The organism is Streptococcus taonis, from assembly GCF_029948085.1.
In the GTDB taxonomy this organism is placed as follows: domain Bacteria; phylum Bacillota; class Bacilli; order Lactobacillales; family Streptococcaceae; genus Streptococcus; species Streptococcus taonis.
Genome location: NZ_JARZZP010000001.1, coordinates 118,161 through 175,831 on the forward strand (window position 1 = coordinate 118,161; position 57,671 = coordinate 175,831).

Here is a 57,671-nt window from a genome sequence, read left to right on the forward strand (position 1 = left end):
GTAGAAAATGCTAAGAAAACTGAAAACAAAGACTACTTTGCAGTCAGCGAAGGCGTTGATGTTATCTACCTTGAAGGTCAAAACGAAAAAGGCAAAGAAGACCCACACGCTTGGCTTAACCTTGAAAACGGTATGATCTTTGCTAAAAACATCGCAAAACAATTGAGCGCTAAAGACCCTAGCAACAAGGAATTCTACGAAAAAAATCTCAAAGAATATACTGATAAGCTAGACAAACTTGACAAGGAAGCTAAAGAGAAATTTAACAACATCCCTGCTGAGAAAAAATTGATCGTAACCAGCGAAGGATGTTTCAAATACTTCTCTAAAGCCTACGGTGTCCCAAGTGCCTATATCTGGGAAATCAATACTGAAGAAGAAGGAACTCCTGACCAAATCAAGACCTTGGTTGAAAAACTTCGCCAAACAAAAACTCCTTCCCTCTTTGTAGAATCAAGTGTGGATGACCGTCCAATGAAGACCGTTTCACAAGACACAAACATCCCAATCTACGCTCAAATCTTTACTGACTCTATCGCAGAACAAGGTAAAGAAGGCGATAGCTACTACAACATGATGAAATACAACCTTGACAAGATTGCTGAAGGTTTGGCAAAATAATCCTCTGAAAAACGTCATTCTCACGTGAGCTGGCGTTTTTTCTATGCCCATATTTTCAGTCAAATCATTGGAAAATTCTGACCGTTTCAGCTAAAATGAAATAAAAAAGATTGGAGTAGCTTATGACTACATTCCTTGGAAACCCTGTTACTTTTACGGGAAAACAACTACAAGTCGGCGACAAGGCGCTTGATTTTTCTCTCACTACAACAGATCTTTCTAAAAAATCTCTGGCTGATTTTGATGGAAAGAAAAAAGTCTTGAGTGTCGTTCCTTCTATCGATACAGGTATCTGCTCAACTCAAACACGACGTTTTAATGAAGAACTTGCTGGACTGGACAACACAGTCGTCTTGACTGTTTCTATGGACCTTCCTTTTGCTCAAAAACGTTGGTGCGGTGCTGAAGGTATTGAAAATGCCATCATGCTCTCAGACTATTTCGACCATTCCTTTGGACGTGATTACGCCCTCTTAATCAATGAATGGCACCTATTGGCACGCGCGGTCTTTGTTCTCGATACTGACAATATTATCCGTTATGTTGAGTATGTTGATAATATCAATTCCGAACCAAACTTTGAAGCAGCCATTGAAGCAGCAAAGTCGCTTGACTAAAAGAAAGCCCACTTATAACAAGACAGAAAGCTAGAGAAATCTAGCTTTTTTTGGTATACTAGATGGAGATAATAAACAAGGAAATGCGAATGACACCAAATAAAGAAGATTACTTAAAATGTATTTATGAGATTGGCATGGAAGTTCCTAAGATTACCAATAAGGAAATTGCTGCTCGGATGCAGGTATCACCTCCTGCGGTAACTGAGATGATCAAGCGCATGCAATCCGAAAATCTTATATTAAAAAATAAAGAAAATGGCTATATACTAACGGATATTGGCTTAAAACTTGTATCTGACCTTTACCGAAAGCACAGACTCATTGAGGTTTTTCTGGTTCACCATCTAGACTATACCAGCAATCAGATTCACGATGAGGCTGAGGTATTAGAGCATACAGTTTCAGACCTTTTTGTGGAGCGACTGGAAAGTATGTTAGGCTTTCCAAAGACCTGTCCCCATGGTGGAACCATTCCTGCCAAGGGTGAGCTTCTAGTTGAGGTTAATAACCTACCACTCTCTGATATCAAGGCAGCTGGAACCTATCTTTTGACAAGAGTTCATGATAGCTTTGAACTTCTCCAATATTTGGAAAAACATACCATCCATATTGGAGAACAACTCCAAGTCAAGCAGTTCGATGGCTTCTCTAATACCTTTACTCTGATTCACAACCATGAAGAACTTCAAGTCAGCCTCGAAATCGCCAAACAACTCTATGTTGAAAAACTGAACTAATTTCTCAAGTCCCCTACCAACCCTGAAAGCTTAATTTTCAGGGTTTTATTTCTAGCATTTGATGTTACTATCGTTTTGTTGTAGAATGTTTGTAAAAAAAAGAAAGATATTTTAACCTATGAAAAAATCACTAAAAATTTTTGCGACATCCAAATGGTTTGACCTCTTTGGGGTTGCTCTGGTCGTTGGAATTGCGATCACATCTGGTTACCTCAACTCCCGTCTCGATAAATTCGTAGACTGGGGCCCATGGACTGCTCTTGTGCCCTTTGGATTGATTTCCGTAACCAACGTTGGGATTTCCATGTTGTCCACTCGTTTCACGGGAAAATTAAGCAAATGGGGAAATTACTTTGGCATAGTCAATACGATTTTGTCTGGTACTATTGATTATATCCTTGGAAATAAGGCAGCCATTATCACCTATCCCGTCACCTTCCTCATTTATACCTTTGCTATTAAGAAATGGGAAGTTTCGCAAGAAGGCAGACCCAACCAAATGAACCAAAAACAGCTAAAATTAGCTGCCATCATCATTTCAATCATCGCCTTCCTCTTTGCCTTTGTGACCAACTATATCGGCTATGGGGGCAAGATGAATCTCCTTGCTTACGTAACAACTATTGCCTTCGCACTGTCCCTCATTGCCAATGCTTTGAACGCATTGAAACTGACAACTCAGTGGGGATTTTGGTTGATTTACAATTTCGTTCAGCTGACAAAGGCTGGCATTCAAGGAAATTTCGCCAATATCGGTAAATACATCTTTTATATCCTCAATGCAATTGGAGCTTTATTTGTCTGGAATGATGAAGAAGTGGAACAATAAGAGGGAAATCAAATAAAGAAATCTAACAGAATCTCCTTACTAAAATTTTTTATCATTTTACTTGTAACTCCCATTCTTTTGGAGTAGAATGAAGCTAGATAAAAGAGGGAGGTCATCTTATGAAAAATCTCTTTAGAATCCATTTTACAGCCATCGTAGTCAGCGATTTGCTACTGTTGGTAACTTTCAGACCTCGATACGAACTTTCTTTGGAGAGAGGCCTGATTTTTTGCTTCATTTTCATCCTTGCTCAAGGACTACTGCTATTTCGCTTGGTCAATCGACTCAAAAAACATTTCTCTGAGATTTATCCTCAGATGAACAAAAAAATTCGCCTTTACTACTTAAAGATTCTCTCCACTGACCTACTATTATTTGTCTTTTTAGCCATCACTGGCCCTCAACATTTTTACTCTCTTACTCCAGTCTTTACTTCCTGTCATTCTACTTTTTATTATATAACGGCTAGCCACCTAAGAGAAAACTATCCAGACTTTTATGACAAACATATCTCTTTGTGGGAGTGTCTCTAAGGAAAAAAAGGTTTTATCATGAAAAAAATCATCTACATCAAAACCATTCAACTCCTCATCATCGATGGAATCATGCTGGCATTTTTGACATTTAAAGAGGGGCTCACTTGGGATTGGATTTTGATTTACAGTGGTTGGCTCATCTTCTTTCACCCTGTGTTGTTTACCTATCTTTCCAACCAGCTTTGTGACCACTTTAGTCAGCTCTATTCCCCCAGATTAGACCGAGATTCTGGCGTTTTGCCTTACAAATCCTCCTATGGGATAACCTGATAATTCTCTCTTTGCTGTTTTTAAGGGATATCCCACTTTTCCTTCAGGGAAGTCTCCTCATCCTAGGATATCTCATCCCTTCCTATCGCACCTGCCAAAGCCTGAAAAGAGACTTCCCCCAAGCCTATCAAGAACCCATTTCATTTTGGAATACTTTGTGATAGATAAGAAAAACCAAGCTCGCGGGCTTGGTTTTTCTTATCTATTTTTGGTGTCAAGGATGATGGTTACTGGGCCATCATTGACCAGTTCCACCTGCATATCTGCTCCAAAGACTCCTGTCTCAACAGGAACTTCCTTGGCTAGTTCTTGGTTAAATTCTTGATAGAAAGCTTCCGCCATATCCGGTTTAGCAGCGCCTGTAAAGGCTGGACGATTTCCCTTTTTGGTATCTGCAAACAAAGTAAACTGAGAGATGGAGAGGATTTGGCCTTGAATATCCTTAACCGATAAGTTCATCTTGCCTTCAGCATCTGAGAAAATTCGCATATTGACAAGCTTTCTGACTGCATACTCCAAATCTTCTTTTTGATCCTCAGGTCCAACACCTACTAAGAGTAAGAGCCCCTGCTGGATTTTCCCATATACTTGACCCTCAATAGAAACTTGTGCTTTCTTGACACGCTGAACGATAATTTTCATAGCAATCCTTTCTGATTATATCAAGCCAACTTAACCATTGGTACGTTTAACCGAGTAGACTTCTGGTACACTCTTAATCTTATCAACCACGGTGGTCAGCATTGAAAGGTTTGAAATTCCAAAGGAAACATGGATATTAGCAAATTTCATATCCTTGGTTGGTTGGGCATTAACGGTTGAAATATTCTTAGTTGTATTTGATAAGACTTGCAAGATATCATTCAATAGACCAGAACGGTTGAGCCCGTAGATATCGATGTGAGCCATATACTCCTTGCTTGAGAATTGGTCTTCCCATTCAACATCGAGTAGACGTTGCTCATAGTTTTCCTGTGAACGAAGATTCATACAGTCTACACGGTGGATGGCAACTCCGCGTCCTTTGGTAATATAGCCGACGATATCATCACCTGGAACAGGGTTACAACATTTAGCAATCCGGATCAGGAGCCCAGAAGCACCTTGGATGACTACTCCACCCTCATGCTTAACCTTAAGCGTGTCCTTGTTCTCCACCTTGACTTCGCCACCCTTGACCAGTTCTTCTGCTTCTGCCTTAGCTTTGGCCCGCTCTTCTTCACGACGTTCCTTCTCAGTCAAACGGTTAAAGACAGTGATGGCTCCGATTTCTCCAAAACCAATCGCCGCAAATAGCGCTTCTTCTGTCTTGTAGCTGGTTTTTTGAAGGACTTCATCCATGTGGCGTTTGTCCATAAATTTATTGGCCACATAGCCATTTTCTTGGAGCTGACTAATCAGCAATTCACGACCTTTATTGATGGACAATTCTTTATCTTGGTTTTTAAAGAACTGACGAATTTTGTTACGAGCCTTGCTGGTCTTGACCATATTAAGCCAGTCACGGCTTGGTCCAAATGAATTTGGATTGGTGATGATTTCAACCTGGTCACCTGTTTTTAACTTGGTCGTCAAAGGAACCATACGGCCATTAACCTTGGCACCTGTTGCTTTTTCACCAATCTTTGTATGAATTTCATAAGCAAAGTCAATCGGTCCAGAATCCTTTGGAAGTGAACGAACCGCTCCATCTGGAGTAAAGACATAAATCTCCTCAGCCAGATAGTTTTCTTTGACAGTATCTACAAACTCCTTGGCATCATCTGCTTGATCTTGGAGTTCCATCATCTCCTTGATCCAGTTCATTCCAATAGCAGATTCCTTACTATTAACCTGACCCTTGATTCCTTTTTTGTAAGCCCAGTGAGCCGCAACCCCGTACTCAGCAACCTCGTGCATTTCCTTGGTTCTAATCTGGAATTCAATAGGTCCCTTTGGTCCATAAACAGTTGTATGGATGGACTGGTAACCATTGGCCTTACGGTTGGCAATATAGTCTTTAAAACGTCCCGGCATTGGTTTCCAAAGCTCATGAACGTAGCCCAACATCGCATAGACATCACTCTGAGTGTCTAGGATACAACGAATAGCAATCAGGTCGTAGATCTCTTCAAAGCGTTTTTTCTTATCCTGCATCTTGCGATAGATAGAGTAGATATGCTTTGGACGACCGTAGATTTTTCCTGTAAGATGGCGCTCAGATGAGTATTCCTCGAGTTTCGTCACAACTTCATCGACCAAGGCTTCACGCTCTTGACGTTTTTCCTTCATCATGTGACTAATCTTGTAAAATTCAGTTGGATTGAGATAGCGGAAAGAGAGATCTTCCAGTTCCCACTTCACACTTGAAATCCCCAAACGGTGAGCAAGTGGCGCATAGATTTCCATGGTTTCTCTGGAAATACGCTCCTGCTTGTCCTTACGAAGGTGCTTGAGGGTGCGCATATTGTGCAGACGGTCAGAAAGTTTGACCAAGATAACACGGATATCCTCTGACATAGCCATGAGCATCTTGCGATGATTTTCAGCCAGCTGCTCCTCGATAGACTTATACTCAACCTTACCAAGCTTGGTAACACCATCTACAATCACTCGAACATCGTGACCAAATTCGCGTTCTAAGTCATCTAAAGTAGCATCTGTGTCTTCAACCACGTCATGCAAAAAACCACAGGCAACAGTGACAGCATCTAGCTTGAGCTTAGCCAAAATACCTGCTACCTGAATAGGGTGGATAATGTAGGGCTCGCCAGATTTACGATATTGACCACTATGGCATTCTACAGCGTAAACCAAGGCTTTATGTACAAAAGCAACATCTTCTTTCGATAAATATTTCTGTGTTAAAGCGACGACTTCATCGCCTGAATAAATTACTTCTTTGGGCATGCATACTCTCCAATTCTTCCTACCATTTTAACACTTTTTTGAGGATATGAAAACTAGTAAAGCCCATTCTGTAAGAGTTTGCTAAACTTGATAAAAAAACACTACTAGAAAAACTCTAGTAGTGCTCATTGATTAAAATCTATCTTAGTAAACTGTTCTTTCAGTTTCTACGTCGAAGAAGTGTGCTTTGTTCAAGTCAAATCCAAGTTCAACTGTTGCACCTGCTTGCAAGTAGTCACGAGCGTCAACTTTTGCAACGAACTCATCTTTACCAACTTGGCAGTATAGGTGAGATTCTGAACCGAGCAATTCTGATACAGAGATCGTTGCTTTCACAACTGATTCTGGGAATGTTTCAAGGAAAGCAGGTTCTGCATTTACGTCTTCTGGACGGATACCGAAGATCAATTCTTTACCTTCGTAACCTTTTTCACGAAGAACTTTCAAAGCACCTTCTGGAACTTTCAAAGTAAATCCGTCAGCAACAATGCGGTCACCGTTCAATTTAACGTTGATGAAGTTCATAGCTGGGCTTCCGATAAATCCTGCTACGAATTTGTTAACTGGGTTTTTGTAAACTTCTTGAGGAGTACCGATTTGTTCAACACGTCCGATAGTACCTGTTCCAGCAGGGTTCTTAGTAGCTGACATGATAACGATACGGTCTGCAAGTGTCATAGCTTCAGTTTGGTCGTGAGTTACGTAGATAGTTGTAGCTCCGATACGACGGTGGATTTTGGCAATTTCAGCACGCATTGATACACGAAGTTTTGCATCCAAGTTTGACAAAGGCTCGTCCATCAAGAATACTTTTGCGTCACGGACGATCGCACGACCCATGGCAACACGTTGACGTTGACCACCAGAAAGGTCAGCAGGTTTGCGTTCCAAGAATTCTTTCAATCCAAGGATTTCAGCTGCTTCTTGTACACGTTTGTCGATGTCTTCCTTGCTGTATTTACGCAATTTCAAACCGAAAGCCATGTTATCGTATACAGTCATGTGTGGGTAAAGAGCGTAGTTTTGGAATACCATGGCGATGTCACGATCTTTTGGAGCTACGTCGTTGACAACCACTCCATCGATAGATGCAGTACCTTCTGTGATGTCTTCAAGACCAGCAATCATACGAAGGGTAGTTGATTTACCACATCCTGAAGGTCCTACGAAAACGATAAACTCTTTGTCTTTGATGTTCAAGTTGAAGTCTTCAACTGAATAGTGTTCGCTGTTTGGATATTTTTTGTAAATATTTTTAAGATTTAATTCTACCATTGTGGAGAACTCCTTTTGTCATTTGATAGTTTTATTATAGATGAAAACGTTTTACTTTTCTATGGCAAGATGACCAAAAAAATAAAAAAGTTCTGTGCAACTTGCACAAAACTTTATAAGATATCTGGTAATATCAGTTGATAACAGAGGGTCAAATCTGTCAAATCTTTTAATTCTAAGCCTGTTAGTTCTGCCCATTTATCAATCTTGTATTGGAGAGAATTACGGTGCAAATACAACTGCTGGGCTGTTTTTGTCAAGACTGCACTGTTTTCCCACAGTGAAAGGACGATTTCCTGAATCTGATCTTGATCTAGAATTTGCTGACGGAGATAGTCCTTGATAAGTCTAAGATCAACCTGTCTTTCTCCCAAACTCCAAAGATAAAGTTGAGAAAAAGTATGAACTCCTTGATGACCTTGACACCACCAAGTCTTAAAGAGCTCACGCTCTGCCTTAATCAAGTCCGCTAAATTTTGCTGGGCATTCTGAGCCCAGACCTGTCCCAGCATGATCGATAGACGAACGCCAAAGTCATATTCTACAGCTTCGAGAGTATCTGATAGGATAGAACGAACTGACGAGTACTTGTCCTGTTGAAGAACAAAAATGTAATCTTGGGATCCCACCTGAATCATAGTCAGGAAGTTTGGAAAAAGGGTTCGCATCATATCTAGCCAAGAAGATAGATTTTCTTGTTGGAAATAGGATAGGTGGCAATAAACAAGTTGCAACTTTTTAAAGTTTTGCGGTGCCTGTCCCTTAGCTTCGATCAGATAGCTATACCAGGGATTGAGTGAGATAGTTTGCTCCTGCTTGGTTAAAAGAGCCACCAATTGTTTTTCACGCTCGCTAAGACTAGCTTCCTCAAGCAAAAGCCACTGATAATTTGACAGAGGTAGACTTAGATAACCCTCTTTATCACCTGGCTGATCTAAGATTTTACCATCAGGAAACCAATCCAGTAGTTCTTTTGCAATCATTCCTAGCCCTCCACTTTTTGGATGCACCAAGAAATCAAGGTTTCGAGGCGTTCCACATTTTCAGTCATATGAAGATAGCCCATGACCGCTTCAAAACCAGTAGACATACGATAGGTTACCACATCTGCATTCTTAGCCTTGGTATGGCTGTTGGTGTTGCGACCCCGTTTATAGATTTCTTCTTCTTTTTCCGTTAAGACTTCTTCTTCCAGCATGAGGGAAATCAAGTGTGCCTGAGCCTTGGCCGACACATACTTGGTTGCCTCTTGGTGAAGTTTATTGGGCTTGGTCATGCCTTTGAGAATGAGATGGCGACGAATATACATAGAATAAACTGCATCTCCTTCAAAAGCTAGCGCAATCCCGTTAATGAGATTGACATCAATCACGTGTCCACCTCACTCCATCCTTGGTATCAAGTAGCTTAATCCCTTGTGCAGCTAGTTGGTCACGGATTTGATCCGCTGTCGCAAAGTCTTTATTTGCACGTGCTTCTTGGCGTTTTTGAATCAAGGCTTCAATCTCTTCATCCAAAACTTCTTCGACAAATACCACTCCAAAGACTTCTAACATAGCTGCAAGAGTTTCCTTGACAGCTGCATCATAGTTTCCCGAGTTGATCCATTTAGCCATTTCAAAGACAACTGTGATTCCATTAGCTGTATTGAAATCCTCATCCATAGCCGCTATAAACTTATCTTTAAATGCCTGTAACTCCTGAGCATCTACAGTTCCAGTAAATGGTTGTTCATAGGTGTTCTTCAAATACTTGAGATTAGTCTCCGCATCACGCACTGCTTTTTCCGTAAAATTGATAGGCTTACGGTAGTGCTGAGTCGCAAAGAAGAAACGCAATACTTGACCGTTGATAGTTTTGAGAGCATCGTGTACCGTAATGAAGTTGCCCAAGGACTTGGACATCTTGACATTGTCGATATTGACAAAGCCATTGTGCATCCAGTAGTTGGCGAAGGTCTTGCCTGTTTTAGCTTCTGACTGGGCAATTTCGTTGGTGTGGTGCGGAAACTCAAGGTCAGCTCCACCACCGTGAATATCGATAGTATCACCCAAAATTTCAGTCGACATGACTGAACACTCAATGTGCCATCCTGGGCGACCTGGTCCCCAAGGACTGTCCCAAGAAATCTCACCTGGTTTGGCAGATTTCCAGAGGGCAAAGTCTACAGGATTTTCCTTGCGAGCAGTTTCTTCATCTGTACGACCTGAAGCCCCGAGCTCCAAGTCTTCCAAGGTTTTATTGGCCAACTTAGCATAGTTGTGGGATTTTTCTACACGGAAATAGACATCCCCTTGACTCTCATAGGCATAGCACTTTTCAATCAAGTCTTCTACAAAACGAATAATATCATCCATAAACTCGACTACACGAGGATGACGAGTTGCAGGTTTCACCCCCAAAGCCGTCACATCCTCACGAAAGGCAGCAATGTACTTGTCCGCTACTTCCTGAGGTGTGATGCCTTCTTCCTTGGCACGGTTGATAATCTTATCATCCACATCAGTGAAGTTGGAAATGTAGGCTACTTCATAGCCACGATATTCAAAATAGCGACGAATGGTATCGAAGGCTACTGTTGAGCGGGCATTCCCCACGTGGATATAGTTATAAACTGTCGGCCCACAGACATACATGCGAACCTTGCCCTCTTCAATGGGCACAAATTCTCGCAAATTACGAGACATAGTGTCATAGATTTTAATCATAAAATAATAGTCAGGAAAGCTAAAATTCATAAACAGATATTTTCATAACTAATCTGTTCAACTAAATTTTAGTCCGATTACCTGTCACAAATCGGATTTCCTTGCTCCTTTCTAAACATAAAAGAAGAATACAATAAAAAGATGAAGGGAGTCACTACGGAAGTTTTATTGCTATGTTTTCCGTTAAGCTCCCTTCCTTTCTTGTTTCGAATTTATCGTAAAGACTAGTCTAAACTAACTCTTGCGCAATTACTAATGCTATCTCAAAGAAAGTCATAGCATCCGCTTTTCTATCCTCGCGTCTAGCATCCCATTCGTGATTTTGATGGTCGACATAGTCAGCTGTGTAGAAAAATTGATAGACATTGGCTTGTCGATATTGGGCCCAGGCCATGATAGCTGAAGCTTCCATATCTACAACTCTAGCTCCTGCTGCTAGTCTTCGTTTGACCTTAGCAGCTGTCTCACGATAGAAGGCATCTGTGGTCCAAGACTTTGTTCGAATATGCTCAATACCAGCTTTATCCAAGGCTTTTTCCATAGTTAAGAGTAGAGATCGCTCATAAGCTATTTCATCACTTGCTGGAGCATAGTGATAACTAGTACCTTCATCACGTAAAGCCGAGCTTGGTAGGATAATCTTATCTGCTTGAATAGACTGGTCCAGAACTCCACAAGACCCTAAAACGATAAAGTTTTTAAAACCTCTCGCTTTGAGTTCTTCTAAGAGTCCAACAACCATTGGAGCACCAATAGTAGCCATAGCAACTGCTACCTTACTCCCATCTTTTTCATAGATATACCATGGCAGTTTACCATTTAGATTGGTAAGATAGCCACCTTCGTAGACACCATCTATCTGCTTTACTCGTTCAAGGATTTCTCCATTAAAAGACAAGATAATGGTATCACAAATTTCTCCACCACTAAGGAGGCTTCGATCAGTTGGCTCGATAACAGCAGATACATTTTCAAATTCTTCTAATAGCATTTATTACTCTTTCGCATTCAGATAAACCACTTGGGTTTGTTTGACAAAGCCGATTTTTTCATACAAACGTTTAGCACCTACATTGCTATCTTCTACTGCAATCTGAAATTCCTTATCATTTTGCTCAATCAGTTGGTTGACGAGGGATTTTGCTAAGTAGCTTCCATAGCCTTTTCCACGATTGACTTCAGCAATCGCAAGTCCATAAAGGTAATTGCATTTTCCAGACACATCGACCGTACAAACGCCAATCACTTGACCTTCTTTGAGTAATATGTAAAGCAGACTATCAGGATCCTTCAAGGCCTCCGAAATGTATCTGTGGCTCACTTCCGGTGCTTCCACTTCATCAGAAAAGGTTTGGTGGTGGAGCTGGGCAATGGCTTCAAGATAAGAAGGTTCTGCCAAGAGCACATCGACATCCGAACGGGAATCTAATGCATAAGCAGTTCGATCACGTCCTAACCAGGTTTCTGTCTCTTCATCCTCGACCAATCCCCAGTTACTGACAAAATCAGGATGACGCTCTAGAAAAATACGTTCTGTCTGAAAAGTAACTGAACGAATAGAAAAAGCAACCGTTTCTTTCTCAAAACTCGTAAACAAAGGACGCGCAATCCCCTGACGGCGATGATTTGGATGAACCAGTATCGTCACTTCCACATCTTGGTCATCAGCATAGACAGTTAACAAACCAACCAGTTCGCCTTTTTCGTAAAAAAGGAAAAATGCAGGCATGCTTAGGTCAAAATTAAGCATGTTAGAAAGATAAGGATCACGATAAGTTCCATCATAGGCTTGGCAACAGTTAATTAGTTTTTTTGCCTCAAATAACTCCTCTTGGCTTAACTTATTTCTTGCTTGAATCATATAGGTATCCTCTACAGCCCAGACGATCTGTGACTAGCATCTCTCGCTTGCTCGAGTTTATTGACGTAGTATTCCCGTTTTCCTTCAACTTCATGAATGGTTGGTTCATCCTTTTGCCCATGCACTCGAACAATCTTGGCTGGAATACCGACAACCGTCACATCGCTAGGAACATCTGCTACTACGACCGCTGCAGCACCGACCTTGGCATTTTCACCGATTTCTACAGGCCCGATAACTTGGGCATGTGCAGATATGAGAGCTCCCTTACGTACTGTCGGATGGCGTTTACCAACATCCTTCCCTGTCCCACCAAGAGTTACCCCGTGGTAGAGAAGAACCCCTTTTTCAACGATAGCCGTTTCCCCAATCACAAGTCCTGAACCGTGGTCGATAAAGACACCTGATTCGATCTGAGCTCCTGGGTGAATCTCAATCTGCGTCCAAAAACGCCAAAACTGGCTGTGCATACGAGCTAAGAGCTTAAAGCCATTCTTCCAGAGAAAATGAGAGAGACGGTGGGCAGCCAAGGCTTTCACACCAGGATAGGTCAAAAGAACCTCCAAAGTGGTGCGAGCCGCTGGATCATTTTCTTTTACGATATCAATGGTTTCACGCCACCATCCCATACAATTCTCCTTTTCTTATTCTGAGTCTTTTGGTGTTTCTGTAGTTTCTTTCTTAGGTTTATTGTCCTTGTGATGGTGACGAGGACGATCGCCATGACGATGACCCTTTTCACCTTTTTCTTCTGAATGTTCAGGTTTCGGTGGACGTGGCAAGAGTGCTTTCATCGAAGCATCTACACGACCTTTTTCGTCAATCTTGATAATCTTAACATCCACTTCATCACCAATGGCTACCAAGTCTTCGACACGGTTAGTGCGAGTCCAAGCCATTTCAGAGATGTGAACGAGGGCATCTGTCTTGTCAAAGAGGTTGACAAAGGCACCGAATTTCTCGATACGCACAACTTTGGCATGGTAGACTTCATCCACTTTCGCTTCACGAACCAAACCAGCAATGATTTCTTTAGCGCGGTTAATGGCAGCTTGGTCACTAGAGTAGATAGATACGTTACCTTCTTCGTCGATATCAATCTTAACACCTGTTTCAGCGATAATCTTATCAATCGTTTCTCCACCCTTACCGATAACAATCTTGATCTTGTCCACATCAATCTTGATGGTATCGATTTTCGGAGCAGTTGGAGCCAATTCTGGACGAACTTCTGGAATGGTTGCTTGAATCACGTCAAGGATTTCAAAACGAGCTTTCTTGGCTTGGGCAAGAGCTTCAGTCAAGATTTCTGCAGTAATCCCTTGGATCTTGATATCCATTTGAAGGGCTGTAATTCCGTCACGAGTCCCTGCAACCTTAAAGTCCATATCTCCAAAGTGGTCTTCCAAACCTTGGATATCTGTCAATACTGTATAGTTGTTCCCATCTGATATCAGACCCATGGCAATACCTGCTACTGGTGCCTTGATTGGCACACCACCAGCCATAAGGGCAAGTGTTCCTGCACAGATAGAGGCTTGTGAAGAAGAACCGTTTGATTCCAATACTTCTGCTACCAAGCGGATGGCGTATGGGAATTCTTCCAAGCTTGGCAATACTTGAGCAAGAGCACGCTCACCGAGAGCACCGTGACCAATTTCACGACGACCTGGCGCACCGTAACGTCCAGTTTCACCAACAGAGTATTGAGGGAAGTTATAGTGGTGCATGAAGCGTTTCTTGTACTCTGGATCCAAACCATCGATGATTTGCGTCTCACCCATTGGCGCCAAAGTCAAGATAGAAAGAGCCTGAGTTTGTCCACGAGTGAAGAGACCTGAACCGTGTACGCGAGGAAGGAAGTCAACAACCGCATCCAAAGGACGGATTTCATCGACCTTACGGCCGTCAGGACGAACCTTGTCTTCAGTGATCAAACGGCGCACTTCTGCATGTTCCATTTGTTCCAAGATTTCAGCCACATCACGCATGATACGGTCAAATTCTTCGTGGTCTGCATATTTTTCTTCATAAACAGCAGTGACTTGGTCTTTAACTGCTTGAGTTGCCGCTTCACGAGCCAATTTTTCTTCTACTTGAACAGCTTTTTGGAGGTCGCTGTTGTAGGCTGCGATGATTTCAGCCTGCAATTCCTCATCCACATGAAGCAATTCTACTTCTGCTTTTTCTTTACCGACTGCCGCAACGATTTCTTCTTGGAAGGCAATCAATTCTTTAACGGCTTCGTGTCCTTTCAGAAGAGCTTCCAACATGATTTCTTCTGACAATTCTTTGGCACCAGACTCTACCATGTTTATAGCGTGCTTGGTACCTGCTACTGTCAATTCAAGAAGCGATTGCTCTGCTTGTTCTTGAGTCGGGTTGATGATGATTTGGCCATCAACATAACCTACTTGTACTCCGGCGATTGGGCCATCAAATGGAATATCTGAGATAGACAAGGCCAATGATGAACCAAACATAGCTGCCATTGGTGCAGATGCATTTTCATCGTAAGAAAGAACAGTATTGATGACTTGCACTTCATTACGGAAACCTTCCGCAAACATTGGACGGATTGGACGGTCAATCAAACGCGCTGTCAAAGTCGCATCTGTTGAAGGACGTCCTTCACGTTTCATAAAGCCACCAGGAAATTTCCCAGCCGCATACATTTTTTCTTCGTAGTTGACTTGAAGCGGGAAGAAATCCCCAGTTGCCATTTTCTTAGACATAACGGCAGCAGTCAAGACAGTTGACTCACCGTAACGCACGACAACAGAGCCATTTGCTTGCTTAGCAACCTGACCAGTCTCTACGATCAACTCACGACCCGCAAAAGTCGTTTGAAACACTTGTTTTGTCATTTTAATCCCCTTTGGATTGATAAAATTATACGCCTTGCCTACAAAGATCAAGATACTAAGGACGTCAAAAGCAAAGTAAAAATAGAAAACTGACGAAGTCTTCAATGAAGACAAGACAGTTTATCTTTTTTACACAGCTTTTCGGCCGTGTTCAATTACCCAAGATACTAAGCCGTCAAGCAACTCAAAGGAAAATAGGAAATCTAACGACGGAGCGACCGCTCCTAGGCAGATTTATCTTTTTCCACAGAGTTGTAGGCATGTTCAGTTTTCAAGATACAAATCATTAGAAAGGTTTGATGCTAAAGCATCTAATCCTTTCACGCTAACCGCTATTAGGCGATTAGCTAAATGCTTTACTAACTCTCTCGTCAAATAATATCGATTTGACTCGCTCGTGTCGCTCAAACTAAATACTGAAAAGAATAAATTGTGAAAAAATTTCTGTCATAAAATTGAGAATCGACAAATCCTTTGAAACTTAAATCCCCTCATCTTTGTATCAAGTACGTACAGAGTCTATTTTATCATATTTTTCTTAAAAAGTGCTGGCTTTTCTATTAAAAAGGAACCATTCCTCCATGAAAAGAAGAATGGTTTGCATTTTTATTATCCTAAAGACTGGTGATTGAACAAGTCATGAGTTGCTTGATGGATGTATTGGGCAGTTTCTGCATTGTTCATAGTGTAGAGATGCACACCTGCAACATCCTGAGTTACCAAGTCCACGATTTGGTCCACGGCATAGGCAAGTCCTGCTGCTCTGAGTGACTCAGGGTCATTCTCATACTTGTCTAAGATGGCTTTAAACTTACGTGGGAGATGGATATTCTCACAAGTCTTCAAGAGACGAAGCGCTTGGTTACGGTTGAGGATTGGCATGATACCCGCATGAATAGGCACATCAATTCCAGCCAAGGTACACTTGTCTTGGAAATCATAGAAACGCTCATTGTCAAAGAAGAGTTGCGTTACTAGACTAGAGCATCCTGCATCCACTTTTTTCTTAAGATTTTGGATATCTGAGATTTGGTTTGGAGAGTCTGGATGTCCTTCAGGATAACAAGCACCAATGATATCAAAGTGTGGGGCCTGTTCCTTGATAAACTCGATCAGGTCTGTCGCATAACGGAAATCCTTCTGTGGCTCAACACCTGGAATGATATCTCCACGCAAAGCCAAGATTTTCTGAACACCAACCTTATCCAAATCTGCAATGGTTTCAGCCACCTTATCCTTAGTCAGATAAATAGCTGGCAAGTGAGCAATGGTTGGAATCTCCAAGTCATTTTGGATATAATCAGCCAAACGAACCGTCGTCTCTTTGATATTAAATTTATTATTGCTGGCAGTCACACTGATGAAGTGTGGGGCCAAGTCCTGCATATCTTTCAGGGCTGCAATAATTTTGTCATTGCCTACTGCTGGGTTTGGAGGGAAAACTTCAAATGAGAGGGACGGTGTTTGACGTGACATATGTATGAACCTTTTCTAGTTGATTTCTTACTGATCAACCATGTATGGAGAAATGTCTTTTCTTACAATTTCTCACGCGCAGCTTTCGCAGCGTCTACAAGGCGGATCAAGCTTTCTTTCGTTTCTGGGATACCACGTGTTTTCAAACCACAGTCAGGGTTGATCCATACTTTCTTGCTTGGTACTTTGGCAAGGATGGCTTCGATAGTGTGGTCGATTTCGCCTTCATTAGGCACACGAGGAGAGTGGATATCGTAAACTCCAGGACCCACTTCTGTCTGGAAGTTTTGAGCTTTAAGTTCGTCCAAGATTTCAAGATTTGAACGGCTAGCTTCAAATGAGATAACGTCCGCATCCAAGTTGTCGATAGCTGGGATGATATCTGTAAATTCTGAGTAACACATGTGAGTGTGGATTTGTGTGTCTGGTGCTACTGTTGAGTGTACCAAACGGAAGGCTGGAATAGCCCAGTCAAGGTAATCTTCGTACCAGTCGCTACGACGGAGTGGCAATTTCTCACGAAGAGCAGCCTCGTCGATTTGGATGATTTTCACGCCTGCAGCTTCAAGGTCAAGAACTTCATCCTTGATAGCAAGAGCGATTTGAAGAGTAGAATCCTTGATAGAGATGTCTTCACGTGGGAATGACCAGTTAAGGATGGTAACAGGTCCAGTCAACATACCTTTAACAGGTTTGTCAGTACGGCTTTGTGCATAGCTAGACCATTTGACAGTGATCGGGTTGAGACGAGTGACATCACCCCAGATGATTGGTGGTTTAACCCCACGCATACCGTATGATTGTACCCAACCGTTCTTAGAGAAGAGGTAACCTGACAAGTTTTGACCGAAGTACTCAACCATGTCATTACGCTCGAATTCACCGTGTACAAGCACGTCAAATCCAACTTCTTCTTGCCATTTGATCCATTCGTCAATGGTTTCAGCAAGGAAGGCATCATATTCTTCTTGAGTCAATTCACCCTTGCGGAAGGCCAAACGTTTAGCACGAACTTCCTTGGTTTGAGGGAATGATCCGATAGTTGTTGTTGGAAGAGCTGGAAGTTTGAAGGCATCTTCTTGGATAGCTTCACGTTCTGCAAAGGCTGGCAAACGAGTGTAGTCTGCGTCAGTCAATCCAGCGATACGAGCACGAAGTTCCGCATTTTCACCAACACGTTCAGTCGCAAAGAGTTCTTTGTTGGCTGCAAGCGCTTCTGCTCCTTGACCGTTGCGGATAGCATCCAAGTCACGGATCTCATCCAATTTTTCAACTGCAAAAGCAAAGTGGTTCAAGATAGCTGGTTCAAATTCTTCATTAGCAGTTGTAAATGGCACATGAAGAAGTGAACATGAGCTAGTCAAAACGATGTTTTCAGCTGGAATTTGCTCAAGAACAGCCAAGCTCTTTTCGTAGTTGTTGCGCCAGATGTTCTTACCATTGACAATACCTGCATAAAGAGTCTTGTCAGCTGGGAATCCACCTTTAACGAGTTCAAGAGTTTTCTTACCTTCAACGAAGTCCAAACCGATGGCATCAACTGGCAAGTTTACAAGGTCAGCGTAGACGTCACGAACGTCTCCGAAGTAAGTTTGAAGCAAGACTTCAAGACCTTTCTTGTCAGCCAAAAGTTTGTTGTAAAGGTTCAAGAAGAGAGCTTTCTCTTCAGCTGTCAAGTCTTTTACAAGAGCCGCTTCGTCGAGTTGGATACGAGTTGCACCAAGTTCAGCCAATTTCGCAAAAACATCTTGGTAAGCAGCTACTAAGCTATCCACGAAATCTTCTGCTTTCACACCTTCTTCAAAGTCTGACAATTGAAGGAAAGTGAATGGACCTACAAGGACAGGACGAGTGTTAAGACCAAGTTCTTTAGCTTCTTGGAACTCATCAAAGATCTTGTGACCAGCCAATTTTACTTGAGTGTCTTTTTCAAATTTAGGAACGATGTAGTGGTAGTTGGTGTTGAACCATTTCTTCATCGGAAGGGCACGAACATCCCCTTTTTCTCCTTGGTAACCGCGTCCCAAAGCAAAGTAACGTTCAAGGTCTGACAAGTCCAAGTTTTGAACAGATGCAGGCACTACGTTGAAAAGGAGGGCAGCATCAAGGAAGTTGTCATAGTGAGAAAAGTCATTTGATGGAATTTCAGTGATGCCTTTTTCTTTAACGATGTTCCAGTGTTTTGCACGCAATTCTTTCGCAGCAGCCAAAAGTTCTTCTTCTGAGATTTCTTTTCTAAAATATTTTTCAGTTGTAAATTTTAATTCGCGGAATTCACCCAAACGTGGGAAACCGATAATTGTAGTTGACATGTTTTGTCCTCCAAAAATTGTTGTTGAAACTATCTTAACAGAAAAGAAACTGTCTGTATAATTGTAAAAAATTAGGCTTTGATATAGTTTGAAACTATATCGTTTTTCAAAGAACAAAAAAAGATTTGGAGAAGATTCCCCAAATCCTTGATAGACAATGGTTAATAGATTTTCAAGATAGCCATGTTCATAGTCAAACTTGATTAAACCGAGAGTTGCCTATGGCTTGTTATTAGAAAAGACTATAAGTCAGTTTAATCAACTTTTTTCCTGTTCAAGTGGAACGACTGCTAGTGTCTTGCCTAAACTGGCTAAAACTTTTAAGACCGTATCCAACTGAGGGCTCGTCTTTCCTGTTTCCATCCTAGCTATGACAGGCTGGCTCACTCCACTGAGTTCTTCTAGTTTTTTCTGACTAATTCCTTGCTCATGTCTAGCCTCAATCAACTCACTCATGATAGCCACTCGCATATCACTTTCAAGGATTTCCTCCTTGGTAAATAGTTGAGACCGAACATCCTTCCAATTACTCCCAATGGCACTATTCTTCATCACTTACTCCTCTTTCTTTTAAGTCCTTCAGTTCACGCTTGGTTTTTTAAAATTATAACTTAAAAGTTATTAAAAGTAAATCCAAATACTTACAAAAAGAAGACCTTAGAATCGTTTTAAAGGTTTCATTTAATTATTCGAAAAAATTACGAAAAGAGTTTTAAATTGGAGTTAATCCTGCCTCTTACTCCAGTTCTATGCCTTTCTCTCGGAGATTGTCCAGACACTCCTCATAGTAGACATGGTCATGCTCACTATAGATCGGACTTTTCAGCTTTTCCTCTGCTAAGTCTTGATAAGGAGGGCAGGTCTTGCCACGGTAGTTCTTGTCCAGCCACTCTGGACTGACATTGTAGCCACGGCTAGCCATCTCCTCCATGATCAAGCGATGATAGCCATAGAGACGATAGGGCGAGTGGGTAAAGACATAGTCAACCGTCGCATGCTTTCTGCCCCAGCCATTGCCACGCAGGGCACAGCATTCTCGATGTTGGCCCAAGAGCTGAGGACGGGGAAGTTGTGAAATCAAAGCCTCATGCCAAAGTCTCATGGGAGTCTCCTTTCAGCAAAGTAGAATTTTGTAAATATCTATTTGGGTAACGTTCAAGCAACTCTCTCGTCTTAGCAATTAATTCTTCTTTGGTAGCATGACCAGAGTGATAACGCTCCAGTAAAAACATATAATCCTTGCGTTCAGTCTCCGTTGCTTTCTTCTTGAAATAGCCCCAAATATGCTGAAAAGCATTGCAAACCTGACCCCTGTGTTCTGGAATCTGGCAAGCACGGTCAATCATCTCTTGAACCTGACTCAGCTCCACCTCTTCATTCTTCAAGTATTGGCGAATCTCATTGTAAATATTGCTGGAATGGCTCAAAACGAGATATTTGTTTCTAGCCCAGAGTTGCTGACAAAAGGCACGTTGGTTGTTGTTATTCATAATTGACATTATACCATGTTTACTCTAAGAACTTCGCCATTTTTACATCGTAAGCGTTTTGAAGATTGAGCCAAGCTTTCATCGAAATATTTGTAAACTTCTCTAACTTCTGAGCGATCTCATTGCTAATCGATTCCTCACCTTTCACTAATTGGCTAATTGTCTTTGATGATACCCCCAATTTCTCCGCAAATTCTTTTTGCGTTACGTTATAATCTTCAATCAACTCTCCAATATATTGACCTGGGTGGAAAGCAATCAGGTCTTTGTATTCAACAATTGTACTACTCATAGTGATTGCTGACCTCCTCTATTTTTAGTATTTCGACTCTACAGAACTTAAGAATAGTTTTCAAAATTAATCGGGTAAAAAATTGAATTCAAAAAATTTAATCATTTATCTCGACTAAAAGTAATTTAAACAATCCTTTTGTAACTACAATTATTATAATGACAATACTTAGTAAAAAACCTACATTGATAAAATTTGGAATACAATTAATATTTAAAGATAACTCCATCATATAAAGTAAACTAACTACAAATGTATAGAAATATCTAACTATTATTTCTTCCCATTTTGATGAATAAATGTTTGATTTTTTATCATATAAAACAGACCGCATAGGAGAAGAATACAGTATAGCAATAGCAGAAAGTAAGAATCCCGTTATTACAGAAATAAAAGATACCGTATCACTATGATTTAGTAGTACATAACCCCTTAATAAATATGATACAAACAGACTTACTACTAAAATACCACCAGAAATAATTCTATCTTTTCTTCGTAACTTTCTCATTTGCCAAACTCTCTATTTCTTTAAGCAAAATATCTTTTACCTCTGAACCTAAAAATTTCCCAGTTGCCTGTTGTTTCTCGACATTAATTGAAATTTTTTTGATAAACGTATCTCGGTTAAACACATGTTCAAATCCAGCATCATCGTTTCCTCTAATTAAGATACCAGAAAGTTGATGATTCTCAGATTCTTTCAAAATTCTTCTGAGAAATGTTTTGATTTTGTTTATTTTCATACTTGAGAGCTTTACGTTCAGAGTTATATCTTCTAAGCCATCAGTTTCGAATAAATCATATAAAGCTTCGCGTTTTTGTGATAAAGTTGAAAAAATATCATCTTTTGAAGTAAATTGAATTTCATCAACACTAGACAATATTTTTAAAAATTCCTCTTTATCTTCGTAAAAACCTTTTATACTAAACTCAACCTCTGTCGTATCTTTAAGAATTTTTTCTAGTAATTTACGGTGTCTCACATCCGAAAAATACAATAAATTATTATCTAAATCGAATAAAACAAAGAATTGCTTCAAAAACTCCAGCTCCGTTTCTGATTTAGGATTTTCACGTTTTTGATTTGTATAATAGTCTGTAACAGTAGTATCTCTAGGCTCTAACTTTCCAGATTCTATAACTAAAAATACATAATGCTTATTTTTATCAACTTCTAGATGATATAACCCTTTTTCGTGTTTTAAATCACATGAGTTCAACTTATCAAAAGTCTTTAAAATAGGCTGTAACCACCGCTCTCCTCTTTTTTCACTTTTAATAAATGGTTTCCATATAGAAAAAGTAAGCTCTGACATTTATTTGCCCTCAAATTCTTTCGACTTTATAATTCTTACTGTTCTTTCCCCTACTCCACCTTCACCTGTCCATTCATCAGCATTGGCAAGAGCCAATCGCGAAGTTGGATGAGTTCTTGGTTTTGAATACTATTTAATTTGATTGTTTCATAGTTTTGTTTAACTATCGTATTGAATTTTTCTAGAATATTTTCTTCGGGAACAATTATATTTAAATCATATAAAATTGAAGAAGTCATACTTGGGACTCCCGTTCCTGTATTTAATTTATTAAAATCAATATCTTTTACTGAATAGAATACATACAATGCTGAATTGTTTTTATTGACTTCTGAATAAAACATTGTATCTACAGTCCAAAACTTTTCATTTACGTACATTACATTATTTAATGTACCTTTTCTTGGAAAGAGAATCGACTCACCTGAATATAAATAGTCTGTAACCATTCTTATAATCCCACCTGAACCATATACAGCAAACTCACCATCTTGCAAGTGTTTATGATCTTTACCGTTTTTAATCGTGAGAAAATGTGACAACTTCTCAACTCCCCATCCCTCTGGAATTTCGCGTTTGAGTTCTGGGTGATAGACCATCTTTCCGCCTGATGATTTGTAGGGTTTACCATTCTGGTCTGGAAAATCAAACTGCACAAACCAGTAGTCATGGAGGGTCTTAACCATAGCTTCCAACTCTTGGTTAATTTGGTTGTTGGTTTGGATTTTTTGGTCAATACTTAATAAAATTTTTATCCTATTATGTAATTCATTATTAAATTGAAGAACAGGAAACTCTCGTAGCCCTTTTAAAGGCAGAAATTTTTGTACCGCTCCATTCAAATATCTCTTTATATATTGTTGTGCATAGTTTGATTGTAAATAATAATAAAGCCATTCAGCTTTTTCCTTATTACCACATGAAAAAACTCCAATATTTTTTATTGCATAATCAATTGTATCAGATGTTTCAAAGTACAAAGAACCCACTGTACCAATCATACTGAATAAAATGTCATATTGTTTAACTTTACTTCTTTTATTGATATTTGCAAAATCTTCTTCAGAAATATAATATGCAGAATTTAAATCTAATGTATTTGATAGGATATTTTTAGAAGTTACTAATTTATATCCAGTTTCTGTAACTTTAGGAGTATCGTGTGTACCATCAAATACTGAAACGCAATATTCTTCAGCTTTAATCCACTCACTCATACTTCAACCCCTTCATTTGCTCTTCAATCTCTTGCTCCAATGCATGCGATTGCTGGAAGAGGTCTGAGAGCTTGTCTTGAAAGGCGGTCATCTTGGCTTCAAACTCTTCTGCTGTGATATCTACATAGTCGATCTTGATGTCAAAGTATTGACCTGCGCTGAGAGAGTAGTTTTTCTCCTTGATATCCTCATAAGAGACAGTGACAGAAAAGTCCTCGACGGCTTCTTTCTTGATAAAGGTCTTGACAATCTTCTGCTCTTCTTCAGGAGACAGCACGGTCTTTTGGTTCTTGCCTTCCTTGACCTTGGTTCCGAGGTTTGAAGCATCGATGAGGACGACATCGCCCTTGTTTTTCTTATCGATAAAGAGGATGGAAACGTTGGTACCTGTCGTCGCAAAGATATTGGACGGCATGGAAACGACACCCGCCAGCATTTGATTGTCCACCAAGTGTTGACGGATAGTCTTGTCAATCCCTGACTGAGCTGTGATAAAGCCTGTCGGTAAGACAACAGCCGCTTGACCGTCTGGCTTCAAGGAGTAGATGATATGCTGAACAAAGAGCTCGTAGATCGCCATCTTGTCCTTAGACTTGGCTGGAACCTTTGGCACACCTGCAAAGAAACGCTCACTAGCTTCTGGCAAGGTCTCCACTTGGTCACGCCACTCTGAAAAGTCCAGCTTGAAAGGAGGGTTAGACACGATATAGTCCATCTTTTCAGGATGACGGTTGGCAATGATGGTATTTCCCTGTACGATATTATGGATGGAATGTTGCAGTCCATTCAAGATCAGATTGAGACGGAGGAGATTCGATGATTTTTGCGAGATATCCTGACTATAGACAGTGGTCTTGTCCACACCGATACGACTAGCCAGATTCATTAGCAAGGTTCCCGAACCTGCTGATGGGTCATAGATCCGCACGTTTTGAGGTTTATCATCTCCCACCAAGATATCGGCGATAATCTTAGCCACAGAGTGAGGCGTATAGTACTCAGCATACTTGCCACCACCGTCTTTGTTGTAGTCCTTGATCATATACTCAAAGAGAGTTGAGAAAAAGTCAAAGCCTTGTGAAAAGATAGTTTCATCAAACTTAACTCGTGCAAGGAGATTGATGATGGCCTTTGCCACCTCATTACGTTTACTGCTATCTGAGATGGTATCCGTAATCAGACGCTCATCAAAGAGACGGATAGCTGTGTCGCCGTCTGTATGAACAGAGAAGATATCGTTATTATCAATGGCGATTTGGTTGAGGGTATTTTCAAAAGTTTCGTAAAAAGTCGGCTCATTTTGCTGACGGTGGAGGGTTTCGATCAACTGGTCTGGCTTGAGCCAAGCCGTACTGGTACCGATGTCTTCTAAAAGCCAGTCATAGTCTTCCTCACTCATAGCTAGCAAGTTTTCATAAGTGTTGGATTCATCCTGTGCCTTAGCTTGATACAAAAACTTATCATTTAAAAATTTGTAGAGGAAGGATTGGGTGAGGAGTTTGTACTCACCCGCTTCTCCTCCTAGTCCCGCATGGGTAAAGACAGCTTTCAAATCATCTACCAAGCCTTGGACTTGGACTTTGTATGTTTCATTCATTAGTGTTGGTATTCCTCTTCATATCCTTCAAATAGTGACTCGACGATATCCTTAAAATCATCTCTCGTCAAACTACTTGCAGATTGGTTGGTTTTCATTTCAATCCGAGCTTCTTCTCGAATCATCTTCTTGAGGAAGTCCTCGTTATCGAGCACTCCTTGGTTTTGACCGATTTTACGGTCTAGTCTGACTTTAGAACCCTTGATGACATGGTAGATAGCAGGAAACTCACTGACCATAGTCGAGTTGGTCACATGCTTGTAGGAACGGGCTGCCATCTCATCTCCGTTAAAGTTCATGGTTAGACGTCTCATACGAGTATGATAGTCCTCCACGGACTTAAAGAGTTCTTCATAGTCTTTTTGGGTTTCCTTGATATTCTCCATGGTGAATCCTTCTTGCCCATGGATGTAATGTTTTTTCATGATGCGCTGGAATTCTTCGTAGAGAGAGACCCACTCCGGATCCTTTTCATCACGTTGGTTTTTAATACCACTTGCAACTCGACGTTTCAAATCTTCCAAGTCATTAGCTGCTAGACGGAGTTCTTCTTCAGCAATCTTGACAAAACTAAAACTGGTCTCAGACATGGCAAGATTTAAAAGAGTCCGACTAGAGAAGTCATCTGGTTTATCGATCAGAGACAGTGTCAGCATGCGTCTAGAGAGGACATTGAGCAGGGTTGCAATCTGAGCAATGTCAATCTGCTGGAGCAGGTGATCGTAGCCTAGGAGACGGGCGATATTGTAGTACTGCTTGACAGATTCCAAGGCCTTGCGAAGGTCGATTAACTGCTTCTTATCCTTGATGTCATTGATAGCTTGGGAGAAGTACTCTAGATTGTCCGTTGGATAGTCTATGAGGATATGCTCGGTCTTGCTCAACTCTTGAGAAATCTCATCTGCTGACACAAAGAGCGAGCCAAAGACATCCTCGCCATTTTCCCCAGTCAGAGCCGTATCATACTCTTGGTTGAGTTCTTCCAGATAGGCACGATTGGTCTTGTCAAACTCCTTGGAAATATCCGCAAAGTCGATGACATAGCCAAAGAGATAGTCTTTGTATGGACGATTGACTCGTGTTAGAGTTTGCAAAAGATTATGAGCCTTGATCTTTCGCCCTAGATAGAGTCGTTTGAGACGAGGTGCATCAAAACCTGTCAGGAGCATGGAGTAGACGATAATAAGATCAATCTTTCCTTCCTTGTAGGCATCTACCTTGTCCTTCTTCTCTTCCTTGTCTCCCTCATCATGGAGGATGAGAGCCGAAGTCAACTTGGTTGAGCCAGCTTGACGACGTTCTTCCAATTGCTTTTCAAGCTCACGCGCCTGTTTGGACGAATCACAGACAATCATGCCACCAATGGTCTGATCGTCAAAGACCAGATCACGAGCACGATTGAAGTCTTCGATGATAAAGTCCAGCATAGGATCTACGTAATGCGGATGGGCAAAGATATCTTCCTTGGACAGGTCGCCACGTTGGATTTCTTCGTTGATAGATCTGAGATTATCCTTATAAGACGTCTCGATATCTTCTCGCATCAAGCGTAGGGTAAAGCCGTCATCGATAGACTGGTTGTAGTAATATTTGTGGATGTAGTCCCCAAAGATATCACGTGTGGTCGCATGACTTTCCTTGGTCTTACCATCTTTCTTATATGTGATCAAGGGAGTTCCAGTCAAGGCAATTTTAATAGCCTTGGTATCAGCCTGATAGAGATTTGGCAGGTAGGAACCACGTTCATTATAAGAACGATGGGCTTCATCAATAAAATAGATATTTTGACGATTGAGGTCATAGCCAGAGCGGTCAGTCAGGTCTGAATCATCCTTAAACTTCTGGATATTGACCACAGCCACATCATAGCCGTCTTGTTTTTGATTGAGTTCTTGAGGATTGTTGATGCGCTTCACCTTGAGCCCTCGTTTGGTAAATTCCTTAAAGGCTTGGTCTGCCAAGTCCAGACGATCGACGACAAAGTAAAACTGAGGAACGATTCCCTGTTTTGAAAAATAATTGGTCAGATAGCGGATATTGAAGAAAGCCAGGGCAGTCTTACCTGATCCCTGTGTATGCCAGATAACACCTTTTTTGACACCTTTTGAGATCGTTTCTTCAATAGCACGTGTCGCAAAATACTGAGGATAGCGCATGACGTGCTTCTGCAGTTGCATCTGCCCATCCTTACTTTGTTCTTCGACATAGACAAGACCAAAGCGAAGCATAAAGAGCAAGCGTTCCTTCTGATACAAAGAAGATAGAAAGGTATTGCAAGGTGTATCAGGGTTTAGATTTATTGTAAACTCTGGTTGAGATTTGAGGGCAAAACGCTTCATGTCTTCTAGGACGAAGTCAATTTGGTTCTCCGTTAGCGTGGCAAAGGAATGAAGGAAATCTTCTTCTCTTTCTTCCTTGAAGGCATTAAACTTGGTTTTTGAATAGGCGTTCGATCCGTAATAAGAACCCTGTTTTTGCTGACCTTGGCCACTGATGTAAGGCAAGTTATCAGAGAGGGCTATCAACTGGGTGATATTGTTGAAGCGACGGAACTTACGATTTTCAAAACGGTATCTGGTTCTGTCTTGCTCAGACTGGATTCCAGTCTGAGCATCTCGGACAGCATTTGGCTGTTTGACTTCGATATAAGAAAGAGGCAAGCCATTGATAAAAATAACAATATCTGGACGGAATTCATCCTGACCATTTTGGCAAGTAACTTCAAGGGCTAGATGGAAGGTATTAGCTTCAGGATTTTCCCAGTCAATATAGGTCGTGCTTGTTTCTCCACTGATTCGTTTGTAAAAAGCCCGTCCCAAATCATTTTGATCCAACTCTAGCTTGATGTTAGCAAGTTCTCTCTCGAAGTCTTCCTCTGTCAAGTAGTTATTAAATTTTAGAAATTGCTCTCTAAAAACAGATACAAGGATGTTGGTATCTGGATCTCTTTCTGCAATCTCCTTCCCATTCCGAGAAAGATAAGTATAGCCCAAGCGTATGAGGTGCAGGGCTGCTGGGATTTGTACTCTGGTTAATTCAGAAAAATCTTTTCTCTTTGCCATAAAAACTTCCTTTTGCTAGTCTGAACTGTATAGATTTACCAATAGTATCTTTCAGACTCTCTCCACTTTATCGAATTCTTAATTACCTATTATTATATCATAGTCCTATCAGAAAAACTTCTGATTTCACTAACTTCACTTTCGTAATACAAATAGTCTTTCTCCTTAAAATATGGTATAGTAGAATCATACTACACAAGAGGAGTTTACATGTCACACGATAAACAAATGAAAGCTGTTTCTCCCCTTCTACAGCAAGCAATTAATATTTCTTCCATCATCGGTGGAGTTGGTACTTTGATTTTCTGTATCTGGGCCTATCAGGCTGGAGTCTTGCATTCCAAGGAAACCCTATCTGCCTTTATCCAACAGGCCGGTATCTGGGGACCTCCACTCTTTATCTTTTTACAGATTTTACAGACGGTGGTTCCTATCATTCCTGGTGCTCTAACCTCTGTGGCAGGTGTCTTTATCTACGGTCACATTATTGGAACTATTTATAACTATATTGGAATCGTTATTGGTTGCGCCATTATCTTTTACCTGGTTCGCCTCTACGGAGCACCCTTTGTTCAGTCTGTCGTCAGCAAGCGTACCTATGATAAGTACATCGGTTGGTTAGACAAGGGTAATCGCTTTGATCGCTTCTTTATCTTTATGATGATTTGGCCAGTTAGTCCAGCGGACTTTCTCTGTATGCTGGCAGCTCTAACCAAGATGAGCTTCAAGCGTTACATGACCATTATCGTCCTGACCAAGCCCTTTACCCTGGTCGTTTACACATACGGCTTGACCTACATCATTGATTACTTTTGGCAAATGTTCGCCTGATCACTAAAAAAGTTGATCAAAAACTCAATTTTATACTCAATGAAAATCAAAGAGCAAACTAGGAAACTAGCCGCAGGTTGCTCAAAGAACTGCTTTGAGGTTGTGGATAGAACTGACGAAGTCAGTAACATATATACGGCAAGGCGACGTTGACGCAGTTTGAATTTGATTTCGAAGAGTATTATCAGAAAATGAAAAAAATAAAACGCATAGTATCAAGGTTTTTCAACACCTGATAGTATGCGTTTTTCTGATTTTATAGTCAATTGAAACAAGAATAAGACAAAAGAGCCTCGAAAAAAGTATTACAACTTGGTAATACCTTTTTGAGGTGCTTTTTGATATGAGCCCATGTTTTCTCAATAGGATTGTACTCAGGTGAGTAGGGAGGAAGTGGTAAAAGTTTATGCCCAAATTCTTCACATAAGAGCTCTAGTTTACCCATTCTATGGAATCTTGCATTATCCATAATAATAACTGATGGTGTGTTTAATGTTGGTAAGAGAAACTTCTGAAACCAAGCTTCAAAAAAGTCGCTCGTCATCGTCTCTTCGTAAGTCATTGGAGCGATTAACTCACCATTTGTTAGCCCTGCAACCAAAGAAATCCTCTGATATCTTCTTCCAGATATTTTACCTCTTATTAACTGACCTTTTAATGAGCGACCATATTCTCGATAAAAATAAGTATCGAATCCTGTTTCATCAATATAAACAGGTGCTAGATGCTTTAAACTATTAAAATTTTTAAGAAATAAGGCTACTTTTCCTGGGTCTTGTTCAAAGTAGGTGTGGTTCTTTTTTTTCGAGTGTAGCCCATAGCTTTAAGAGCATAGTGGATAGTAGTTGGATGACAGTCAAATTCAGCAGCTATCTCAGTCAAATAAGCATCTGGATTGTCAGTAAGATAGTTTTTAAGTCTATCTCTATCAACTTTTCTTGGTTTTGTTCCTTTTACTTGATGATTTAGGTCCCCTGTTTTCTCTTTTAGATTTAACCAGCCATAAATGGTATTACGTGAGATTTGGAAAACGTGTGACGCTTCTGTTATACTGCCTGTTCGCTCACAATAAGCGAGAACTTTTTTACGAAAATCTATTGAATATGCCATAAGAAGATTATACCACATTATGTACTATTTTGGGTTCAATTGACTATAATAACTTTTTGCCCAACCTCTTTTTTTAACCTTCTTTTTTCAATAGGAGAGAAACAAGGACTGATGTCGCAATCATCCATGCTCCTAGAATGATAAAGGTCATTCGACCATTCGTTGTTACTAAGCCAATTCCTGAAAGAACAAATGGTGTTAAGGAGGCACCAAAACTACATCCCAAAACAGCATAGGAAGTTGCTTTGTTAAGGAGCTTTGCTGGGATTCTTTCAGATATCAATTGAAAGACAGTCGTCAGAGCGATGCTGTAGGCGAATCCTCCTAAGACCGAACCTGCAACGACTACCCAGAGAGAAGGGGAAAGAGCAATGATGATTTGCCCAATACCAAAGGTTACACCCGCAATCAATAACAATTTTTCCTTAAAGGCAGAGATGAGAAAAGAAAAGCTAATTCCCGCCAGAATCCCAATCAACTGCATGGCACTGAGTACCAGACTAGACAACTGAGCATCTCCAAAGCCTGCCTCAATCATGAGACTAGGAATACGGAAGGTAATGGCTGTATTGGTACATACAATGACTGCTGCTCCGACAGCTAGGAAGAAAATCAGCTGTAGCATGGAGCGAGTTAGTTTCGCTACTTCTTCTGTCTTTTGCTTGGACTCATGAACTTCTTCTTTGTTATAAGGGACAAAGAGAAGGAAGAGTACAAGAACCACTAAACCTGCTGCATAGGCTAGGAAGGTTGCAGTCCATCCAAAGGCCAAGAGTTGACCAACTGCCAGAGTCAAGATAGAGGCTCCCACTACCTCAGCTGACCCACGAAAACCCAGCATCTGGATACGAGTCTTACCATGGTAGCGTTCACTGATGATAGAGATGGCCTTGGCGTTTAGCATCCCCACTCCAATCCCAAAGAGAAGACGAGTGGCAAAAACAAAGTAGTATCCCTGATACCAGAAGGGAGCTGTTCCGCTGATTGACAAGATCAAAAGTCCCAAGGTCAACTGGAAGCGTTCAGGGAAAATACGCTCAAGAACACCATTTAAGAGGAGCATGGCCATAATCCCAAAGGATGGAAGACTGACTAGAAGTTCAACCTGACCAGTCGAATAGCCCTGATAATAATCAAACATGGCTGGTAGGGCACTTGATATAGAAAATGATGTGATCAATACTAACGACAGGGAAAGTATACTCACTTTTTCCAAAAATTGTTTCATTTTATCCTCATTCATTATTTATGTTAAGTCAAAAGAGCTAGATATTACTCTAGAGATAAAAGATTTCTTTCATCTAGTCCCTATAACTCTTTTAGCAAAAAGGTCCTTTCCTATCATACACTGTTTCCCAAAAATTGGCAAGCAACTGCTTTCTAAGTTCAACATAAAAAGTAGGACCATCCGACTCGGTGAAGCCTGATGAATCCTACTTTTATAGATTTTAGTAAACTATCTTACTTAGATTTTCAAGAATCGGCGCATTGAGATTCCTGAACCAAGTGAACCGATACAGATTCCAATGAGGAACAAAAGACCGATCATCAATGGAATAAAAGCATCTGGGGTAATCAGAGATAGATTTTGTCCAACCAAAGATGGGTTAACTGATTGGTAGACTCGGTTATAGATAAAGTAAACCATGATTGATGGAATAGTTGCTCCTAATAGCCCAATGAAGGCACCTTCTAGCAAGAATGGCCCACGAATGTAGCTATTTTTAGCACCAACCAAACGCATGATTTGAATTTCACGACTACGTGAAATGATAGTGATACGAATGGTATTTGAGATCAAGAAGACTGCGATGAAAATCAAGAGTCCTGCAATGACCAATCCCCAAACACGGATGAAGGAAGCCAACTTGAAGAGACGCTCCGTATTGGCACCACCGTCTTGAACCTCAGAAACTCCTTCGATTTTCTTAGCTTCTTCAGCGACTGGTTTCACATCACTTGGTGAATTGGTATCTACGATGTAGGCATCATGAAGTGGATTGGCATCTCCTTCAAAAACCTTCCAATCGTCACCCATGGTTTCAGTCAGCTTTTGGTACTGCTCTTCTTTACTTGAGAAGGTTACACTTTTAACAGCTGGCATAGCCTTGAGAGCATCATAAACCTTGTGGTAGTCATTATTAGTGACTGTCTGGCCTTCTTTGACAATGGTTTCACTATTGTCTTCAATATCTTTACGGACATAAACCATGACGCGGACGTTGTTTTCGATATCCGTTGCCAATTTTGCAGTATTAAAAATAACTGAGGCAAAAATAGCAACCAAGGTCAAGGTAATCATGACCGAACTGACAGCAGCAATGGTCATCCACCCATTACGCTTTAAACTCTTTAAAGCTTCGAACAAGTGGCGGAAAAATCTACTAATCATCGTATCCGTACTCTCCTTTCGCTTCGTCACGAACCACACGACCATTCTCGATGGCAATGACACGGTGGCGCAAGGTATTTACGATTTGGCTGTTGTGGGTAGCCATCAAAACAGTCGTACCTTGGAGATTGATGCGCTCCAAGAGGTTCATGATTTCCCATGAGTTATCTGGGTCCAAGTTACCTGTTGGTTCGTCGGCAATCAAAACCTTAGGATTGTTTACGATAGCACGCGCAATGGCGATACGTTGTTGCTCACCACCTGACAATTCATTAGGGAATGAACGAACCTTATGCTTCAAGCCGACAAGATCCAAAACTTCCATAACACGTTTTTTGATATTGCGACGGCTTTCACCGACAACCTCCATTGCGTAAGCAATGTTCTCATAAACGGTTTTCTTTGGCAAGAGTTTGTAATCCTGAAAGACAACTCCAACACTTCGACGAAGAAGCGGAATATCTTTCTTTTTAATCTTAACAAGATTAAAACCTGCAACTTGCAAACTTCCTTTTTCAACTTTAACTTCACGGTACAAGGCACGGATAAAAGTTGACTTACCTGCACCCGAAGGACCTACGATATAGGCAAATTCTCCTGGTTCAATTTTCACAGAGACGCCACGTAGGGCTGTTGTCCCGTTGTCATACTTTTTGACAACATCTCTCATTTCAATGATCGACATGTGACTTCCTTTCTTTTAACTAATACGCCATTTTAGATAAGCATCGATGAAACCATCTAAGTCCCCATCCATGACCTTATCTACCTGCGCAACTTCAAAACTGGTACGGTGGTCTTTCACCATGGTATAAGGGGTGAATACATAGGAGCGAATCTGGCTTCCCCATGTGATTTCTTTCTTGTCCCCCTTAAGGGCATCTACCTCAGCAGCTTTCTTTTCCTGCTCCATCTGATAGAGTTTTGCCTGGAGCATCTTCATCGCACGGTCACGGTTTCCGTACTGAGTACGGTCAACGGTTGATGCAACGACAATCCCTGTCGGAATGTGGGTCAAACGGACACCTGTTGAAACCTTGTTGACGTTCTGTCCACCTGCTCCACCTGAGCGGAAAGTATCCATCTTGATATCATCTTCTCGAATATCAACTTCAATAGTATCATCCAACTCTGGCATAACTTCTACAGAAGTAAAGGAGGTGTGACGACGCTTAGCTGAGTCAAATGGTGAGATACGTACCAGACGGTGAACTCCCATCTCTGACTTGAGAAGTCCATAAGCATTTGGACCTTCAAAAGACAAGGTCACTGACTTAATACCTGCTTCATCACCTGCTTGATAATCCAAGACTTCAACCTTGAAACCTTTGGCGTTCCCATAACGAGTGTACATACGAAGAAGCATATCGCCCCAGTCTTGGGCTTCTGTTCCACCAGATCCTGGGTGAATCTCTAAAATAGCATTATTATGATCATAAGGCTCTGACAAGAGTAGAGTCATCTCGTAGCTAGTCATCATCTGATCTAGCTCAGCTAACTTCTCCACCAACTCATCCTTAACAGACTCATCCTCTGCTAAAAAGTCTAGTAAGATTTCAGCTTCATCCTGCAACTCCTCCATCTTATGGAAAGTATTGTAGGTGTTTTTTAGTTCATTTAATTCTTGCGACGTTTTTTGGGCCGCAATATTATCGTTCCAAAAATCAGGTTCTGTCATTTTGTTTTCCAAAATGGCAATTTCTTCTTCTAACCCTTCGAGGTCAAAGAGACCCCCTAAAAGAAGCTAATTTTTCACGATTGGCGTCAATTTTTTGACGAATTTCTGAAATGTCCATATATACTCCTTTTTTGTATCGTTTTATTATACCATAATTTTTCTTATTTATCTAATCGGTGTTTTTTAAAATTTCTTATCAAAATATTTCTATTTGAAGACGAGAGAGCTATTCTCAATCATTTAGTGTGTGAGAAATCGAAAAACATCTCAGAGCTGATCAAGTTTCTTGTCCAAAAAACATTGATTGATTCTCTGAGATGTATATAAATACTATTTTAAAAGAAAAGTATCTGACAGGTCTGAACACAGCACCTAATCAACTTTCTAGCAAAGCAACTAAGATTATTCTTTATCTGCCTTCAAAGTCTGTTTTGTTTCAGCAGCTTCATCTTTTTCATTGTCTTCTGCTGAATGCTTCTCTTTCTCAACTGGCTTATCAGAATCCTTCTTAGGTTCTTCTTGACTTCCCTGAACTTCTACTTTATCAGGATTCAAGCTCCAAATGCCATCTTGATTGACCTTGTAGCCATCAGGTGTTGTCCCATTTCTCAATAAGGAACCATCTGCTTGGAAATAATACCAGTTGCCATTCAGTTGTTTCCAACCAGTCTCCATAGCACCACTTGCATTGAGATAATAACGAGTGCCATCGACATCTAGAAAACCTGTTGCCATGACACCATCATCAGGTTTGAGATAGTACCAAAGCCCTTTATCTTTGAACCAACCTGTCTTCATGGCCCCACTTTCTGTAAAGTAGTAATATTGGTTATCTAGCAATTTCCAACCAGTCTCCATAGCGCCGCTTGCATTGAGGTAATAACGAGTGCCATCAATTTCTTGAAGACCTGTTGCCATGACACCATCATCAGGTTTGAGATAGTACCAACGGTCCTTATCTTTGAGCCAACCTGTTTTCATAGCTCCACTACTTGTGAAATAACTATAATGATTGTCAAACCATTTCCAGCCTGTCTGCATGGCTCCACTTGCATTAAGGTAATAACGAGTGCCATCAATTTCTTGAAGACCGGTTAGCATGATACCATCTTTATCTAGATAGTACCAAAGGTCCTTATCTTTGAGCCAACCTGTTTTCATAGCTCCACTGCTTGTGAAATAACTATAATGATTGTCAAACCATTTCCAGCCTATCTGCATTGCTCCACTTGCATTGAGATAATAACGAGTGCCATCAATCTCTTGAAGACCGGTTAGCATGATACCATCTTTATCTAGATAGTACCAAGTATCCTTATCCTTGATCCAACCTGTTTTCATAGCTCCAGAACTTGCAAAATAGTTCCAATGACCTTCAATCATGGCCCAACCAGTTTGCATAGCACCACTTGCATTGAGGTAATAACGAGTGTCATCAATCTCTTGAAGACCCGTTAGCATGACACCATCTTTATCTAGATAATACCAAGTGTCACCATCCTTAATCCAGCCTGTTTTCATCGCTCCAGAACCTGCAAAATAATTCCAATGACCTTCAATCATGGCCCAACCAGTTTGCATGATCCCATTATTATCAAAATAGTAGGTTAGTCCATTGATTTTCTTCAAGCCCACTGTTCGAAGACCATCTTCATCATAATAATACCAGTTTGAACCTAGCTTTTGCCAGCTTGAAGCTGTCCCTTCTGTTTGCAAAGCACCGCTACTTGCAAAGAGCATCTTCTTACCTTTGAAGACTTGTAAACCAGTAAGCATTTTACCATCTGTATCAAACAGATACTTTTGCCCACCAATTTCAGCTAATTCATTGTATCGTCTTGCACCATTCGACTGAATATAGTACCAAGTATTATCATGATAGAACCAACCACCAATATGCATTTTACCATCTGTATTAAGATAATACCAGTCGCCGTCACTATGTGGATCCCAGCCGTCATTTACATGCACCCATCTACCAGACTGCATTTGACCTTTTCCATTAAAGAAATATGTTGCTCCAGAAATTTCTTTCCAACCGATAGCCATCTGACCATCTTTCAAACGATATTTCCAATGGCCATCTTCTTGATACCATTTCTCATCAACAGTAGGAATATTTGGAAAATCCCCTGAAACGTTTGTAAATCCTTTATCACTAATATCAAACACAGTCGCATCCTGAGTTTGACTAGATGCGTGAATCACTTGGATATTTTTCTTTTGAAGATAGTCTCTCGTTGAAGCGAGGTTAATATCTCCTCCAGTTGTTTGGATGACCATACTAGGAGAGAGATGGTCTATAAATCCAATTGTATTAGAAATCTTGGCATCGTAGTGATGATTCCATTTCATCATATCCACTTTTCCAATAACAGGTCCTAATTTATCTTCAGCTCCCTCAGCATTATCCAAATCACCACCAAGATAAATTCTTTTTCCTGCTACAGTCACTACTGCAACAATTGAATTGGAATTATCATCAAGAACTCTTTTTAGGTTTCCATCAGCATCATATTCATTTTTATAATTATAAAGTTGAATATCCATATCCCCAAATTTAAAATGGCTATCTTCATCCTTTATGTCTTGAATAAGTTTAACTCCCTTGTTCTGTGCAGCGCGGAGAGCATTATCGTAATTGAAAAGATTATCCCACAATCCCCAAGTACTTGTAATTCGTTTATCAGAATATTTTTTCAAATAAAATTTATCAACCTGATAACGATTAAGAATTTCATCTGCTCCACCTATATGGTCACTATGAACATGAGTTCCTAGTATAAAATCCAATTTCTTTACACCTAACTGATCAAGGTGGCGAATCAAACGATCTTCCATGACCTGATAATTTCGAATGGATATCCCCCAGCGAATTGGATAGCGTGGATCCGAACCATCCGGGAAATCATAATCTTCTCCCATATCAATCAAGGCATAATGACCATTACTTTCTAGTAGGATAGCATCACTTCCAGATTTAGCTTTTGTATTGATAAAATGGATTCGATTCCCTGCACCTGCTGAGATAGTATCTGCATTGACTGTCGGTGCTTGAATGATTGATGCCGCTAAGAACAAGGCACTAAATAATATTGATTTTTTAATAGATTTCATAATACATCAAACTTTCTCTATTTCTTCTAGACTTTTTCGTTAATCAATCCAATAATTCTTATCTCCTCCTGGAACTTGTTGCTCAATAGGGGGTGGAGTCATATAGTTTTCTCCAAATTCATAAACAAGTATTTCATGGTATTTTCTAGGAGCCTTTACTACGATGTTTTCGTATGGTAGATCAATCAGATCATAGAGCCATTCTTTTTTGATTCCCTCTGGAAAGCTAGGATCAAATATCGTACAAGCAAGATACTTAGATTGATCTAAACTATATTTCAAAGCCAGATTCTCTAGTTTTTGATTCCAAGTTTGTGGGGAACTTAGTTGAAAAATAGCTGACCCAATGTAGCGAGGTAGATTTTTAAGTCCCCCATTCTCAGACTTAATCCCCTTAAAATTTAAAGAAGAGAGGCGAATAAGATATTGGTAGAGTTTCATTTTTTTACGGTCACTTTTCTCTGTTGCAACACCATCATACGGAAATACATCAACACAGGTTCCTAACACAACCGTAGAATCTCTAAGATTGGCATCTCTACGTGTTCTTATATCATAGACTCTCATATAACTATATGGATAGCCCTTTGTTTCTCTAAAGGAAATCATTTTATAGTATGGATGATTTTCATTTTTTAAAACCTTATAAAGTTTTTCAAATTCATCCCGAGCTAAGGAAATATCTGTATCATCATCCCAAGGAATAAAACCTTGGTGACGTACAGCTCCTAGCAAGGTTCCAAAATCGATGAAATACTTAATATCATGTTTTTCACAGATTTTATGTAAATACTCTAGAATATCAAGTTCTACTTGCTTGATTTCTTCTAAGCTTAAAATTCTCTCAGACATCTTTGTCACTCCTAATTTTTGCTCTTTTCTAAGACGAAAAAAATTATCCATTCTCTATAATTTTCCATAGTTTGAAATCATGGTGAGAAACTTGTTGCTCTACTGGTGGCAACTGCATGTAGTCCCCATAATCTGAAGTGAGAATTTCATGGTAGTGGTTTGGTATCATGAATTCCTTACCTTCAAAATTGCCAGTTTCAACATTTTCTAACCATTCGCGTTTCCAAACAGGTTTATTCATATCTTTATAAATAAGGTAGTCTACTTGTTCATAATCCTCTACTTTTCTAGATTTTGCTAATTCATCGATTTGAGAAACATACTTATTTGTGTTTGTGAAATAAAAGATCATAACAGAAATATAGCGAATCATTGAATTGACTACACTTTTAGTATTCGTAATTCCTTTGAAAGTATAACAACTTAATTGACGTTTTTTAATGATTTTGGTCATTTTATCCTTAAACGCCTGATCATCTTCATAACCATCTACAGGGAAAATATCTACATAGATCCCCATATTCGAATCAATTCGCACATCCTCCTCGACTAGATAGGTCTGATTATCTTTGATCTTCATGAAAGGATAAACATAATTGATATTATTTTTATAAGACATGAGTTCATATCGTTCATCTGGATGTGCAATCAGATAATCTTGTAATTTTTCATAATCATCTCGAAGCATACAAATATCCATATCGTCGTCCCAAGGAATAAAACCTTTATGACGAACTGCCCCAATTAGACTACCATAAGCTAAGAAATATTTGGCACCAATTTTCTGACAAACTTCATGAATGTACTCCATAATTCCTAATTCCATTTTTTGAATTTCGGAAATATCTGTTACTTCCTCATAACGGATATTTTTTTCTTTCAAACAAATCGTTAAACCATAACCAATTACTAACCAGAAAATTATGTTGATAAAATTTGTGGAGTAGATGATCTGACTTTCAAATAATTGACCAAATAGAATCCCAAAAAATAGAATTATAATTAATTTTTCATCATTTTTCTTAGTCACAACTAAATAAGTTATAAAACGTAAACTTACATAAGCGATTATGAGTATGAAAGAAATGAGTCCTAATAATCCAGAACTTACAAAAATTGTAATCAATATATTATGGAAATTACCACCAATTAGTGAATTTTGAATTTCAAATTTGCTAAAGTACTCTGTATAATAATCAGTGACGTTTCGAACACCATATCCAAATAATGGTTTTGCACTTCCCATTTTAATAGCATTTTCCCAAATATAAGTACGTCCGCTTGGAGTTGTTTCGATTAGGTGAAGTTCACCATTTTTCTTAGCTACGTCCGAATCTGTCTCAGAATAAGACTCACCTTTATTTAAGTCAATGACTGTTGCCTTAGCAGCTAAAATATATACTGAAGTTACATAACTAATACCAATATTGCTAGCTACAATTAAGGTACCAGCAACCAGAAATGTGAGACATTTTTTCAGTAGATTTCCTCTGGCAATAAAAAGCGAATAAAATCCCAGCATTAAAACGGCTGATAATAAGGCACCTCTACTTTGCATAGCCGCAAAATTTAGAAATTGAATTACATTATTTATCTTCAGATAAATCGAGTACTTACTTCCTTTGTGGATGAGATACAAAGCAAAAACAATACTAATATAAGAAAAAATAGCACTTGCATTTGGGTTAACAACTCCCCATAAACGACCATTCATAACACCATAATAATAGGAGTGTTCTCCAATTTTAAATAATATTAAAATTCTAAATATTAAAAGAACAAAGGCAAATATAGCAGAGAAAAAAGAAACAAATTGAACCGTTCCAGCAATCAAGCGAATTAACTTCTTAAGATATTCTGAATTCACCATAGTAAATAGCAAAATGTAGGCTATCATAAAGAAGATTTCAATCATATTCCCAAGCAAGTGACCCGAACGATTAACCACTGTTGCTACTAGATGACTACCTGCTAAGAGTCCAAATAAACCTAGATATTTCTTATCAATTTCTATTCGTTTCCAATTTAAAAATAAGGTTAAACAAATACAAAGAACAACAATTGCTGATAATCCTTTATAAATAGGACTTGTTACTTTATACACTAGGGAACTCATGCTTAAAATCGAAATAAAAACAAATAGATATGAAATCCAAAATTTTGATTTTTCAAAGCATTCATTCGTTTTTGAAAAATTCATCTTCAACTCCTTTAAATGACATTATTGATTTAAGCCGACGATTTGTCTATAGATCCATGGAGAAACAAGGAGGGACAAAACGGCTATTTTTCGAAAATTAGTAAAATAAGGATCTTTTAATATCTCAGATAAATGTTTAATAATCCACTTTCTCAACTTAATTTTTTCTGTTGGATATTGACTTGAATCTGTAAAGATTATTTTATCGTACACTGTGATATATGACCAACATTCTCTATTCACTAATTCAGTTTTTAGTTTTGGAAATATTTGAAAAACTTCAAAAATAATAATTTTATAGACCTCTATGGTATCAAATACATGATCGTTGACAGAAGTTGTTGCACTTCCCTGACGATGATCATAATAATAGATTGGTTTATCAACAAATACACTAGTACATCTGGTTTTTAGTAAGACTTCTGTTAAAAATAAAGCATCTTCAGCCAAATGATAGTCTGTATTGAATGTAAAACTTGAAACAATCTCTCTTTTAAATAATTTTGCAACAGGGAAAAAAGAAGTTCTAGTTGTCGTCAATAATTCTCTCATCGTCTGCTCTGTCGACCATTTCTCTTCTTTTCCTGAAAAATTCGGTAATTCTGTAATTTGACCATTTTTTATATGATGGAGACGTGCTATACTAACCCCTATAGACTCGTCACTGTCAACTACACTTATTAAAGTTTCCAAGTAATCTGGTGTAATAAAATCATCACTATCAATAAAAGTAATCCATTCTCCTCTTGAATGTTGAATACCTATATTTCTAGCATTCGAGACTCCTGCATTCTTAATATGAAAAACTTTGATATTTTCATTTTTAGATGCCAACTGATCGCACAAGGCACCACTCTGATCTGTCGAACCATCATCAATAAGAAGCAATTCAAAATTGGTATAAGTCTGCTTTAAGATTGACTCAACACATCGTTCCAAATAAGCTTCTACATTATAGACTGGAACAATAACGCTAATTTTTTCTTTCATCATGCTCCATATTCTCCCTTATATTCAGTGTAACTCTTATCCATATCTGCTATAAGGGCATCGTGGTGAGGCACTTGCTTGTCTGCCGGCGGTGGTGTCATGTAGTCACCAAAAGCTGTGCTGAGATAGGCATCATAACCAACTGGAATAGGCATTTCTGTTCCTTCGAATGGTAGGAAAATATTATCTTCAAATGCTTGAATTGGATATTTCTTTTTCATGTATCCTGGACCTGAGCATAATTCCGTGATGCCATCACTTTCTGCTAGACCATACTTGGTCATTTCTTTCTCAGCTTTTTTCCAGATACGATAACGAAGGGATTTAGGAGTTAATCCTAATAAAATAGTGCTGCCCCATTTCATGAGGGCTCCATGTTTTTCTGGAATGGTTTGTGCACAGAAGAGGGAATAAATCAAAGCCCAACGTACTTGTTTCTTACGTTCAGCTGGATTTTTAGGGTAGTAGTCCAAGGGAAGAACATCCAGAGCCAAGCCGTGTGGGAGGTCCAAATCTTGTTGGTAAGGCTTGATGCAAGTTGTTTCCTTGTCTCGAATAGTGATAAAGAGGTTGCGGTCAACAAAGTCTCTATCACTTTTTGATAGGAAGTAACGCTTATCCGCATAACGAGGCCATAGCTCTGCTAATTTTTCATAATCCTTGCGAGGCATAAAGAAGTCTAAATCATCATCCCAAGGAATAAAACCTTTATTTCGTAGAGCTCCAATAGCTCCTCCACCACACAAATAACAGAGTAAATCGTGTTCTTTACAAAAGGCGACAAAATATTCAGCCATCTCTAAGCTACGAGTTTGAATTGCCTTTAAATCACTCATCTTATTCTCTTCCTCTCCTGATAGAATACATCATTCTATTATACCATAAAAACAGTTTATAAATCCATCTAACCATGTGAAAAATCAAAGCCCGAGACACCTGTTGCCATAGGTATACCAAGCTCTGATTCGTTTTTTTCAGTCTACCTAAATCCCATCTGGGCCAGTTTATTTTGGTAAGCTTTTTGGTCCACTCGAAGGGATTGACCACCGTATACGTCAAAGTCGTCTACCCAGTCTCCAAGTTCTGGAACTGTCAATCTTTCAATACCATTCTGACCTCCTTCAAGGACTGATAAGCCATTGGTCAATAAGAAAGTATATGGAAGGTTTGTAGAGGTCATGGCAAATACTTTTCCTAGTGCTTCTGAGCCCGTGAAAAGTTTTGTCGGATCTTTAATCTGCTGCAAGACAGCTGTCATGACCTGCTGTTGTCGACGAGTACGGCCATAGTCCCCCTCATCATCATCACGGAAACGTGCATAGTTGAGAAGAGTCGAACCATTCATCTGTTGTTTCCCAGCTCGAATGGTTTGAGTCGGTGACTCAGTTTCCGTTGCGTGCAAGTCATCTCCTACAGTCGCTTCTGTCACTGGGACCCCGTTTAGAGTTGAAAACTGAGCATCAATGGTCACACCATCAGGGAAAAGCGTATCAATGGCTGTCGCAAAGGCTTGGAAATCGACAAGGGCATAATATTTGATGTCTAGATCAAAATTATCCTTGAGGACCTTGCGGACCATTTCGGCTCCTTGTTTACCTTCTTGTTCCCCTAATTCGTAGGCTAAGTTTAATTTATGGTCGGTCTGTTTTTGACCATTGATGACTTGGCTATATCCATCAATATAGACCAAGTTATCACGCATAAAGCTAACGAGCTTCAATTTTTTATCTTTGCCACTTACATTCAGAACCATAATGGAATCTGTCCGTGTTTCTGCACTATTCTGTCCAATACGGCCGTCTGTTCCTAAAATAAGAATATTAACCCCATCACGCGTATCTTGTCCATTAAAAACCTCAACCTGAGCAGCTTTGGCATCTTTGGGACCATTTGAGCTATTAGGATTCGCCGATTGGAATCCCTTTAAGAACATGACGATCATTCCAATTGCTACACAAAGGAATAACATCCCTAACCAAGCAAATAAGCGTTTAAAACGAAAACCTCTTTTTTTCTTTGACTTCTTAGCTTTTGGAACCTTCGTTTCCAGTTGAGCTCCACCACTACGGCGGCTAGAACGGCTACGATTAGCATAGGTTGGTAGGTCGATACCAGAGTCTGAAAGAAGTTGTTCTTTGGCTTCTGGATTGAAAACTTCCTCTGTACCTTTTTGACCTTCTAACTTAGCATGTAAAAAGTCAAATTCCCTCTTTTCTTTCTCATTCAAATAATGAATATTTTTCAAAAGATAGTCATATCTCAGTTTTTCATGGTGTGTCAAAGGATTCTCTCTAGTCATTCCTTCTCCTTTCCTTTATCCTGTATGGTATAGATAGGATAAGCACCTAGTACTTTATACTGGATTCCAATCGTTTCTAATTCTTTTTGAGCAAAGTGGACCAGTTCTTTATCTCTATAGTTAACATCAATGATAAAGAAGTATTCTCCAAGTGCAGTTTTAAGGGGACGACTTTCTATCTTGGTTAAGTCAATCCCTCGCCAAGCAAAGGTCGAGAGTGCCTTGTAAAGTGCACCAGGTAAATTATCTGGCAAGGTCAAAGCTAGACTCATCTTTTCAGAACCTGGACTCAAGGGGATTTGTGGTAATTTAGTTCCCAAAACCCAAAAACGAGTAAAATTGGCTTCCATTTCTTGAATATCTTGAGCGATGAGTTCTAAACCATATTCCTCTGCAGAACTTCTTGGGGCAATTGCCGCAAATGGTTGATCAGGATGCTCAGAAACATAGCGCGCAGCGTAGGCTGTACTGGCAGTGACTTCTAGTTGCGCATCTGGATAATGCTCGTCAATAAATTTCTTCCCTTGTGCTAATGCCTGTGGGTGAGAAAAGATTTTCTCAATTTTAGATTGCCCTGGCACTGCCATCAATTGTTGGTGGATTGGCTGAACAATCTCTGCCACAGCTTGAATGCGAGCCTGATGGAAAAGATAGTCTAGTGTCTCATGAACACTACCTTCAATGGAATTTTCAACTGGCACTACTGAATAGTCTACCAATCCCTGTTCATAGACCTTAATAACGTCTGTAATATTTGAAAATGGCTCCAGTTCCTCATGAGGAAAAGCCGTTTGCACCACATGGTGCGAAAAAGATCCTTTGGGACCTAGATAGGCAATTTTCATGTCAATTCCTCTATAATTTCCTCTGGGCTTAGCTTGGACACATCGATAACTTTACTAGCCACTTCCTCATACCAAGCCTGTCTTTCATTAAAAATCCCTGCCAAATCTTCCTTACTATTTTTTAGAAATAGCGGGCGTTGATTGTCCTTATCATCTGAAATTCGCTGGTAAAGGGTCTCAAAATCTGCTTTTAGGTAGATATTCTCTGAATTTTGCTTGAGCAAGGCACGATTTTTCTGAGAAATGACCACTCCACCACCAGTAGACACGACTTGGTCCGTTTTTAGTAGGTCAGCCAAAACTTCTTCTTCTATCTGACGGAAGGCTGCTTCTCCTTTTTCTTCAAAGAAACGAGCAATTGGCATCCCCAGTCGGTCTTCAAGCAAGGCATCCATGTCTACAAAGTCAGGATCTAATCCTCTAGCAATAGTAGATTTTCCTGCCCCCATAAATCCAAGTAAAACCTTAGCCATGAATCAAAGTCTCCAAATCATCAAAGAAGCTTGGGTAGCTAGTATTAATGGCTTCTGCCCGATCCAATTCAACCTCCCCATCTGCCACTAAAAGCGCTGCAATGGCTGTCATCATGCCGATACGGTGGTCTCCAAAGGTATTGACTCTGGATCCATGGAGAGCAGATTTCCCTTTGATAATCATGCCGTCTGCTGTAGGAGTAATAGTTGCTCCCATGCTATTTAAGGCATCAGCAACAACTTGAATGCGATCCGTTTCTTTGACCTTGAGTTCTTCTGCATCTTTGATGACTGTTTGACCTTGAGCTTGGGTAGCAAGGAGCGCAATAATTGGTAATTCATCAATTAAACGTGGAATCAAGGCTCCACCAATCTCGGTTCCCTTTAAATCTGAAGTTTCAACAGTCAAGGTTGCAGACTTAGCAATTGAATCAATATCAATAATCTCTAATTTGCCACCCATAGCACGGATAACATCGATAATCCCTGTACGTGTTTCATTAATACCAACATTCTTAAGTACCACACGAGAATTTGGAACAATCAAACCTGCGACTAACCAAAAGGCTGCACTGGAAATATCTCCAGGTACGACAACTGTTTGCCCACTTAGTTTCTGTGGCCCCTGAACTGTGATTTTCTTACCATCGACACTCAAGTCTCCACCAAATTGACGCAACATATCTTCTGTATGATTACGAGTGCACTCCTTCTCAATGATGACAGACTGACCCTGAGCCTGCAAAGCTGCAAAAATTAAGGCTGACTTAACTTGAGCAGAGGCAATCGGCAATTCATAATGAATAGGTGTTAAATTTTTTGTACCTTTTAAGTGCAACGGTGGCAAGTCTCGCTCTGTCTGACCAGAAATGCTAACTCCCATTTTTTTCAAAGGAAGGGTCACACGGTCCATAGGACGTTTAGAAAGACTGTCATCTCCAAACATCTCCACTTCAAAATCTGCACCAGCAAGTACACCTGAAATCAAACGAATAGATGTCCCAGAATTCCCCATATCGAGAGCGTTCTTAGGGGCTTTCAATCCATCCATCCCAACACCTTGAATGGTAACGACACCGTCTTTATCCTCAATCTCAACACCAAGGTCACGAAAAACTTGCATAGTTGATAGGACATCTTCACCACGCAGGATATCATAAACTTTAGTCTCACCCTCAGCTAAGCTTCCAAAAATAATCGAGCGATGACTGATGGACTTATCTCCTGGTACCCGAATACTACCATTTAAGTGCTTAATGTTTGTTTTTAATTTCATAGTGGTCCTCATACTGACAATACTTTTTCTTATTTTATCATAAAAAGTCAGAAATTTCTTAAAAATTCCTGACTTTATGAGGTAAATTCTTATTTTAAAAGTTCTGAAATTGGTTCAAATACAATTTTTTCAATATCAGAAAGGTAGATAGAAAGTTGTTGCTGTTTGGCAAAGAATTCTGACAAGAGAGAGTTGCCTTGAATCTGTTTACCAAAGCTTTCCATTTTTTCTTGAAAAGAAGCGTCTGGAATTTGACCAGTTTGTGCCATGATTTGGATTTCATGCTGAAAAGCAATATAATCTGCAAAAATTTTGCTAGCTTCTGCATCTGCTTGGATGGCATCTCTAGCTTCCTTAACTGCCTTGTATTCAGGCAATTCGCGTAGTCCACGACTAAGTGCATTTGCACTATCATAAATATTTGACATAATTGTCCTCCTTATTTAATAACGACTGTGTAATTTGTATTTTCTGTAATGACTTGCTCAGCACGTTTTAAATCCTGAGCATTCTTAAAGGAAATTTGCAGAATCCCGTGAACATCCTCACGATTTTCCTCATTGATATGGATATTGACCAAAGAAGTTCCACGTAGCAATTCCAAGATGCGTAAAATCACATCTTCCTCATCGGGAACATCTACATAAAGGTCAAATGAGCTATCTACTCCTCCGCGTTTATGGATTTCCATAGCCTGACGTTGCTCACGCGCTTGATTGAAAAAATTCCAGATTTGGTTTTCATCACCCTTACTGATAGCTTGTCCAATCTCGTCCAAACGGCCCCTGAAGTCCTCGATGCGTTCAACAATGGTCTCTCGATTGGATAAGAGAATAGAAGTCCACATACCTGGCTCGCTTTCAGCAATCCGAGTCATATCACGAAAACCACCTGCCGCAAAGCGTCGTGCCATCTCATGTTCTTCAGCATAACTAGCAGTTTGTTCCATTAAACCTGATGCCAAGATATGAGGAAAATGGCTAATCTGAGAAGTCACTCGGTCATGCTCTTCAGCATCGATTTCAATGAAACGAGCGTGCAGACCTGACAGCAAGTCCTTCATTTCTTCAAGCGTGTCAGGACTAGTTAAACTTGATGGCGTAAAGATATAGTAGGCATTTTCAAAAAGATTAACATCGACAGAAGCCGCTCCTGTCTTATGACTACCTGCCATAGGATGAGCCCCTACAAAGCGAACAGGCTTATCTGCAAAACAGTTCTCAGCTGTAACCACGATAGCTGACTTGGTCGATCCAGCATCAGAAATAATGACACCTTCTTTTAGTTCCAAAGTTGCCAATTCTTGTAAAAAAGCAATGGTTTGCTTGATTGGCAGGGTAAGAATGATGACGTCTGCAAGTGGAGCAAAACTGGCAAAATCATCCGTCGCACGGTCAATCATTCCTCTCTCCAAGGCAATATCTCTAGACGTTTGACTACGATTGTATCCTAAAATTTCATAATCAGGATGATCCCGCTTGATTCCGAGTGCCATGGAAGCACCAATCAAACCCAATCCTGCGATATAGATGGTTTTAGCCATAAGAACTCCTTAATAATTCTTTGTATACTCCCGATGTTTAGCAACAGCTTCTTTTAATTCTTCCAGATTATCAGAGGAGAATTTCTCAAGGATTTCTTGAGCCAAAACTGTTGCTACGACTGCTTCCATAACGACACCTGCCGCTGGAAGAGCAGTTGGATCACTTCTCTCTACTGTTGCTTTATAAGGCTCATGGGTTTCAATATCAACGCTCATCAATGGTTTATAAAGAGTCGGAATTGGTTTCATAACCCCACGAACAATAATCGGTTGACCATTGGTCATACCACCTTCGAAACCTCCAAGATTATTAGTCCGACGAGTATAGCCATCTTCTGGTGACCAGAGAATTTCATCCATGACTTGGCTACCCTTGAGATAACCTGCTTTAAAACCAAGTCCAAACTCCACACCCTTAAAGGCATTGATGGAGACAACTGCTTGAGCTAATCTTGCATCTAGTTTGCGATCCCATTGGACATAGGAACCAAGACCAACCGGAACACCACCGACAACAGTTTCAACAACACCACCGATGGTATCTCCATCACGTTTAATCTGATCAATATAATCCTTGATTTCCTGCTCACGTTCTTGATTGACGATAGAAACTTCTGACTGGGCAGCTAGTTTTTTAATCTCTGCGACTGTTAAGTTTTCTGGAACATCGATTTCCTTGCCACCAAAGACAACAACATGGTTGGCAATTTCAATATCAAGCTCAGCCAATAGACGCTTGGCAACAGCCCCAACTGCTACTCGCATAGTCGTTTCACGGGCAGATGAACGTTCCAAGGAATTTCTCAAATCATCAAAGCGGTATTTGATACCTCCTACCAAGTCAGCGTGACCTGGACGAGGATGAGTGATTTTTCGTTTACTTTTAAGTTTGTCTTCAATATCCTCTGCAGACATGATATCAAGCCACTTTTGATGGTCTTTGTTAATGACATCCATGGTAATGGGAGCCCCTGTCGTCTTCCCGTGGCGAACACCAGAAGTAAAGACAACTTGGTCACTTTCAATCTTCATACGACCACCACGGCCGTAACCACCTTGGCGACGTTTGAGATCCTCATTGATATCCTCAGCAATCAAAGGAAGGCCTGCTGGAATTCCTTCAATAATTGCTGTCAGACGAGGACCGTGTGATTCTCCTGCTGTTAAATATCTCATACATTCTCCTTATTTTACTAGGTAATCTTTCATTTCTTCGAGAGAAACTGGGTGAATCCTTGCTGAACCAAGTTCTGGTACCAGGACTAATTTCATGGTGTTGCCACGTGCTTTTTTGTCATGAGTCAAGGCCTGATAAAGCTTATCAACATCCCAGTTTTCATAATCCACAGGAAGCCCAAATTTCTGACACATTTCTCGGATAGACTGAGTGATTCCAGCTGGCATAAGTCCTTTTTGTTCGGCTACTTTAGAGACCTGAACCATTCCCATCGCTACTGCCTCACCATGCATGACACGTCCATAACCAGCAGTTGCTTCGATAGCATGGCCGATTGTATGACCAAAGTTGAGATACAAACGAATGCCATTGTCCAATTCGTCCTCAACTACCATCTTACGCTTGACCTGGCAAGAATGCTCAATCAAACTTTCTGAATGCTCCAAAATACTCTCTACAGAACCATCCATTTCAGATAACAAGTCCCAGAGTTCTGGATCTTCAATTAAGCCATACTTGATGACTTCACCCATTCCTTCAATCAACTCTCGTTTACCTAGGGTTTCAAGAACCGTTGGGTCAATCAAAACACCATCAGGCTGGGCAAAAGTTCCTACCATATTCTTAGCAAAAGGAGTATTCACTCCTGTCTTACCACCGATTGAAGAGTCGACTTGAGCAGTCAAACTGGTCGGAATTTGAACAAAGTGAATCCCTCGCATATAGGTTGAGGCTACAAAGCCAGCCAAATCACCAACGACACCACCACCTAAAGCTACGATGCCGTCACTGCGAGTCAAGTCTTGCTTAACTAGAAATTCATAAGCCTTTTGAACTGTGGTTAGATTTTTTCGCTCTTCACCCTCTAGAAAGTCAAAAACTGCCACTTGAAAACCAGCATCCTCTAGGCTCAATTTAACTTTTTCTGCATAGAGAGAAGCCACATGGTTATCGGTAATGATAACGACTTTTTGCGGTTGCCAAAGTTCCCGCAACCATTTTCCTGCTTGAGACAGGCATCCTTTTTCAATCTGAATATCATAAGGATGGTGGGGAAGGTCTATTCTGATTTTCATAGCAGTTCTCCTTTTTTCATTTTTGATACTTTTGTTTTAGTAATTCCCAGATTTGATCGGTTGGCATTTCCTTACCTGTCCATAACTGAAAAGCTTTCGCAGCTTGGTAAAGCAACATGCCTAGGCCATTAACAGCGTGATTGCCCTGGTTTCTTGCCCACTTTAAAAATGGTGTCTCAAAGGGTTGATAAATCACATCAGCTACCAAAAGCTTCTCTGGTAAAAGGACACTTGCTGGGATTGGCAGAGATACTCCATCCATACCAACACTAGTCGCATTTACCAGTAAATCCGAATCAGTTATCCTTGCTTGCAGTTCAGAAACATCTTCTAAAGCAAATAAATCTGCTTTAAACCCTGTTTCATTTTGCAGTTTTTCTAAGTAAGGTCTTGTTTTTTCTATTGAAGCCGAACGTACAAAGACAGAAACCTGACTGACTCCATCCAAGATTGCCTGCGCCAAAATTGCCTTGGCTGCACCGCCTGCTCCTAACAATACCATTCTTTTCCCAGATATTTTAAAAGAAGGCAAGCTCTTAAAGAATCCCTTGCCATCTGTGTTATATCCAATTAAAGTTCCCTCTCGATTCACCACTGTATTGACAGCACCAATCAAACGAGCTTCTTCACTCAATTGATCCAAATAAGGAATCACCTGTTCCTTGTAGGGCATAGAAAGATTGATTCCAAACATCTGGTAACGACGAATGTTGGCAACTGTTTCTGCCAAGTCAGTTCCTTCTACCTCCCAAGCAAGATAAACCCCATTGGTATTGGTTGCCTCAAAAGCTTGATTGTGAATGAAGGGTGAAATGGAGTGTTTGATAGGATTGGCGACTACAGCTGCTAAACGTGTGTAGCCATCAATCTTCATTTAGTATCTCCCGAATTTTTTTCATGCTAGAAAGTGAAATCTGTCCTGGAGCACTGGCTTCGTCCAGACTTGCAAAAGACCAGCTAGAACCCGTCACATCTGAAGTAATACGAGAAACCTTGCCCACTTTCCCCATAGAAATCGTCACATATTCTTGTTCTGGGTTCAGTGTTTTAAAGCCACGCGTAAAGTTCATAAGGTCCAATACATCTTGTTCTGTATGAGCCATAACAGATACTTTAACCACTTTTGGCGTTAGGCTGGTTAGTTCGGATAAGATTTCCATCATATTCTCTGGAGTTTCTTGGAAATTATGATAACTCAAAACTAGATTTGGAAAATCAAGCATTTCTTCAAAAACATCCTTATGGGAGAAATACTCAAAATCAATGTATTCTGGTTGATAGAGTTGAGCTACATCTTTGATAATTTGTACATACTCCGCCGAATCCAAATCGATTTCGCCTCCCTCAGCACGAGTACGTAGGGTGAAGAGGAGTTCGCGACCTGCAAATTTTTCAAAAATAGCTGGAGCTACCTGTAAAATAGCTTCCTTTGGTAGGAAGTCGGCCCGCCACTCAATGATATCAGCATCGATATACCTCATGGCATCGATTCCTTGCGCCTCTTCTAAACTCTTTGGCATTACTGAAACGACTAATTTCATTTAGTTACCTTCATGCTAATCACCTTAAGGTAATTACTACTTTCATCTTTTTCATTGTAAACAAAGTCTGCTGGAAGCCCATACTTTTGAAGAACCTGATATTTTCTTCCTGCGAATCCTTTGTCGATTTGTTCTATAAATTTTTGACGGGAAACATTGGCAGCATTGGTGCTAGCAATGATCATACCTCCCGGATTTAAAATCTCTAAACTCTGGGAAATCAACTTGTGATAGTCCTTAGCTACAGAGAAAGTTTGCTTTTTATTACGGGCAAAGCTAGGTGGATCCAGAACGATCACATCATAAGATAAGCCCTTACGTTTAGCGTATTTAAAGTATTCAAAGACATCCATAACAATGAAACGATGACTGTCAAGACTGAGTCCATTGGCATGAAAATGAGCTTCTGACAGTTCTCTTGAACGTTTGGCTAGGTCTACAGAGGTTGTTTCACTAGCTCCCCCCATAGCTGCAGCAACTGAGAAGGCTGCTGTATAGGAAAACATATTTAGCAAGGACTTGCCCATGGCCAAACCATCAACTAAGCTACCACGCACTTTATGCTGATCCAAGAAAATGCCTGTCATAAGACCGTCGTTCATAAAGACTTGATAGAGGACACCATTCTCGAGAACTGTAAAATGTTCTGGTGCTTCTTGACCATAGATATGGGCAGACTCATAGTCTAGACCTTTAAAACGAATCTTTTCATAGGCACCTAAGACTTCAGGGAAAACCTGAGCAAAAGCTGCTAAAATCTGTTGGCGAAGTCCATAGATATAGGAGTTATACCAAGAGAAAACAACATAATTCCCATAGAGGTCCAGAGTCATTCCACCAAAACCATCGCCTTCTTGATTAAACAAACGAAAGGCAGTTGTCAACTCATCTCGATAGTAAGCAGAACGTCTTTGTTTGGCTTTTTCAAACAAACTTTCAAAGAATTTTTGGTTAAAAGAAAGCTTCTGGTTCGTTACAAACCAACCAATCCCCTTATTTTGACGAGATAAATAGGCCTTGCCCAAAAACTGCTTGTTTTGACTCAATAACTCGACTTCTTGATCAGTTTCAGATAGTTCTGGAAAATCAATTTCCTCCAAAAGCACTAGACCTTGGTTTAGTTTTTTTTCAACACGTCTACTGACGAATACTTTATTCATAAACACTATTATAACAAATTTTATGACAATTCACAAAATAGAAACTATTGATTTATCCATCATCTTGCCCTATCTGAGAGAATTTTTCCTCCCATCAGTCCTACTATTTTTCTTTTATAGTATTTCAACACTTCCAGTTGAAAAATAGACATAAAATTCAAAGAGTTTAATTATAACGCAAACGTTTGCATATTCTTTGGCTTTATGCTACAATAATTCTCATCACTGTAAGTAAGAGGATCAACTATGAAAAATCAAACCCTAATGCAATATTTTGAGTGGTATTTGCCCCACGACGGTCAGCACTGGACACGTCTCGCTGACGACGCTGAACACCTAGCTAACTTAGGTATTAGTCACATTTGGATGCCACCTGCTTTTAAAGCAACAAATGAAAAGGATGTTGGTTATGGCGTCTATGACTTGTTTGACCTTGGAGAATTTAATCAGAAGGGTACTGTACGTACCAAGTATGGTTTTAAAGAAGACTATCTTCATGCCATCCAAACTTTAAAATCTCATGGGATTCAACCAATGGCTGATATCGTCTTAAATCATAAGGCAGCCGCTGACCATTTAGAATCTTTCCAAGTGATAGAAGTGGATCCCGAAGATCGAACAGTGGAACTAGGAGAACCTTTTATCATCAATGGCTGGACTGGTTTTACCTTTGATGGACGACAAAACACCTACAATGACTTCCACTGGCACTGGTACCACTTTACTGGAACTGACTATGATGCCAAACGCCGTAAATCTGGGATCTATCTGATACAGGGAGACAATAAAGGCTGGGCTCATGAAGAATTAGTCGACAATGAGAATGGCAATTACGACTATCTCATGTATGCCGATCTAGATTTCAAACATCCTGAAGTGATAAAAAATATCTACGATTGGGCAGATTGGTTTATGGAAACAACTGGTGTAGCTGGTTTCCGTTTAGATGCAGTCAAACACATAGACTCTTTCTTTATGCGCAACTTCATTCGCGATATCAAAGAAAAATATGGCCAAGATTTCTATGTCTTTGGAGAATTCTGGAATCCAGATAAGGAAGCAAATCTGGATTACCTTGAAAAGATTGAAGAGCGCTTTGATCTTGTCGATGTTCGCCTTCACCAAAATCTCTTTGAAGCAAGCAAGGCTGGAGAAGACTATGATTTAACAACCATCTTTGAGGATAGTCTAGTACAACTCAATCCAGACCGAGCTGTAACCTTTGTCGATAACCATGATACTCAACGTGGCCAAGCTCTTGAATCCACTGTTGAAGAATGGTTTAAACCAGCAGCCTACGCTCTTATTCTCCTACGTCAAGAAGGGCTTCCATGTGTATTTTACGGAGACTACTACGGTATTTCTGGTCAATATGCTCAGCAAGATTTCAAAGATGTTCTTGACCGTTTGCTAGCTATTCGAAAAGAGTTGGCTTATGGAGAGCAAACGGACTACTTTGATGACCCTAATTGTATCGGTTGGGTCCGTTCAGGAGCTGAGAATCAATCACCACTTGCCATCGTGATTTCTAATGCCCAAGCAAACTCTAAAACCATGTTCGTCGGTCAAGAATGGGCTGACCAAACCTTTATTGATTTGCTTGGTAACCATCCTGACCAAGTAACCATCAATGCTGAAGGTTATGGAGATTTCCCAGTTACAGAACGCTCTCTTAGTGTATGGGGACTGGCTAACTAATCAATTAATACTCTTCGAAAATCTCTTCAAACCACGTCAGCTTCCATCTGCAACCTCAAAACATTGTTTTGAGCAACCTGCGGCTCGCTTCCTAGTTTGCTCTTTGATTTTCATTGAGTATAAAACACACAAAAAATGCCCACAAGCTAGATTTTCTTTCTAGCCTGTAGGCATTTTTTCTATTATCAATACTTAAAATTAGTCTTTCCAAAGATCCATAGCATTTTGAAAATCTGCAGAAACTTGAACATTTTGAGGATTAGTCGCTTCTCTCTCCTGACGCTTAGCCTCTACCTGAACTACACTCTTAATGCCTTCATGACGCCAGTTTCTTAGGATAGCCTGGATGTACTTCCAATTTGGTTTTCCATTCAAAACGGCCTCACGTAGGGCCTCTTTGATCAGGTCCGCACTGGTCCCGTCTTCTTTCAAACTCTTTTCCAAATCTTCGATCTCAAAAGGACTTAAGAGACGACCTAGCTCTTGTTGGAAGGTTTCCACCAAGTCTTTTAAATCATTTTTAGCAGGTGCCACTTGGCTAGGTTCTTGCTTTTCAAAAAGTTGGTCTAAGCGCTCTAAAGCTAAAGTCGCATCAAAAATCACTTCTATCTCACCATTGAGTTCAATGGTTCGGTATTGAAGTAGGCCTTTTTCTGTCAAGCGCGAAATAGCTTGATTGACTTCAAAGACTTGCTTGCCAATTTTCTCTGCGATTTGACTTGGAGACAATTCCCCTAAAGCTGTTGTATTTTGTAGATAAAAGAATTGCCAAACTAAGAAATCATCGCTTGATGAAAACAGTTGATTGTAGTTTAAGAGCAGAGCACTTGGTAGCACCAAGTTCCCTGATTTGAAAGCATCTAAATATGTCATAATTCCTCTTATAAATATCCAAAATGAGACACATCTTCTTCTGCACTCTTCCACTCAAAAGGCGTTTCTTGGTAAACTGCATAATTGACCCAGTTACTGAAAAAGAGAGCTGCTGAGGAACTCCAACGCATACAAGGAAGTTCATGGATGTCATCGTTTTTGAAATAATTTTCTGGTATATGGGGATCTAAACCAGCATCTAGATCTCTAAAATATTCTTTCGCTAGGGTATCACGATCATACTCCAAATGCCCAAAGCTATAAACTTCTCTTAAATCTCGGCTTGCAAGGATAGAGATTCCCACCTCTTTTCCAGATGCTAAAATCTCTAGATTGGTTTTATTTACAATGTCTTCTTTGAGAATTTCTGTGTGACGAGAATGAGGAGACACATACAAGTCATCAAAACCTCTCAGCAAAAGATGACCTTCTTTTAAAACATCCTGAGGATAAATTCCCGAAAGCTTTTGAACCATCTGGTGTTTATCTACGCCGTAACGATAGTAGAGACCAGCCTGTGCTCCCCAGCAAATATGCAGGGTTGAAAAGACATGTGTCTTTGACCAATCGATGACCTGAGTAAATTCCTCCCAATAGTCCACTTCTTCAAAAGGAAGATGCTCAACCGGCGCTCCCGTGATAATCAAGCCATCAAAATACTGGTCTTGAACTTCCGAGAAGGTCTTATAAAAAGTCTCCATATGCTCAGAACGAGTTGTTTTCGACTGATGACTTTCCATATATAAGAAATCAATATCTAACTGCAAAGGAGTATTAGCTAAATGTCGTAAAAGCTGAGTCTCTGTAACCATCTTCTGTGGCATCAAGTTTAAAATCAGGATTTTTAGTGGTCGAATATCCTGATGAGCCGCCCGCTGGTCATCCATGACGAAAATATTTTCCGTTCGTAAAATCTCAACTGCTGGTAATTTTTTATCAATTCGAATCGGCATGGAAATCTCCTTACTGTATCAATTCTAGGCTCAAACGAACATAGAGTCGTCAAATGAAAAATCAGCTGACGAAAGTCCTTCCCTTTATTATACTGTAAGAAGATATAGTTTTCAATTATAGTTTTTCTCTAACTAGATATAGCCTTTTTTTATATCAGATGAAGAGAAAACAGCCCTAGGGACTGTTTTTCATTAATAATGCATAAGCACTTTATAATCGTAATCTCCGATAGCTTCGCGACCTTTAAGCTCATCAAGCTCAATCAAGAAGGCACAACCAGCTACGATACCACCAAGTTTTTCAATCATTTCGATAGTTGCTTTAACAGTACCACCCGTTGCCAAAAGGTCATCTACGATGAGAACACGTTGACCTGGTTTGATAGCATCTGCGTGCATAGTCAAAGTATCAACTCCATATTCTTTTTCGTAGTCAGCTGAAATAACTTCGCGCGGCAATTTCCCAGGTTTACGCACAGGAGCAAAACCAATTCCCAACTCAAAAGCGACTGGACATCCAACGATAAATCCACGCGCTTCTGGTCCTACGATCATATCGATCTTTTTGTCAGTAGCATATTGAACAATTTCACGAACAGCATAGCTGTAGGCATTGCCGTTGGCCATCAAAGGGCTGATATCACGGAATGTAATTCCTTCTTGTGGATAATTTTCAATACTTGCAATGTAATCTTTTAAGTTCATAGCATTTCTTTCTTTTTAAGTTTTTACTCCCTATTATACCATAAATCTTAGAAAAGAGAAATAGAAAGAAACCCTGGAAACTGAGTCCAAGACTTCTAATCTGATCTGTAACTATTGCTCGTTTGATGGAATCTTTCCTTCTTTTTGCTTTTAGAGTTTTGATTGCGTTGACGATTTTGTTGGATGCGCCACTCTCGCTCAAAGTAGGACATGGTTTCAAATACTCTTCGCGGTAAACCGACATCCAGCAAATAGATTGGGATTTTCAAAACATTTGTTTGCTTTGCAGTCGAAAATCTACTTCGTAGACGATTCCATAAAGAGTTGGGTTTTATAAAATCCTTGTCATAAAAATGAACTTCAATAGTATAAAAATCCCTTGAACTTCTACCACCCTTGATTCTCATAAGAGAAAACGTTTCTACCTGCCCCCAGGAATAAAACTGCCAATCTTTTTTAGGATGTGGCTTATAGGAAAAACCTTGGGCCGTACATTTCAAATACTCTTTATCTGAAAAAAGAAGTCGCAAACGTTCATACAAAATCCATCCAACAATAATGATTAAGAATAAGACAAAGAGTCTTAATGCCATCAATCCCACAGGTGCCTCCTTGGGATAGGTCATCATAAAAGATAGGATCCAAAGAAGAAAAGCTAACTCAAGGAAGCAGAGAACAATAGTCCAAATGATTTTCTTACTGCTCCATTTGATGATTTTTTCTTCCATTACGCCAACTCACTTAAATATTCATAGCGTTCATATTTTTCAAGCAAGGCTTCATTCTTCTCATCTAACTCTTTTTGAAGAGTAGCTAGCTTCCCAAAGTCCGAGCCATTGGCCTGCATTTCTTCTTCAATAGCTGCAATGTGATTTTCCAAGGCTTCGATGTCACCTTCAATACT

Annotated in this window: 53 protein-coding genes and 2 pseudogenes (2 of these 55 cut by a window edge); 8 read left to right on the plus strand and 47 right to left on the minus strand. The window is 40.0% G+C overall.

From position 1 onward, the window contains the following. From QEZ38_RS00520 to QEZ38_RS00545, 6 genes and pseudogenes are all read left to right on the plus strand, one after another. On the plus strand, positions 1-621 hold the 3' portion of the coding sequence (locus QEZ38_RS00520; RefSeq protein WP_075231206.1) for a metal ABC transporter substrate-binding protein. 309 nt of this gene lie to the left of the window's left edge; the window shows 621 of its 930 coding nt (coding positions 310-930); its start codon lies off the left edge, out of view; its stop codon occupies positions 619-621. Between the two features lie 122 nt (positions 622-743). Then, positions 744-1,238, plus strand: a complete 495-nt coding sequence (tpx, locus tag QEZ38_RS00525; RefSeq protein WP_281334650.1) for a thiol peroxidase — start codon at positions 744-746, stop codon at positions 1,236-1,238. Positions 1,239-1,327: 89 nt separating this feature from the next. Then, the gene (locus tag QEZ38_RS00530; protein ID WP_281334651.1) at positions 1,328-1,978 is read left to right on the plus strand and encodes a metal-dependent transcriptional regulator; all 651 of its coding nucleotides are present in this window, start codon (positions 1,328-1,330) and stop codon (positions 1,976-1,978) included. 118 nt (positions 1,979-2,096) lie between these two features. Continuing rightward, the gene (locus QEZ38_RS00535; RefSeq protein ID WP_281334652.1) at positions 2,097-2,807 is read left to right on the plus strand and encodes a nicotinamide mononucleotide transporter; all 711 of its coding nucleotides are present in this window, start codon (positions 2,097-2,099) and stop codon (positions 2,805-2,807) included. A 119-nt stretch (positions 2,808-2,926) separates the two neighbouring features. After that, positions 2,927-3,340 carry a hypothetical protein gene (locus QEZ38_RS00540; RefSeq protein WP_228113874.1) on the plus strand — a complete coding sequence of 138 codons (414 nt, stop codon included), beginning with the start codon at positions 2,927-2,929 and terminating at the stop codon, positions 3,338-3,340. Positions 3,341-3,358: 18 nt separating this feature from the next. Beyond that, a pseudogene (locus QEZ38_RS00545) lies at positions 3,359-3,774 on the plus strand (hypothetical protein). 37 nt (positions 3,775-3,811) lie between these two features. Here QEZ38_RS00545 and dtd read toward each other — a convergent pair. From dtd to QEZ38_RS00650, 21 genes and pseudogenes are all read right to left on the minus strand, one after another. Beyond that, a complete protein-coding gene (dtd, locus tag QEZ38_RS00550) occupies positions 3,812-4,255 on the minus strand; it encodes a D-aminoacyl-tRNA deacylase (protein ID WP_281334653.1) in 444 nt (147 codons plus the stop codon). Between the two features lie 30 nt (positions 4,256-4,285). Further along, a complete protein-coding gene (locus tag QEZ38_RS00555; protein ID WP_001123766.1) occupies positions 4,286-6,502 on the minus strand; it encodes a RelA/SpoT family protein in 2,217 nt (738 codons plus the stop codon). A gap of 144 nt (positions 6,503-6,646) precedes the next feature. After that, complete coding sequence (locus QEZ38_RS00560) at positions 6,647-7,777, minus strand: ABC transporter ATP-binding protein (RefSeq protein ID WP_248035955.1); 1,131 nt, start codon at positions 7,775-7,777, stop codon at positions 6,647-6,649. A 113-nt stretch (positions 7,778-7,890) separates the two neighbouring features. Continuing rightward, on the minus strand, positions 7,891-8,760 hold the full coding sequence (locus QEZ38_RS00565; protein ID WP_248035956.1) for a helix-turn-helix domain-containing protein: 870 nt from the start codon (positions 8,758-8,760) through the stop codon (positions 7,891-7,893). A gap of 2 nt (positions 8,761-8,762) precedes the next feature. Continuing rightward, entirely contained in the window at positions 8,763-9,149 is a 387-nt protein-coding gene (locus QEZ38_RS00570) for a Mini-ribonuclease 3 (RefSeq protein WP_045763483.1), read from the minus strand. Continuing rightward, positions 9,142-10,485 (minus strand): cysteine--tRNA ligase, encoded by a 1,344-nt coding sequence (gene cysS, locus QEZ38_RS00575; RefSeq protein WP_281334703.1) that lies wholly within the window; start codon positions 10,483-10,485, stop codon positions 9,142-9,144. The genes QEZ38_RS00570 and cysS overlap by 8 nt, the downstream gene beginning before the upstream one ends. Positions 10,486-10,714: 229 nt before the next feature. Continuing rightward, a complete protein-coding gene (locus QEZ38_RS00580) occupies positions 10,715-11,476 on the minus strand; it encodes a nucleoside phosphorylase (RefSeq protein ID WP_281334654.1) in 762 nt (253 codons plus the stop codon). Positions 11,477-11,479: 3 nt separating this feature from the next. Next, a complete protein-coding gene (locus QEZ38_RS00585; protein ID WP_281334655.1) occupies positions 11,480-12,346 on the minus strand; it encodes a GNAT family N-acetyltransferase in 867 nt (288 codons plus the stop codon). An 11-nt stretch (positions 12,347-12,357) separates the two neighbouring features. Further along, a complete protein-coding gene (gene cysE, locus QEZ38_RS00590; RefSeq protein ID WP_045763485.1) occupies positions 12,358-12,975 on the minus strand; it encodes a serine O-acetyltransferase in 618 nt (205 codons plus the stop codon). A gap of 15 nt (positions 12,976-12,990) precedes the next feature. Next, positions 12,991-15,213 carry a polyribonucleotide nucleotidyltransferase gene (gene pnp, locus QEZ38_RS00595; protein WP_281334656.1) on the minus strand — a complete coding sequence of 741 codons (2,223 nt, stop codon included), beginning with the start codon at positions 15,211-15,213 and terminating at the stop codon, positions 12,991-12,993. A 609-nt stretch (positions 15,214-15,822) separates the two neighbouring features. Continuing rightward, positions 15,823-16,689, minus strand: coding sequence for a methylenetetrahydrofolate reductase [NAD(P)H] (gene metF, locus QEZ38_RS00600; RefSeq protein ID WP_281334657.1), 867 nt, complete (start codon positions 16,687-16,689; stop codon positions 15,823-15,825). A 62-nt stretch (positions 16,690-16,751) separates the two neighbouring features. Further along, a complete protein-coding gene (gene metE, locus QEZ38_RS00605) occupies positions 16,752-19,001 on the minus strand; it encodes a 5-methyltetrahydropteroyltriglutamate--homocysteine S-methyltransferase (protein ID WP_281334658.1) in 2,250 nt (749 codons plus the stop codon). 258 nt (positions 19,002-19,259) lie between these two features. After that, positions 19,260-19,553 (minus strand): helix-turn-helix domain-containing protein, encoded by a 294-nt coding sequence (locus tag QEZ38_RS00610; RefSeq protein ID WP_000797748.1) that lies wholly within the window; start codon positions 19,551-19,553, stop codon positions 19,260-19,262. A 184-nt stretch (positions 19,554-19,737) separates the two neighbouring features. Then, positions 19,738-20,103 (minus strand): TIGR02328 family protein, encoded by a 366-nt coding sequence (locus tag QEZ38_RS00615; RefSeq protein WP_281334659.1) that lies wholly within the window; start codon positions 20,101-20,103, stop codon positions 19,738-19,740. Further along, a complete protein-coding gene (locus QEZ38_RS00620) occupies positions 20,087-20,491 on the minus strand; it encodes a YbgA family protein (protein ID WP_281334704.1) in 405 nt (134 codons plus the stop codon). The genes QEZ38_RS00615 and QEZ38_RS00620 overlap by 17 nt, the downstream gene beginning before the upstream one ends. A gap of 22 nt (positions 20,492-20,513) precedes the next feature. Continuing rightward, positions 20,514-20,783 (minus strand): annotated as a pseudogene (locus QEZ38_RS00625) (HigA family addiction module antitoxin); the annotation flags it as partial. Between the two features lie 97 nt (positions 20,784-20,880). Beyond that, complete coding sequence (locus QEZ38_RS00630) at positions 20,881-21,294, minus strand: hypothetical protein (protein ID WP_281334661.1); 414 nt, start codon at positions 21,292-21,294, stop codon at positions 20,881-20,883. Beyond that, entirely contained in the window at positions 21,269-22,102 is an 834-nt protein-coding gene (locus tag QEZ38_RS00635) for a hypothetical protein (protein ID WP_281334662.1), read from the minus strand. Before QEZ38_RS00635 ends, QEZ38_RS00630 begins: the two co-directional genes overlap by 26 nt. Before the next feature lie 50 nt (positions 22,103-22,152). Next, positions 22,153-23,319, minus strand: coding sequence for a restriction endonuclease subunit S (locus tag QEZ38_RS00640; RefSeq protein ID WP_281334663.1), 1,167 nt, complete (start codon positions 23,317-23,319; stop codon positions 22,153-22,155). Continuing rightward, positions 23,312-24,916 (minus strand): HsdM family class I SAM-dependent methyltransferase, encoded by a 1,605-nt coding sequence (locus tag QEZ38_RS00645; protein ID WP_281334664.1) that lies wholly within the window; start codon positions 24,914-24,916, stop codon positions 23,312-23,314. Before QEZ38_RS00645 ends, QEZ38_RS00640 begins: the two co-directional genes overlap by 8 nt. After that, the gene (locus QEZ38_RS00650; protein WP_281334665.1) at positions 24,916-27,978 is read right to left on the minus strand and encodes a type I restriction endonuclease subunit R; all 3,063 of its coding nucleotides are present in this window, start codon (positions 27,976-27,978) and stop codon (positions 24,916-24,918) included. The genes QEZ38_RS00645 and QEZ38_RS00650 overlap by 1 nt, the downstream gene beginning before the upstream one ends. A gap of 210 nt (positions 27,979-28,188) precedes the next feature. On the opposite strand from QEZ38_RS00650, the gene QEZ38_RS00655 reads away from it, so the two are divergent. Then, a complete protein-coding gene (locus QEZ38_RS00655; protein WP_281334666.1) occupies positions 28,189-28,809 on the plus strand; it encodes a TVP38/TMEM64 family protein in 621 nt (206 codons plus the stop codon). 262 nt (positions 28,810-29,071) lie between these two features. On the opposite strand, the gene QEZ38_RS00660 is transcribed toward QEZ38_RS00655, so the two are convergent. The 21 genes from QEZ38_RS00660 to QEZ38_RS00760 all read right to left on the minus strand — a co-directional run bounded on the left by QEZ38_RS00660 (position 29,072) and on the right by QEZ38_RS00760 (position 52,538). Next, positions 29,072-29,919, minus strand: a protein-coding gene (locus tag QEZ38_RS00660; protein WP_281334705.1) for an IS630 family transposase whose coding sequence is annotated in 2 segments (ribosomal slippage) — positions 29,072-29,601 and positions 29,601-29,919 — 849 coding nt in all. Because the reading frame shifts where the segments join, the coding sequence is not laid out codon by codon here. A 73-nt stretch (positions 29,920-29,992) separates the two neighbouring features. Then, entirely contained in the window at positions 29,993-31,147 is a 1,155-nt protein-coding gene (locus QEZ38_RS00665) for an MFS transporter (protein ID WP_281334667.1), read from the minus strand. A 237-nt stretch (positions 31,148-31,384) separates the two neighbouring features. Next, positions 31,385-32,311 (minus strand): permease-like cell division protein FtsX, encoded by a 927-nt coding sequence (ftsX, locus tag QEZ38_RS00670; RefSeq protein WP_075232086.1) that lies wholly within the window; start codon positions 32,309-32,311, stop codon positions 31,385-31,387. Then, positions 32,304-32,996 (minus strand): cell division ATP-binding protein FtsE, encoded by a 693-nt coding sequence (gene ftsE / locus QEZ38_RS00675; protein ID WP_049548597.1) that lies wholly within the window; start codon positions 32,994-32,996, stop codon positions 32,304-32,306. Before ftsE ends, ftsX begins: the two co-directional genes overlap by 8 nt. A 15-nt stretch (positions 32,997-33,011) precedes the next feature. Continuing rightward, positions 33,012-34,107 (minus strand): peptide chain release factor 2 gene (gene prfB / locus QEZ38_RS00680; RefSeq protein ID WP_148131633.1). Its coding sequence is split into 2 segments (ribosomal slippage): positions 33,012-34,034 and positions 34,036-34,107, totalling 1,095 coding nucleotides; the frame shifts between segments, so codons are not numbered across the junction. A 284-nt stretch (positions 34,108-34,391) separates the two neighbouring features. Continuing rightward, positions 34,392-37,106: an MBL fold metallo-hydrolase gene (locus QEZ38_RS00685; RefSeq protein WP_281334668.1), complete on the minus strand. Its 2,715-nt coding sequence runs from the start codon at positions 37,104-37,106 to the stop codon at positions 34,392-34,394. Positions 37,107-37,145: 39 nt separating this feature from the next. Beyond that, positions 37,146-37,958, minus strand: a complete 813-nt coding sequence (locus QEZ38_RS00690) for a LicD family protein (RefSeq protein WP_153224956.1) — start codon at positions 37,956-37,958, stop codon at positions 37,146-37,148. Positions 37,959-38,001: 43 nt separating this feature from the next. Beyond that, positions 38,002-40,158: a LicD family protein gene (locus QEZ38_RS00695; RefSeq protein WP_281334669.1), complete on the minus strand. Its 2,157-nt coding sequence runs from the start codon at positions 40,156-40,158 to the stop codon at positions 38,002-38,004. A 21-nt stretch (positions 40,159-40,179) separates the two neighbouring features. Further along, complete coding sequence (locus QEZ38_RS00700) at positions 40,180-41,151, minus strand: glycosyltransferase family 2 protein (protein ID WP_281334670.1); 972 nt, start codon at positions 41,149-41,151, stop codon at positions 40,180-40,182. Next, positions 41,148-41,984 (minus strand): LicD family protein, encoded by an 837-nt coding sequence (locus QEZ38_RS00705; RefSeq protein ID WP_281334671.1) that lies wholly within the window; start codon positions 41,982-41,984, stop codon positions 41,148-41,150. Before QEZ38_RS00705 ends, QEZ38_RS00700 begins: the two co-directional genes overlap by 4 nt. Positions 41,985-42,127: 143 nt before the next feature. Further along, positions 42,128-43,447, minus strand: a complete 1,320-nt coding sequence (locus QEZ38_RS00710) for an LCP family protein (protein ID WP_281334672.1) — start codon at positions 43,445-43,447, stop codon at positions 42,128-42,130. After that, positions 43,444-44,292, minus strand: a complete 849-nt coding sequence (gene pheA / locus QEZ38_RS00715; RefSeq protein ID WP_281334673.1) for a prephenate dehydratase — start codon at positions 44,290-44,292, stop codon at positions 43,444-43,446. The genes QEZ38_RS00710 and pheA overlap by 4 nt, the downstream gene beginning before the upstream one ends. Beyond that, positions 44,289-44,765 (minus strand): shikimate kinase, encoded by a 477-nt coding sequence (locus QEZ38_RS00720; RefSeq protein WP_281334674.1) that lies wholly within the window; start codon positions 44,763-44,765, stop codon positions 44,289-44,291. The genes pheA and QEZ38_RS00720 overlap by 4 nt, the downstream gene beginning before the upstream one ends. Next, positions 44,758-46,041 carry a 3-phosphoshikimate 1-carboxyvinyltransferase gene (gene aroA / locus QEZ38_RS00725; protein WP_281334675.1) on the minus strand — a complete coding sequence of 428 codons (1,284 nt, stop codon included), beginning with the start codon at positions 46,039-46,041 and terminating at the stop codon, positions 44,758-44,760. Before aroA ends, QEZ38_RS00720 begins: the two co-directional genes overlap by 8 nt. Before the next feature lie 89 nt (positions 46,042-46,130). After that, positions 46,131-46,469, minus strand: a complete 339-nt coding sequence (locus tag QEZ38_RS00730) for a YlbF/YmcA family competence regulator (RefSeq protein ID WP_036757185.1) — start codon at positions 46,467-46,469, stop codon at positions 46,131-46,133. A gap of 11 nt (positions 46,470-46,480) precedes the next feature. Then, complete coding sequence (locus tag QEZ38_RS00735; RefSeq protein ID WP_281334676.1) at positions 46,481-47,584, minus strand: prephenate dehydrogenase; 1,104 nt, start codon at positions 47,582-47,584, stop codon at positions 46,481-46,483. A gap of 9 nt (positions 47,585-47,593) precedes the next feature. Beyond that, positions 47,594-48,760 (minus strand): chorismate synthase, encoded by a 1,167-nt coding sequence (gene aroC, locus QEZ38_RS00740; RefSeq protein ID WP_281334677.1) that lies wholly within the window; start codon positions 48,758-48,760, stop codon positions 47,594-47,596. 9 nt (positions 48,761-48,769) lie between these two features. Continuing rightward, complete coding sequence (aroB, locus tag QEZ38_RS00745) at positions 48,770-49,837, minus strand: 3-dehydroquinate synthase (RefSeq protein WP_281334678.1); 1,068 nt, start codon at positions 49,835-49,837, stop codon at positions 48,770-48,772. A 16-nt stretch (positions 49,838-49,853) separates the two neighbouring features. Then, a complete protein-coding gene (locus QEZ38_RS00750; protein WP_281334679.1) occupies positions 49,854-50,711 on the minus strand; it encodes a shikimate dehydrogenase in 858 nt (285 codons plus the stop codon). Next, on the minus strand, positions 50,701-51,378 hold the full coding sequence (gene aroD, locus QEZ38_RS00755; protein ID WP_049508709.1) for a type I 3-dehydroquinate dehydratase: 678 nt from the start codon (positions 51,376-51,378) through the stop codon (positions 50,701-50,703). Before aroD ends, QEZ38_RS00750 begins: the two co-directional genes overlap by 11 nt. After that, complete coding sequence (locus QEZ38_RS00760) at positions 51,375-52,538, minus strand: class I SAM-dependent rRNA methyltransferase (RefSeq protein ID WP_281334680.1); 1,164 nt, start codon at positions 52,536-52,538, stop codon at positions 51,375-51,377. Before QEZ38_RS00760 ends, aroD begins: the two co-directional genes overlap by 4 nt. Before the next feature lie 246 nt (positions 52,539-52,784). Here QEZ38_RS00760 and QEZ38_RS00765 point away from each other — a divergent pair, with 246 nt between their 5' ends. Further along, entirely contained in the window at positions 52,785-54,236 is a 1,452-nt protein-coding gene (locus QEZ38_RS00765) for an alpha-amylase (RefSeq protein WP_281334681.1), read from the plus strand. Between the two features lie 198 nt (positions 54,237-54,434). Here QEZ38_RS00765 and QEZ38_RS00770 read toward each other — a convergent pair whose 3' ends face one another. The 5 genes from QEZ38_RS00770 to QEZ38_RS00790 all read right to left on the minus strand — a co-directional run. Beyond that, complete coding sequence (locus QEZ38_RS00770; RefSeq protein ID WP_075230843.1) at positions 54,435-55,109, minus strand: DnaD domain-containing protein; 675 nt, start codon at positions 55,107-55,109, stop codon at positions 54,435-54,437. 8 nt (positions 55,110-55,117) lie between these two features. Continuing rightward, positions 55,118-56,062, minus strand: coding sequence for a homoserine O-acetyltransferase MetA (gene metA / locus QEZ38_RS00775; RefSeq protein WP_223140706.1), 945 nt, complete (start codon positions 56,060-56,062; stop codon positions 55,118-55,120). Positions 56,063-56,254: 192 nt separating this feature from the next. Further along, positions 56,255-56,767: an adenine phosphoribosyltransferase gene (locus tag QEZ38_RS00780; RefSeq protein ID WP_006145170.1), complete on the minus strand. Its 513-nt coding sequence runs from the start codon at positions 56,765-56,767 to the stop codon at positions 56,255-56,257. A 95-nt stretch (positions 56,768-56,862) separates the two neighbouring features. After that, on the minus strand, positions 56,863-57,495 hold the full coding sequence (locus QEZ38_RS00785; protein ID WP_281334682.1) for a hypothetical protein: 633 nt from the start codon (positions 57,493-57,495) through the stop codon (positions 56,863-56,865). After that, positions 57,495-57,671 carry the 3' end of an ABC-F family ATP-binding cassette domain-containing protein gene (locus QEZ38_RS00790; RefSeq protein WP_281334683.1) on the minus strand. Its footprint extends 1,692 nt past the window's final position, so 177 of the gene's 1,869 nt are visible here — the last part of the coding sequence; the start codon falls outside the window, past its right edge; it ends in the stop codon at positions 57,495-57,497. The genes QEZ38_RS00785 and QEZ38_RS00790 overlap by 1 nt, the downstream gene beginning before the upstream one ends.

Coding starts and splice junctions, on each gene's coding strand:
- cysS (WP_281334703.1), bottom strand. CDS start 10,485: ATGATTAAAATCTATGACACTATGTCTCGTAATTTGCGAGAATTTGTG.
- QEZ38_RS00750 (WP_281334679.1), bottom strand. CDS start 50,711: ATGAAGATTGATGGCTACACACGTTTAGCAGCTGTAGTCGCCAATCCT.
- aroB (WP_281334678.1), bottom strand. CDS start 49,837: ATGAAAATCAGAATAGACCTTCCCCACCATCCTTATGATATTCAGATT.
- QEZ38_RS00565 (WP_248035956.1), bottom strand. CDS start 8,760: ATGATTGCAAAAGAACTACTGGATTGGTTTCCTGATGGTAAAATCTTA.
- pnp (WP_281334656.1), bottom strand. CDS start 15,213: ATGACAAAACAAGTGTTTCAAACGACTTTTGCGGGTCGTGAGTTGATC.
- ftsX (WP_075232086.1), bottom strand. CDS start 32,311: ATGATTAGTAGATTTTTCCGCCACTTGTTCGAAGCTTTAAAGAGTTTA.
- QEZ38_RS00655 (WP_281334666.1), top strand. CDS start 28,189: ATGTCACACGATAAACAAATGAAAGCTGTTTCTCCCCTTCTACAGCAA.
- QEZ38_RS00720 (WP_281334674.1), bottom strand. CDS start 44,765: ATGGCTAAGGTTTTACTTGGATTTATGGGGGCAGGAAAATCTACTATT.
- QEZ38_RS00690 (WP_153224956.1), bottom strand. CDS start 37,958: ATGTCTGAGAGAATTTTAAGCTTAGAAGAAATCAAGCAAGTAGAACTT.
- QEZ38_RS00555 (WP_001123766.1), bottom strand. CDS start 6,502: ATGCCCAAAGAAGTAATTTATTCAGGCGATGAAGTCGTCGCTTTAACA.
- QEZ38_RS00765 (WP_281334681.1), top strand. CDS start 52,785: ATGAAAAATCAAACCCTAATGCAATATTTTGAGTGGTATTTGCCCCAC.
- QEZ38_RS00665 (WP_281334667.1), bottom strand. CDS start 31,147: ATGAAACAATTTTTGGAAAAAGTGAGTATACTTTCCCTGTCGTTAGTA.
- QEZ38_RS00630 (WP_281334661.1), bottom strand. CDS start 21,294: ATGAGAAAGTTACGAAGAAAAGATAGAATTATTTCTGGTGGTATTTTA.
- metF (WP_281334657.1), bottom strand. CDS start 16,689: ATGTCACGTCAAACACCGTCCCTCTCATTTGAAGTTTTCCCTCCAAAC.
- QEZ38_RS00645 (WP_281334664.1), bottom strand. CDS start 24,916: ATGAATGAAACATACAAAGTCCAAGTCCAAGGCTTGGTAGATGATTTG.
- QEZ38_RS00580 (WP_281334654.1), bottom strand. CDS start 11,476: ATGCTATTAGAAGAATTTGAAAATGTATCTGCTGTTATCGAGCCAACT.
- QEZ38_RS00610 (WP_000797748.1), bottom strand. CDS start 19,553: ATGAAGAATAGTGCCATTGGGAGTAATTGGAAGGATGTTCGGTCTCAA.
- QEZ38_RS00585 (WP_281334655.1), bottom strand. CDS start 12,346: ATGATTCAAGCAAGAAATAAGTTAAGCCAAGAGGAGTTATTTGAGGCA.
- QEZ38_RS00700 (WP_281334670.1), bottom strand. CDS start 41,151: ATGATGAAAGAAAAAATTAGCGTTATTGTTCCAGTCTATAATGTAGAA.
- QEZ38_RS00760 (WP_281334680.1), bottom strand. CDS start 52,538: ATGAATAAAGTATTCGTCAGTAGACGTGTTGAAAAAAAACTAAACCAA.
- dtd (WP_281334653.1), bottom strand. CDS start 4,255: ATGAAAATTATCGTTCAGCGTGTCAAGAAAGCACAAGTTTCTATTGAG.
- QEZ38_RS00530 (WP_281334651.1), top strand. CDS start 1,328: ATGACACCAAATAAAGAAGATTACTTAAAATGTATTTATGAGATTGGC.
- pheA (WP_281334673.1), bottom strand. CDS start 44,292: ATGAAAATTGCCTATCTAGGTCCCAAAGGATCTTTTTCGCACCATGTG.
- aroD (WP_049508709.1), bottom strand. CDS start 51,378: ATGAAATTAGTCGTTTCAGTAATGCCAAAGAGTTTAGAAGAGGCGCAA.
- metE (WP_281334658.1), bottom strand. CDS start 19,001: ATGTCAACTACAATTATCGGTTTCCCACGTTTGGGTGAATTCCGCGAA.
- cysE (WP_045763485.1), bottom strand. CDS start 12,975: ATGGGATGGTGGCGTGAAACCATTGATATCGTAAAAGAAAATGATCCA.
- QEZ38_RS00635 (WP_281334662.1), bottom strand. CDS start 22,102: ATGTCAGAGCTTACTTTTTCTATATGGAAACCATTTATTAAAAGTGAA.
- QEZ38_RS00620 (WP_281334704.1), bottom strand. CDS start 20,491: ATGAATAACAACAACCAACGTGCCTTTTGTCAGCAACTCTGGGCTAGA.
- QEZ38_RS00710 (WP_281334672.1), bottom strand. CDS start 43,447: ATGACTAGAGAGAATCCTTTGACACACCATGAAAAACTGAGATATGAC.
- metA (WP_223140706.1), bottom strand. CDS start 56,062: ATGCCGATTCGAATTGATAAAAAATTACCAGCAGTTGAGATTTTACGA.
- QEZ38_RS00540 (WP_228113874.1), top strand. CDS start 2,927: ATGAAAAATCTCTTTAGAATCCATTTTACAGCCATCGTAGTCAGCGAT.
- QEZ38_RS00650 (WP_281334665.1), bottom strand. CDS start 27,978: ATGGCAAAGAGAAAAGATTTTTCTGAATTAACCAGAGTACAAATCCCA.
- QEZ38_RS00785 (WP_281334682.1), bottom strand. CDS start 57,495: ATGGAAGAAAAAATCATCAAATGGAGCAGTAAGAAAATCATTTGGACT.
- tpx (WP_281334650.1), top strand. CDS start 744: ATGACTACATTCCTTGGAAACCCTGTTACTTTTACGGGAAAACAACTA.
- QEZ38_RS00770 (WP_075230843.1), bottom strand. CDS start 55,109: ATGACATATTTAGATGCTTTCAAATCAGGGAACTTGGTGCTACCAAGT.
- QEZ38_RS00560 (WP_248035955.1), bottom strand. CDS start 7,777: ATGGTAGAATTAAATCTTAAAAATATTTACAAAAAATATCCAAACAGC.
- QEZ38_RS00535 (WP_281334652.1), top strand. CDS start 2,097: ATGAAAAAATCACTAAAAATTTTTGCGACATCCAAATGGTTTGACCTC.
- aroA (WP_281334675.1), bottom strand. CDS start 46,041: ATGAAATTAAAAACAAACATTAAGCACTTAAATGGTAGTATTCGGGTA.
- ftsE (WP_049548597.1), bottom strand. CDS start 32,996: ATGTCGATCATTGAAATGAGAGATGTTGTCAAAAAGTATGACAACGGG.
- QEZ38_RS00640 (WP_281334663.1), bottom strand. CDS start 23,319: ATGAGTGAGTGGATTAAAGCTGAAGAATATTGCGTTTCAGTATTTGAT.
- QEZ38_RS00695 (WP_281334669.1), bottom strand. CDS start 40,158: ATGAATTTTTCAAAAACGAATGAATGCTTTGAAAAATCAAAATTTTGG.
- QEZ38_RS00705 (WP_281334671.1), bottom strand. CDS start 41,984: ATGAGTGATTTAAAGGCAATTCAAACTCGTAGCTTAGAGATGGCTGAA.
- QEZ38_RS00615 (WP_281334659.1), bottom strand. CDS start 20,103: ATGAGACTTTGGCATGAGGCTTTGATTTCACAACTTCCCCGTCCTCAG.
- QEZ38_RS00685 (WP_281334668.1), bottom strand. CDS start 37,106: ATGAAATCTATTAAAAAATCAATATTATTTAGTGCCTTGTTCTTAGCG.
- QEZ38_RS00730 (WP_036757185.1), bottom strand. CDS start 46,469: ATGTCAAATATTTATGATAGTGCAAATGCACTTAGTCGTGGACTACGC.
- QEZ38_RS00735 (WP_281334676.1), bottom strand. CDS start 47,584: ATGGCTAAAACCATCTATATCGCAGGATTGGGTTTGATTGGTGCTTCC.
- aroC (WP_281334677.1), bottom strand. CDS start 48,760: ATGAGATATTTAACAGCAGGAGAATCACACGGTCCTCGTCTGACAGCA.
- QEZ38_RS00780 (WP_006145170.1), bottom strand. CDS start 56,767: ATGAACTTAAAAGATTACATTGCAAGTATTGAAAATTATCCACAAGAA.